This window comes from Geodermatophilus sp. SYSU D00710 (assembly GCF_054050195.1).
Genome location: NZ_JBJGYX010000019.1, coordinates 1 through 55,957 on the forward strand (window position 1 = coordinate 1; position 55,957 = coordinate 55,957).

Here is a 55,957-nt window from a genome sequence, read left to right on the forward strand (position 1 = left end):
GCGTCCTCCCTCACGGTGGGACGTGAGGGAGGACGCGCCACGATCAGGTCACCTGATCCGGGATCAGGCGGCGACGGCGGCCTCGGCGCGGGTGCGGGCGAGGATCCGCAGGCCGACGACGACCGCGGGGACGGCGCCGACCAGCGCGAGGGCGCCGTGGGTCAGCGGCGAGAAGGGGATCACCGCGGAGGCCACGAGGCAGCCGACGGTCGGGACCAGCAGCCACCAGCCGGTGACCCCGGCGCGGGCCAGACCCACGTAGCCGACGATCGGGCCGAGCAGCCCGAACAGCGTCAGCACGCCGACGACCGCGACGCCGGGGTCGGCCCCGACGGCGTCGTAGAGGCCCAGGGCGGTGGCCGGGTCGAGTTCGCGGCCGATGGCGCCGGTCCAGTAGTCGTAGAGCACGAAGCCGGCCACGGTGACCAGGCCGATCGCCGACATCAGCGCCCCGACGACGGTCGGGATGCGCCCGCGGCGGCCGCGGACCAGCGTCGGGACGGCCAGCCAGGCCAGGGCCAGCGCCATGTTGCCGTAGTGCAGCAGCATCGCCGAGAGCGTCGTGCGGCCCTCGTCGCGGCCCAGGGCCGCGATGTAGTCGGCCGCGGCCTGGGAGTCCTGCGGCGGCGAGGTCACCATGCCGGCCACGTAGAGCAGCGAGCCGGCGATCAGCGCACCGCCGGCGATCGGCAGCATGAGCGAGCCGGCGCTGCGGACCGGGCGGTCCGCGGTGGCGGCCGGGGTGCGGGTGGGGAGCGGGGAGGTGGTCATCGGTCCTCGTCGGTCGGGCACCACGTCGGTGCGGTGCGTCGGCGAGGACTCTGCGGCCGGACCCGTGCCGGGCACGTCCGTCGCGGCGGACCGATCGCCGTCCGTCGCACGGGGGAGGCGCCGGGCCCGTCCATCGGCCGCGTGGGTGATCCCCGGTGACCTCCGCGGCACCTACCGTGCTCGCCGTGCCCCGCTGGTCCTCCTCACCCACCGCGCGCCGGCTCGTCTGGCCGGTCGTCGGGCTGCTGCTCGCGCTGCTGTCGCTCGTCGAGACGGCGATCGACGAGGCGTTCGACTTCCCGCTGCACACCGCGCTGCCCGGCGCCCTCGTCGGCGTGCTCGTCGCCGCCTGCGTCCCGGCGCCCGAGGCGGCCGCGGTGCTCGGCGCGCTGTCGGTGCTCGGCAACTACGCGCTGGGCACGCCCGGCCCGGGCGGCGCCCAGCTGGTCGGCATGGCGCTGCTGGTCGGGCACGCGGCCGCCGTCCTGCCGCTGCGGCGCGGGCTGCGGGCCGCCGTCGTGGCCACGCTGGTCGTGGTGGTCGCGGGCATCGCGTTCGGCCCCTCGACCTGGGAGAGCGTGTTCTACCTGCTCGTGACGGCGGCGGCCTGGGGCGTGGGGGTGCTCGTCCGGCAGTCGCGCGAGCGCGCACGGGAGCTGCAGGTGCTCGCCGCCCGGCTGGCCGAGCAGCAGGAGGCGGTCGCCGCCGCGGCCACCACCGCCGAGCGCGCCCGGATCGCCCGCGAGGTGCACGACTCGGTCGCCCACGCGGTGAGCGTCATGGTCCTGCAGATGGGCGGCCTGCGCCGGCTGCTGCCCGACCACCCCGAGGCCCAGGACGTGCTCCTCGGGCTGGAGCGGCTGGGCCGGGAGTCGGTCGACGAGATGCGCCGGGTGGTCGGCATCCTGCGCGAGGGGGCGGCCGGGGACGCCGGTCCACAGCCCTCGCTGGCCCGGCTCGACGCCGTCCTCGCCGAGCTGCGGGCCGGCGGCATGCCGGTCGAGCTGGTCGTCACCGGTGAGCCGGCCGAGGTGCCGCCGCTGGTCGACGTCTCGGCCGTGCGCGTGGTGCAGGAGGCGCTGTCCAACGTCGTCCGGCACGCCGGCGCCGCGGCCACGCGCGTGGAGGTGGCCTGGACGCCGGGCCGGGTGACGGTCACGGTCACCGACGACGGCCGGCCGCGCACCGAGCCCACCCCGCACGCCCCGGGCGGCCACGGGCAGCTGCACATGCGCGAGCGGGTCGCCGTCGCCGGCGGTGACCTCGACGTCGGCCCGGTCCGCGGTGGCGGCTACCGGGTGCGGGCGGGCTTCCCCGTGCCGGCGCCGGTCGCCGTGCCGCCCGCGGCGGTGAGCGCGTGACGATCCGGGTGGTGTTGGTCGACGACCAGTCGATGATCCGCACCGGGCTGCGCATGGTGCTCGCCGCCGAGCCCGACATCGAGGTGGTCGGCGAGGCCGCCGACGGCGCCGCCGGGGTCCGGGTGGTCACCGAGCTCGTGCCCGACGTGGTGCTGCTCGACGTCCGCATGCCCGGCACCGACGGGCTCGAGGCCGCGCGGCAGATCCTGGCCGCGGGCCTGCCGACGCGGGTCGTCGTCCTCACCACCTTCGACGAGGACGAGTACGTCACCGCCGCGCTGCGCGCCGGCGTCAGCGGCTTCCTGCTCAAGGTGGCCCCGCCGGAGGACCTCGTGGCCGCGGTGCGCACCGTGGCCGCCGGCCAGGGGCTGCTGGACCCGGCGGTGACCCTGCGGGTGATCCGGTCCTTCGCCGGCGCCCCCGCGGCCGACCCCGGCCGGGCCGCCGCGCTCGCCCAGCTCACCGAGCGGGAGACCGACGTCCTCGCGCTCGTCGCTGCCGGGCTGAGCAACGCCGAGATCGCCGCCCGGCTCTACCTGGGCGAGGCGACGGTGAAGACGCACGTGAGCCGGGTCCTGCTCAAGCTGGGGCTGCGCGACCGGGTGCAGGCGGTCGCGTTCGCCTACGAGTCGGGTCTGGTGACACCGGGTAGATAGGCTGGGGCCTGCCGCCGGCCGTCGCCGACCGACGTCTGTGGTCCCCGAGCCGCCCTCCGACTCCCGGGAGACCCGTGATCGCACTGCTGTCCCTCCACCTGCTGGCTGCGCTGCTGGCACCTCTCCTCGTGCGGTGGTGGGGCAGGCAGGCCTTCCTCGTCCTGGCGCTGGTGCCGGCCGCCGGCTTCGTCTGGACGGTGCTGCAGCTGCGCACCGTGCTGGCCGGTGACGAGGTCCGGGAGACGGTGCCCTGGATCCCCGTCCTCGACCTCGACGTGGCGCTGCGCCTCGACGCCCTCGCGCTGACCTTCGCGGCGCTGGTGACCGGGATCGGCGCCCTGGTCTTCCTCTACTGCGCCCGCTACTTCGAGCCCGACGACGAGGGCACCGGCCGCTTCGCCGGCAACCTCACCGCCTTCGCCGGGTCGATGCTGGGCCTGGTCCTGGCCGACGACCTGCTGCTGCTCTACGTCTTCTGGGAGCTCACCACCGTCTTCTCGTTCCTGCTCATCGGCGGGTCGGGACGCCGGCTGGCCGCGCGGCGGGCGGCGTCGCAGGCGCTGGTCCTGACCACCGCCGGCGGGCTGGCCATGCTGGTCGGGCTCATCGTCGTCGGGCAGGCCAGCGGCTCGTTCCTGCTCTCCGAGGTGGTCGCCGACCCCGGCAGCGGCACCGCCATGGTCGCCGGGACCGCGCTGGTGCTCGCCGGGGCGGTCACCAAGTCGGCGATGGTCCCCTTCCACTTCTGGCTCCCGGCCGCGATGGAGGCGCCGACGCCGGTCAGCGCCTACCTGCACGCCGCGGCCATGGTGAAGGCCGGCATCTACCTCGTCGCCCGGCTGGCGCCCGGCTTCGCCGACGTCCCCGGGTGGCGGCCGGTCGTGCTGGGGCTCGGGCTGGCCACGATGCTCGTCGGCGGCTACCGCTCGCTCCGGCAGAACGACCTCAAGCTGCTGTTGGCCTTCGGCACGGTCAGCCAGCTGGGGTTCCTGCTCGTCCTGGTGGGCGGGGGCAGCCGCGAGCTGGCCGCCGCGGGGCTGACGATGACCGTCGCCCACGCGCTGTTCAAGTCCACGCTGTTCCTGACCGTCGGGGTCGTCGACCACGCGACCGGCACCCGCGACCTCCGGCAGCTGTCCGGGCTGGGCCGGCGGCTGCCCGTGCTCGCCGGCGCCGGGCTGCTCGCCGGGGCGTCCATGGCCGGCGTCCCGCCGCTGCTCGGCTTCGTCGGCAAGGAGGCGGCCTTCGCCGCGCTGTGGGAGGGCGGGCTGCCCTCGCGGACCGCCGCCGCCTTCGAGCTGACCGGCCTGGTCCTCGGCTCGGTCCTCACCGCCGCCTACACCCTGCGCTTCCTGTGGGGCGCCTTCGCCCGCAAGCCCGGGGTCCCCGACACCGACCCCGCGCACCCGCCCGGCCCGCTGTTCCTCACCGCCCCCGTGCTGCTGGCCCTCGCCGGGCTCGCCGCGGGGCCGGCCAGCCCGCTGCTCGCGCCGCTGGTGACGACCTACGCGGAGGCGCTGCCGCTGCTGGCACCGGAGTACGAGGAGCTGGCCCTCTGGCACGGCTGGAAGCCGGCGCTCGCGCTGTCGGCGGTCACCCTGCTCGGCGGCGCCGCGCTGTTCGCGTTGCGGGACCCGCTGTACCGCTTCCAGCGGCGGCGGGCCGTCGGTGCCTCGGCCGACGAGGGTTACTGGAACGTCATCCAGGCGATCGACCGGCTCGCGGTTCTGGTCACCGGCACCACCCAGCGCGGCTCGCTGCCCGCCTACCTCGGCACGATCCTCGTCGTGGTGCTGGCCCTGCCCGGCACCCTGCTGCTCACCCGCGCCCCCTGGCCCGGCGAGTGGCGGGCCTGGGACACCCCGGTCCAGGCCGTCGTGGGGGTCGTCGTCGTCACCGCGGCGGCACTGGCCCTGCGGATCCGCCAGCGGCTCTCGGCCGTGCTGGTCGTCGGTGTGACCGGCTACGGCCTCGCGGTCGTGTTCGCGCTGCAGGGCGCCCCCGACCTCGCGCTCACCCAGTTCCTCGTCGAGACGCTGACCCTCGTCGTCTTCGTGCTGGTGCTGCGCAAGCTGCCCAAGGACATCACCGAGCGGCACCGGCCACGGGAGCGCGCCGTCCGCGGCGTCATCGCCGTCGCCGTGGGGGCGTTCATGGCCGCCGTCGGGGCGGTGGCGCTGTCCGCCCGCACCGCGACGCCGGTGTCGGAGGGCTGGCCCGGCCCGGCCTACGAGTTCGGCGGCGGCAAGAACGTCGTCAACGTGACTCTCGTCGACATCCGCGCCTGGGACACCCTCGGCGAGATCTCCCTGCTGGTCGTCGCGGCCACCGGCGTCGCCAGCCTCGTCTTCCTCCGCGGGCGCACCGGCGGGGTCGACCGGGCGACCCGGGCCGACCTGACCCAGCGGGCCCAGCACGGCCGGCGGGCCCCGCGCAACCGCTGGCTGGCCGCCACCGCGACCCTCGACCCGGCCCGCCGCTCGGTCGTGCTCGAGGTCGTCACCCGGATCCTCTTCCACACGATCGTCGTGTTCTCGCTGTACCTGCTCTTCTCCGGACACAACGAGCCCGGCGGCGGGTTCGCCGGCGGCCTGGTGGCCGGCCTCGCGCTGGTGCTGCGCTACCTCGCCGGCGGTCGCTACGAGCTCGGCGAGGCCGCGCCGGTCGCCCCGGGGCTGCTGCTGGGCAGCGGGCTGCTGTTCGCCGGCGGCACCGGCGTCGTCGGGCTGGCGCTGGGGGCCGGGGTGCTGGAGACGGCGGTCCTGGAGGCCACGCTGCCGGTCCTCGGCGACGTCAAGCTCGTGACCTCGCTGTTCTTCGACATCGGCGTCTACCTGATCGTCGTCGGCCTGGTCCTCGACGTGCTCCGCAGCCTCGGCGCCGAGCTCGACCGGCAGGAGGACGAGGCCGACCCCGTCGAGCTCACCCCCGGGGAGATGGTGCTGCGATGACCCCCACGGTCGTGCTGCCGCTGATGATCGGCGGTCTCTACGCGGCGGGCGTGTACCTGCTGCTCGACCGCAGCCTGACCCGCGTGCTGCTGGGCTTCGTCCTGCTCGGCAACGCCACGAACCTGCTGCTGCTGTCCAGCGGCGGGCCGGCGGGCCTGGCGCCAATCCTGGGCTACTCCGACCCCGAGGAGATCAACGACCCGCTGCCGCAGGCGCTGATCCTCACGGCGATCGTCATCACCTTCGGTGTCTCGGCGTTCCTGCTGGCGATCATCCACCGTTCCTGGCGCCTGGTGCGCGAGGAGGTCGTGGGCACCGACGAGGAGGACCGCCGCGTCGCCGCTCGCCGGGCCACCGACGCCGACGAGCTCGACCCGGACGAGCTGTCCCCCGACGACCGCATCGCCGGGCACGCCGACAGCCTGTCCCGGGAGGCCGAGGACCTCGCCGACGACGTCGACCTGCCCGCCGGGAGCGCCCGCCGGTGATCGAGGTCCTCGCCCCGCTGCCGGTGCTCCTCCCGCTGCTGGGAGCCGCCGGGGCCCTGCTGGTCAGCGGGCACCCGACGTTCCAGCGGACGCTGAGCACGGTGGTGCTCACCGCGGTGCTCGGCGTCTCGGTGACGCTGCTGTTCATCGCCGACGCCGAGGGGGCGAGCGCGGTCTCCGTCGGTGGCTGGCCGGTGCCGCTGGGCATCGTCCTCGTCGTCGACCGGCTCTCGGCGCTCATGCTCGTCGTCGCCTCGACCGTGGCGCTGGGCGTCCTCGTCTTCGCCATCGGCCAGGGCGCGGCCGACGGGCAGGAGGAGACGCCGCTGTCGATCTTCCACCCGACGTTCCTGGTGCTGGTCGCGGGCGTGGGCAACGCCTTCCTCGCCGGCGACCTGTTCAACCTCTACGTCGGCTTCGAGATCCTGCTGATGGCCTCGTACGTGCTGCTCACCCTGGGCGGCACGGCGCCGCGCATCCGCGGCGGCATCACCTACATCGTCGTCAGCCTGACCAGCTCGCTGGTGTTCCTCGCCGCGATCGCGCTGACCTACGCGGCCACCGGCACGGTGAACATGGCCCAGCTGGCGGTGCGGCTGGGCGAGCTGCCCGAGGGCACCCAGGTGCTGCTGCAGTCGATGCTGCTGATCGCCTTCGGGATCAAGGCCGCGGTCTTCCCCCTCTCGGCCTGGCTGCCCGACAGCTACCCGACCGCCCCCGCCCCGGTCACCGCGGTCTTCGCCGGCCTGCTCACCAAGGTCGGTGTCTACGCGATCATCCGCACGCAGACCCTGCTGTTCCCCGACGGCGCCCTCGACGACCTGCTGATGTGGGCGGCCCTGGCCACGATGCTGATCGGCATCCTCGGCGCGGTGGCGCAGAGCGACCTGCGCCGGATGCTGTCGTTCACCCTCGTCAGCCACATCGGCTACATGGTGTTCGGCATCGCCCTGGGGACGGCGGCCGGGCTGGCCGGAGCCGTGTTCTACGTCGCCCACCACATCGCCATCCAGACCACGCTCTTCCTGGTCGCCGGGCTGGTCGAGCGCCAGGGCGGCACCACCTCGGTCAACCGCCTCGGCGGCCTTGCGCGGCGCGCCCCGCTGCTGGCGGCGCTGTTCTTCGTGCCGGCGATGAACCTCGCCGGCATCCCGCCGCTGTCGGGCTTCATCGGCAAGCTCGGCCTGCTGCAGGCCGGGGTCGCCGAGGGCAGCGCGCCCGCGTTCACGCTGGTCGCCGGCGGGGTGGTCACCAGCCTCCTCACCCTGCTGGCGGTCGCCCGCGTCTGGACCCGCGCCTTCTGGCGTCCGCCGAGCCAGCCGCCGGCCGAGGACACCGCGGCCGCCGCGGCCGCTGACGCCACCTCGCGCCGCCGCCCGGGCGGGGGAGCCGGTGACGACGGCGCGGCGTCGGGCGACGGCCGGCCGCGTACCGCGCTGCAGGACGCCTGGCGGCGGCACACGGCGGTGGCGACGGCGGCCGAGCCCGACCTCCCGCCCGCGGCCGGGGCGGTCCGGGCGCTGCGCCCGCTGCCGCGCACGATGGTCGGTGCGACGACGGCCCTGGTCGCGCTCACCGTGGCCCTCACCGGGCTGGCCGGCCCGCTCTACGGCCTCGCCGACCGGGCGGCCGTGGACCTGCTCGACCGCACGCCCTACGTCACGTCGGTGTTCGGGGCGGGTGAGGCGGCGTGAGCGTCGAGCCCGCGGCCACCCGGCTGCGCCACCAGGTCCCGCTGGTCGTCTGGCTGGTGCTGGTGTGGGTGCTGCTCTGGGGCACGTGGTCCTGGGCGAACCTGCTCTCCGGCCTGCTCGTCGCGCTGGCCGTGCTCGTCCTGCTGCCGCTGCCGCACGTGGTCGGTGGCGCCCGGGTGCGGCTGCTGCCGACGCTGGTGTTCCTCGGCCACTTCGTCGTCGACCTGGTCGTCTCCGGTGCCGAGGTGGCCTGGCAGACGCTGCGCCCGGGCGGCGTCCGGAGCACGGCCATCGTGCAGGTGCAGCTGCGGGTGGACTCCGACCTGCTGCTGACAATGGTCGCCGAGGCGACCTCGCTGGTCCCCGGGTCCCTGGTGCTCGACCTGGACCGGGAGCACCGGGTGATGACGTGCCACCTGCTGCCCGCGCGCGACCTCGACGACGTGGCGCGGAAGAAGGCCGGGATCCTCGTGGTCGAACGGCGCCTGGTCCAGGCGTTCGGCTCGGCCGCGGACATCGCCGCCCTCGACGGGCGCCGGAGCGAGGGGGTGTCGACGCCGTGACGGTCGTGGACCTCGCGCTGTACGCGCTGATCGGCGGGGGAGCGCTGCTGGCGCTCGTGCGGCTGGCCCTCGGCCCCTCGCTGCTCGACCGGGTCGTCGCCACCGACACCCTGCTGGTCATCATCTCCGCCGGCCTGGCGGTCCACGCCGCGCTGGTGAGCGACCCGACGCTGGTGCCGGTGCTGGTCGTCGTCTCGCTGCTGGCCTTCGTCGGCTCGGTGTCGGTGGCCCGCTACATCGGCGGGATGCTGCTGCGCTCGGCCAGCGGGGACGGCCGTGACCTCGGCCTGCCGGTGGCCGCGGAGGAGCGGGAGACCGGGTCGTGACCGCGGTGACCGACGTGGTGGCCCTCGCCTGCCTGCTGGCCGGCGCCTTCCTCTGCCTGACCGCCGGGCTGGGGCTGGTGCGGTTCCCCGACGTGCTCTCGCGGATGCACGCCGGTACCAAGCCGCAGGTCGTCGGGGTGCTGCTGGTCATGGTCGGGGCGGCGATCCGGCTCGAGGGCTGGGCCAACGCCTGGATGCTGCTGCTGGTGGCGGCCTTCCAGATGCTCACCGCGCCGGTCAGCGCGCACCTGGTCAGCCGGGTGGCCTACCGCCGCCGGCACGTGCGCCGCGACCTGTTGCTGGTCGACGAGTACCGCGGCGCCGGGCACCAGGACGAGGAGTACCACGGCGACGAGCCCGGCGACGCCCCGCCCGAGGCCGGCCCGGCGGGATCGCCGGGACCCCGCTGAGCCGGCCTCGGGTGACTGGTCCGGGGAGCCGGGTCAGCCCCGCTGGGCCCGGTTGACCGCGGAGACCACCGCGCGCAGCGAGGCGCTGACGATGTTCGGGTCGATGCCCACGCCCCACAGCACCCGGTCGCCGACGGCGCACTCGACGTAGGCGGCCGCGCGCGCGTCCCCGCCGGCCGACAGCGCGTGCTCGGCGTAGTCCAGGACGCGGACGTCGACGCCGAGGGTGGCCAGCGCGTCGACGAACGCCGCGATCGGGCCGTTGCCGCGACCCTGCACGGTGACCGGGACGCCGTCGTCGACCAGCTCGACCACCATCTCGTCGAGCTGCTCGCCGTGCGCGGTGTGCCGGTGACCGCTGAGGGCGAACCGGCCCCACGGGATCTCGGGGTCGGGCAGGTACTCGTTGCGGAAGGCCGCCCACATCTGCTGCGCGGTGACCTCACCGCCCTCGTCGTCGGTGTGCCGCTGGATGACCGCGCTGAACTCGATCTGCAGCCGCCGCGGCAGGTCGAGGTGGTTCTCGGTCTTCATGATGTAGGCGACGCCGCCCTTGCCGGACTGGCTGTTGACCCGGATGACCGCCTCGTAGCTGCGGCCGACGTCCTTGGGGTCGATCGGCAGGTAGGGGACCGCCCACGGCATCTCGTCGACGCTCCTGCCGGCGGCCTGCGCGTCGGCGGCGAGGGCCGTGAAGCCCTTGTTGATGGCGTCCTGGTGGGAGCCGGAGAAGGCGGTGTAGACCAGGTCGCCGCCGTAGGGATGCCGCTCGTGCACGCCCAGCTGGTTGCAGTACTCGACGGTGCGGCGGATCTCGTCGATGTCGGAGAAGTCGATCTGCGGGTCGATGCCCTGGCTGAACAGGTTCAGGCCCAGGGTGACCAGGTCGACGTTGCCGGTGCGCTCGCCGTTGCCGAACAGGCAGCCCTCGATGCGGTCGGCGCCGGCGCGGTAGCCCAGCTCGGCGGCGGCGACGGCGGTGCCGCGGTCGTTGTGCGGGTGCAGGCTCAGCACGACCGCGTCGCGGCGGGCCAGGTTGCGGTGCATCCACTCGACCTGGTCGGCGTAGACGGTCGGCTCGGCCATCTCCACGGTGGCCGGCAGGTTGAGGATGGTCGGCCGGTCGGGCGTGGGCTCCCAGACGTCGGTGACCGCGTTGCAGATCTCCGCGGCGAAGTCCAGCTCGGTGCCGGTGAAGGACTCCGGGCTGTACTCGAAGCGGACCTCGGTGTCGCGCAGCTGCTCGGCCAGCTTGCGCACCAACTGGGCGCCGTGGACGGCGATGTCGACGATGCCGGCCCGGTCGGAGTCGAAGACGACGCGGCGCTGCAGCGTGCTGGTCGAGTTGTACAGGTGGACGATCGCCTGCTTCGCGCCGCGCAGCGACTCGAAGGTCCGCTCGATCAGCTCGTCCCGGGCCTGGGTCAGCACCTGGATGGTGACGTCGTCGGGTACCAGGTCGTCCTCGACGAGCTGGCGGACGAAGTCGTAGTCGGTCTGGCTGGCGGCCGGGAAGCCGACCTCGATCTCCTTGTAGCCCATGCGGACCAGCAGGTCGAACATCCGCCGCTTGCGGTCGGGCGACATCGGGTCGATCAGGGCCTGGTTGCCGTCGCGCAGGTCGACCGCGCACCAGCGCGGCGCGACGGTGGTGACCCGGTCCGGCCAGGTGCGGTCGGGCAGGTCGATCTGCTGGAACGGGGCGTAGCGCGAGATCGGCATCCCCGAGGGACGTTGCGGGTTGCGGGCGTGCGGGTGCTGCGGGCTGCTCACGGTGGTCTGACTCCTCTGGCGCGGGCTGGACTGTCGCTCCTGTGGGGGCGGTCAGCGGGCACCGGGACGTCATCGACCACGGCAGGATCTCCGCGGCGAGGGAGCCGACCTAGGAGGAGGCCTCGCCGCGGCGGGTAAGCAGGAGGCTGCCGCGCACGGAGACCACGGTAGCAGCGGGTCAGCTCAGGTCGCAGCCACACGCGCAGTCGGGCGCGTGCGGGGCGGGCGTCGCGGCCCGGCCCGGCGCCGGCGGGGGCTCGTCGAGCAGCAACGCGTCGCAAGCCGGCGGGCACACGCAGCGGAACTCGGCGGCGGGCCGGAGGAGCCCGGCCGCCCGCCGTCGCTCGAGTTCCTCCTCGCGGGCCCGCCGCGCGGCCGCCCGGCGGGCCCGGGCCCGGTCGGCGAGCGAGTCGCCCGGCTGCGGCAGCTGGTGGTCGTCCGGGGTGCCGCGGCGTGCCCGTGCCTCGTCCCGGTGCGACCGGACGCGGGTGAAGGTGTAGGTGACCGGCTCGCGGTCGAACCGGTGCGGGCCGTGCCACCAGCCGTCGTCGCCGTGCCGGGTGTCGAGGTGCGCGGGGAAGTGCCGCCCTCCGCCGTCCCGGACGGCTGCGGCGTCCATCGGCGACACCTCCCGCCCCTCGGCGTCGAGCAGCGCGAGGCGCACCCCTGCCACGGCCGCCAGCCGGGCCAGCGCCCGGGCGTCGAGTCCTCGCGTGCCGGCCTCGGCGGCGGCGATCGTCGCCCGGGGCGTGCCGGTCGCCTGCGCGATCTCGCGCTGCGAGAGGTCGGCGAGGCGCCGGATGCGGCGCAGGAGGCCGGACAGGTCGAGGTCGGACACGTCGCCAGCATCGGGTCGGTGCGCTGCGGACGGTCCCAGGCATGTGGAACTGGGGACAGTAGTGCTCTGCACACAGGTGTGGTCAGGGCTCGAGGGTCGTTGGCGGTAGGGGCCCTCGCTGACTCGTGCTCTGCACACCGGTGTGTGCAGAGCACTACTGCGCGCAGGACACCACACCGGGGAGCCGGGCGGCGGCGCGGAGGAGGGCGCCGGCTCCCGGTCCGCGGCCGGCGGCGGCTCAGAACTCGCCGCGGCGGCGGAGGCGGAGGGGGCGGCCGTCGGGGTCGTCGACCAGCCGGTACAGCGGCGTGGCCCACAGCCGGGTGGCCAGGGAGAGCTGCTCGGGGCTGTGGTGGCGCAGCCGGCCGCGCGGGCGCGGGCCGCGGCGGCCGGCCTCGTACCAGGCGTCGAGCTCGGCGGCCTGGGCCTCGAGGGTGGCGACGAACGTGTCGGGGTCGAGCAGGTCGGCGTCCTCGCTGCCGTCCTCGGCCCGGTCGGTGTGCTCGCGCGCCAGCACCAGCCGCAGGTCGCGGGCGAAGGTGCGCGCGCCGTCGCCGGTGCCGGCGGGGTCGCGCGGCTCCCGCGGGTCGAGCGTGGTGTCGAGGACCGCGCTGGAGAGCTCGCTGTCGTGCGTCCAGGACCGCCGGTTGAAGTTGTCGCTGCCGACGCTGGCCCACACGTCGTCGACCACGCACACCTTGGCGTGCACGTACACGGGCGTGCCCTCGTGGTTCTCGACGTCGAACACGTGCACCCGGTCCCGCCCGGCCCGCCGGCACATCTCCAGGGCCTGCCACCGCCCCACGTACTGCGGCCGCGACCCCAGCGCGCCGTCCTGGTCGGGGACGCGGGGCACGACGACGACCAGGTGCAGGTCGGGGTGCTCGGTCAGCGCGTCGGCGAACAGCTGGGCGACCTCGCCCGACCACATGTACTGGTCCTCGAGGTAGATCAGCCGCCGCGCCCGCTTGATCGCCTTGGAGTAGCCCCGGGCGATCGAGCGCTCGCCGTCGGGGGCGAAGTCGTAGCGCGGGCGGATGGCGGGATAGGTCCGCAGGTTCTGCACCAGGTGCGGGCCGCAGGGCGGCGGGGGCGGCAGCCGGGGAGGCAGCCGGTCGGCGTACATCCGGCTCCGCCGCAGCCGGTCGACCACGTGTGCGATCGGGTTCCCCTCGTCGGGGTCGGTCGGGTCGTCCCACCGCTCGCGGAACACCGTGTCCAGCGCCGCGACGGCGGGACCGCGGACCATGAGCTGCACGTCGTGCCACGGCGGTGTCCGCCCGTAGGCCGCGGCCATGGGGATCGACTGCGGGTCGCCGCGGTGCTCGGCGTCGTCCCGGCGGCTGTGGCACAGGTCGATGCCGCCGACGAAGGCGACGTCCTGCGTCGGGTCCTGGTCGTGCCGGCAGACGACGAGCTTCTGGTGGTGGCTGCCCATCCGGCGCACGCGCTGGTCGAGCACGACCAGGCCGCCGCCGTCCTCCACTTCGCGGTCCAGCGCCCGGTTCTCGCGGCCGCTGAACGACAGCCAGTCCACGTGCGAGCGCCACACCAGCCCGCGCACCGTCACCCCGCGGCGCACCGCTTCGGTGAACAGCTCCGCGACCGTCGGCCCGCCCGGCCGCAGCTCCTCGTCGGGGTCGCCACGCCAGTCGGTGAAGAACAGGTGGTCGTTCTCGTCGAGGACCTCGACGGCGGACACCAGCGCGTCGAAGTAGGTGGTCCCGTGCACCAGCGGCACGGCGAGGTTGCCCTCGGTCCAGGCCGGCAGGTCGGTGGCCGCGTTGCCCCGCTCCTCGGGGCCGAGCAGCCACTCCGCGGGATCGGTCACCCGGTGATCACATCGCGCCGGGGGAGGGCACGCAAGGCGCGGGCTTGCCTCGATCCCGGGCCCGGACCCCGGCATCGGTAGCCTGTGGACCCGTGGCCCTCGTCGTGCAGAAGTACGGTGGCTCCTCCGTGGCCTCCGCCGCCCACATCAAGCGCGTGGCCGAGCGCATCGTCGCGGAGAAGAAGGCCGGCAACGACGTCGTCGTGGTCGTCTCGGCGATGGGCGACACGACCGACGAGCTGCTCGACCAGGCCGCGCAGATCACCGACGAGCCGCCCGGCCGCGAGCTGGACATGCTGCTCACCGCCGGTGAGCGCATCTCCATGGCCCTGCTCGCCATCGCGATCAACACCCACGGCTACGAGGCCCGGTCCTTCACCGGCTCCCAGGCCGGGGTGATCACCACCAGCAGCCACGGCAAGGCGCGGATCATCGACGTCACCCCCGGTCGGCTGCGCTCGGCGCTCGACGAGGGCTCGATCGTCATCGTCGCCGGCTTCCAGGGCGTCAGCCAGGACACCAAGGACGTCACCACGCTCGGCCGCGGCGGCTCGGACACCACCGCCGTCGCCGTCGCCGCGGCGCTGCAGGCCGACGTGTGCGAGATCTACACCGACGTCGACGGCGTGTTCACCGCCGACCCGCGGATCGTCCCCAACGCCCGCCGGCTGGAGACGATCACCTACGAGGAGATGCTCGAGCTGGCCGCCTCCGGCGCGAAGGTGCTCATGCTCCGCTGCGTCGAGTACGCCCGCCGCTACGGCATCCCGGTGCACGTCCGCAGCTCCTACTCACAGCTCCCCGGCACCGTGGTGACCGGCTCGATGGAGGACCTCAGCGTGGAACAGGCGATCATCACCGGCGTCGCGCACGACCGCAGCGAGGGCAAGATCACCGTCTACGGCGTCCCGGACCGGCCGGGCGAGGCCGCGCAGATCTTCCGCGTCCTGGCCGACGCCGAGATCAACATCGACATGATCGTGCAGAACGTGTCGGCCGAGGGCAGCAAGATCGCCGACATCTCCTTCACGCTGCCCAAGAGCGACGGCCCCACGGCGCTCGCCGCGCTGGAGGCGGTCAAGAACACCGTCGGCTTCAGCGACGTCCGCTTCGACCAGCACATCGGCAAGGTCAGCCTGGTCGGCGCCGGCATGCGCAGCCACCCCGGTGTCTCGGCCCGCTTCTTCGGCGCGCTCGCCGACGCCGGCGTCAACCTCGAGCTCATCAGCACCTCGGAGATCCGCATCTCCGTGGTCTGCCGCGACACCGACGTCGACCTCGCCGTCCGCGCGGTGCACGACGCCTTCGACCTCGGGACCGACGAGGAGCAGGCCGTGGTCTACGGAGGGACCGGACGATGACCACCTTCTCCCGTGACGGCCTGCGGGTCGGGATCGTCGGCGCCACCGGCCAGGTGGGTGCCGTGATGCGCCAGGTCCTCGCCGAGCGCCGCTTCCCGGTGAGCGAGCTGCGCTTCTTCGCCTCCGCCCGCAGCGCCGGCAGCACCCTGCCATGGGGCGACGGCGAGATCACCGTCGAGGACGCCGCGACCGCCGACCCCACCGGCCTCGACGTCGCGCTCTTCTCCGCCGGCGCGAGCACCTCCCGCGCCCAGGCGCCGCGGTTCGCCGAGGCCGGCGTCACCGTCGTCGACAACAGCTCGGCCTTCCGCCGCGACCCCGACGTGCCGCTGGTCGTCGCCGAGGTCAACCCGCAGGCGCTCGACGAGATCCCGCGCGGCATCGTCGCCAACCCCAACTGCACCACCATGGCCGCGATGCCGGTGCTCAAGCCGCTGCACGACGAGGCGGAGCTCGTCCGGCTCGTGGCCAGCACCTACCAGGCGGTCTCCGGCAGCGGGCTGGCCGGCGTCGAGGAGCTCGACGGGCAGGTCCGGGCCGTGGTCGACAAGGCCGCCGAGCTGACCCACGACGGGTCGGCGGTGGCCTTCCCGGAGCCGCGGAAGTACGTCCGGCCCATCGCCTACAACGTGCTCCCCATGGCCGGCAGTGTCGTCGACGACGGCTCGCTCGAGACCGACGAGGAGCAGAAGCTCCGCAACGAGAGCCGCAAGATCCTCGGCATCCCCGACCTGCGGGTGTCCGGGACCTGCGTGCGCGTGCCGGTCTTCACCGGGCACTCGCTGTCACTCAACGTCGAGTTCGCCCGGCCGCTGACCGCGGCACGGGCCACCGAGCTGCTCACCGACGCCCCGGGCGTGGAGCTGAGCGACGTCCCGACCCCGCTGCAGGCGGCCGGCCAGGACCCGAGCTTCGTCGGGCGCATCCGGCAGGACCAGAGCGTCGACGACGACCGCGGCCTGGTGCTGTTCGTCAGCAACGACAACCTGCGCAAGGGTGCGGCCCTCAACACCGTGCAGATCGCCGAGCTGCTGCTCGCCCGCCGCGGCCGCTAGACGGGGCGACTCGGGTGGCCGTCCGGGTCGGGGTGTTCCTCGCCCTGGTCGCGGTCGCCGCGGTCGTGTCGGTGGTCGTCCCCAACGACCCGTGGCACGACTTCTTCGACCTGCGGGTCTACCGCGGCGCGGTCGCCTCGTGGCTCGACGGGCAGCCCCTCTACGACTACACCTACGGCCGCAGCCCCTACGGCTTCACCTACCCGCCGTTCGCCGCGCTGCTGGTACTACCGATGGGCCTGCTGCCCCATCCGGTGGTGGCGACGGTGCACGTGCTGCTCAACACCGCCGTCCTCGGCGGGCTGGCCTGGTGGCTGGTGACGCCGCTGGCCCGCCGGCACGGCTGGCCACTGCCGTGGGCCTGGCTGTTCGCGCTGCCGCTGCTGTTCGTGGTCGAGCCGGTGCGGGAGACCATCGGCTTCGGCCAGGTGAACCTGATGCTGATGGCGCTGGTGCTGGCCGACGTCGCGGCGCTGCGCCGCGGCTCGCGCTGGGCCGGCGTGGGCATCGGGCTGGCCGCGGCGGTGAAGCTGACCCCGGGCCTGTTCGTCGTCTGGCTCCTGCTCACCCGCCGGTGGCGGCCCGCCGGGGTCGCGGTGGGGACGGCGGCCGCCGCCACGCTGCTGGCCCTCGCGGTGGCCCCGGCGACGTCGTGGCGGTTCTGGACCGAGACGCTGTGGCAGACCGAGCGGGTCGGCGCGCTGGACAAGACCTCCAACCAGTCGCTGCTCGGCGCGCTGGCTCGGCTGACCGACCCCGCGGCGCCGCCGCGGGCGGTGTGGGCCGTGCTGGCCGCCGCCGCGCTCGTCCTCGTCCTGGCCCGCGCGGTGCGGGTGACCCGGGCCGGTGACGACCTGGCCGGTGTGGCGCTCACCGGGCTGGCCGCCTGCCTGGTCAGCCCGGTCTCCTGGTCGCACCACTTCGTCTGGCTGGTGCCGGCCCTGGTCGTGCTGGTCGACCTCGCCCTCGGCACGCCGCCGACGGCCGGCACGCCGCGGTGGTGGCGGGAGCGCTCGCGGGCGCTGGCCGGGTCGCTGGCCGCCGTCACCGCCGCGGTGCTCGCGTCGTCGGCGGTCTGGTTCGCCAACGCCCGCGCCGGCCACCACCACGACCGCGGCGTCACGGGGGTCGTGGTCGAGGACCTCTACCTGCTGGTCACCCTCGCCGTCGTCGCGCTCCTGCCCGCCCGGGTCACGGTCGCACGTGCTCCAGCGCGAACGACAGCGCCGTCTCGACCTGGCGGATCGTCTCCTCGATGACCAGCGAGCCGTGCCCGGCGTCGAAGCGGTACACCTCGTGCGGCTTGCCGAGCTCGTCCAGCCGGGCCAGGTAGTTCTCGATCTGCCGGATCGGGCACCGCGGGTCGTTGGCCCCGGCCACCACCAGCACCGGCGCCCGCACCGCCTCGACGTGGGTGATCGGCGAGGAGCGCACGTACCGGTCGCGCACCTCCTCCGGGGAGCCGCCGAACAGCGCGCGGTCGTAGGCCCGCAGCCCCTCCATCTCGTCCTCGTAGGCGGCCAGGTAGTCGGCCACCGGCACCTCGGCGATCCCCGCCGCCCAGCGTTCGGGCTGGGTGCCCAGGCCCAGCAGGGTGAGGAACCCGCCCCACGACCCGCCGGTGATCAGCGCCCGCTCCGGGTCGAGGAAGCCCTCGGCGACCAGCGCGTCGTAGACGGCGGCGACGTCCTCGAGCTCGGTGGGTCCGGGCCGGCCGGTCAGGGCGTCGCGCCAGGCGCTGCCGTAGCCGGTGGAGCCGCGGTAGTTGACGTGCACGACCGCGTACCCGGCGTCCACGTAGGCCGCGCGGCGGGCGCGGTAGCTGTCGTCGTCGGCCGACTCGGGGCCGCCGTGGACGAGGAACGCCGTGGCGTACGGGGGCTCGCCGGCCGGGCGGACCACCAGCGCGTGGACGTCACCGCCCGGGCCGGGCACCCAGCGGTCCTCGACCGGGTAGGCGGCCGGCGGCTCCTCCCCGGGCGCGGCCAGCACCACCGGCCCGTCGGCGCGGCGGATCACCGGCGGGCGCTCGGAGTTCGACCAGGCCAGCTCGACGGTGCCGTCGGGCCGGGCGGTGGCGCCGCGGACGACGCCGCGCGGGGTGTCCAGCCGCTCCAGTGCCCCGTTGCCGAGGTCGTAGCGGTACAGCTCGCTGCGGGCGGCGTGGTCATGGCCCACCAGCAGCGCCGAGCCGTCGGGGTACCAGCCGGCGGTCACGTCGCCGGGCAGGTCGAGCACGATCTCGGTCTCGGTGTCGGCGGCGACGTCCCAGACCAGCAGCTCCTCGCGGCCGCGGCGCTCGTGGCCGACCAGCAGCCGCCGGTCGCCGGGCAGCGGGGCGAACTCCAGGGCGTGCAGGCCGCGGCCCTCGCCGTCCCACTTCTCGGCGACGACCGAGTCGTCGTCGGTGTGCAGCACGCGCAGCGCCGGGTAGCGCGGGTCGCCGTGCTCGGAGTGCGAGATCACCAGCAGTTCGTCGTCGAGGGTGAGCGCGTCCACCGAGGCGGGGTCCTCGTGCCGGTAGACCACCCGCGGCGTCCCGTCGGCGGGGGCCAGCCACAGCTCGCTGCCGTCGTCGGTGGACCGGCCGACCGCGACCAGCGAGGAGCCGATCTCCAGCCCCGCGGGGTAGGCCGGCCCGACCTCGGGGACGGCGACCCGGTCCTCGCCGCCGGCGAAGGGCTGCACCATCCAGACGCCGAACTCGTCGCCGTCGGTGTCGGCGAACCACCAGATCTGCTCCCCGTCGGGGGAGAGCGTGCCGATCAGCGTGCCGTTGGGCCGGTCGGTGACCTGCCGGTGGGCGTCGGTGGTGCGGTCCCAGGCGTACTGCTCGACCACGCCGCTGACGTCGGAGGCGTACAGGCTGCGCTGCGGGGCGTGCAGCGCCCAGTCGGGCAGGCTGACCCGCGGGGCGCGGAAGCGGGCCTGCCACCGGGCGGTGACGTCGGGCGGGAGGGTGGACGCGGTCGGCTCGGCGGTCACCGGTCCATCGTGCCCGCACCCCGGAGCGCGCCGCCGGGGTGTCGGGCTCAGCCCATCACCAGGCCCTCGATCGTGTGCTTCTGGACGATCGGGCGGAGCTCGTCGACGACGGGGCAGCGCAGGTGGTCCCGCACCCGCTGGGGCAGCTCCGCCCAGTAGTGGTGGGTCACCGCGAGGTCGTGGTGCTCGTCGTTGCCGGCTCCGGGCGCGTCGACGCCCAGGACCAGCACCGGGCGGGAGAGCTGGGAGCGGTTCCGCGTCCCGCGGTGCAGCGTCAGGGCGGAGCGGACCGAGATGTCGCCCATCTGCGGGTACTTCCGGACGGCCAGCGCCTCGTAGCGCGGGTACTCGCTCTCCGGCGGGAACATCCCGTGGTCGAAGTCCTCGCCGGTCTCCCACTGCGTCCCCGGGGCGACCTCGAAGGGCCCCATCTCGTCGACCGTGTCGACCGTGGTCACGTTGAAGGCCAGGGAGGTCAGCCGCCGCTCCTCCCGCGTCTCCCGCGGGCTGGGGAAGTCCCGGTGCCACGGCTGGTCCATCGCACCGGGGAACGGGACGTCGAAGCCCACCTCGACGATCGTGTAGTCCGGCCCGAGGACGGTCTCGCACGCGGTCCGGACCCAGGGGTGGTCGACCAGGTCGACGAAACCGCGCAGCGCCTGCGGGTGGATCTCCACGTACCAGCGGTTCGGACCCCGTCCGACGGCGCCGCCCTCGCGGTCGCGTGCCTCCTCGAACGCGGCGTCGACGTCCTCGCGCAGCTGCTCGACCCAGGAGCGGGGGAAGGCGCCCTTGAGCGCGGTGATGCCGTCGGTGTACAGCGCCTCGCGGATGGCCGCCGCGTCGACGGCGTCGTCGGCGGGGGCGGGACCCGTCGTGTCGGTGGGTGCGTCCGTGCTCATGCCGTCCCCCTCGTCGGTGTGGCGTCCGTCACCCCGATGATGCGACGTGGGACCTGTGCCCGCGCCCCGGGAGGGGCGGCGGGACCTGCGGTCAGCGGCCTCCGGCGCCGGCACCGGCCGGGTACTCGCTGCGGTTCCGGCCGCCGCGGGTGGCCCGGTCGGCCATCGCGCGGGTGTGCTCGGCGGCGGCGTCGCGGACGTCGCCGATGAGCAGCTCGAGCACGTCCTCGAGCGCCACGAGGCCGACGGTGCGCCGCTCCCCGCCGTCGGCGGCCACCACGCCGCCCAGGTGGGCGCCCTGCGCGCGCATCTCCGAGAGCACCTCGGGCAGCTTCGTGCCCGGCGTGATGGGTACCAGCGGCGTCAGGAGCTCGTCGGGCACCGGCCGGTCGCGGTCGCCGCCGGCGATGCGCAGGGCGTCCTTGACGTGCACGAAGCCCAGCAGGGCGCCGTCCCCGCCGGTGACCGGGTAGCGGCTGAACCCGTGCTCGGCGACGACGGCCTCCAGCTGCCGCGGCGTGACCGAGCGCGGCACGGTGACCACGGTGTCCATCGGCAGCAGCACGTCCTCGACCGTGTGCTGCTCGAACTGCAGCGCCCCGGCGGCCAGCTCGCTGACCTCGGTGCCCAGCAGCCCCTCCCGCCGCGACTGGGTGATCATCGACCGGATCTCGGCCTCGTCGAAGCTGGCCGCCACCTCGTCGGTCGGGGTGGCGCCGAACAGCCGCACGAACACGTTGGCCGTGGTGTTGAAGAACCAGATGACCGGCTTGAGCAGCCGGGTGAAGGCGGCCAGCGCGGGGCCCAGCACGATCGCCGCGCGGTCGGGCCCGGCGATGGTGATGTTCTTGGGCACCATCTCCCCGAGCACCATGTGCAGCACCGTCACCAGCGACAGCGCGATGACCAGCGCGATCGGGTGCAGCAGCGCGTCGGGGACGTGGAGGGCGTGCAGCGGTGCCTCGATGAGGTGGGCGACGGCGGGCTCGCCGACGGCGCCCAGGCCCAGCGAGCACAGCGTGATGCCCAGCTGCGCGCCGGCCATGTTCTGCGAGACGTTGCGCATCGCGGCCAGCGTCTTCGCCGCCCGCGGGGAGCCCGCCTCCGCGCGCGGCTCGATCTGGTCGACCCGGGCCGACACCAGCGCGAACTCCGCGGCGACGAAGAACGCGTTGCCCAGCAGCAGGGCGACCAGGACCAGCAGGCTGACGGCGTCGCTCATGCCGCCACCGCCCGCTCGGCGCGCTGCCGGGCCGACGCGGTCGCGCCGGCCGGCAGGACGACCGTCCGCTCGGCCCGCACCCGCGCGACCCGCCGGCCGTCGAGGGACTCCACGGTCAGCCGGGCGCCCTCCAGCTCGACGGTGTCGCCCACCTCGGGGAGCCGCTGCAGCCGCTCGGCGAGGAACCCCGACAGCGTCTCGTACCGGCCCTCGGGCACCGCGACCCCGGTGCGCTCGAGCACCTCGTCGGGCCGCAGCAGCCCCGACACCACCCACTGGTTCTCCCCCAGGCGGCGCAGCGTCCGCAGCGGGCGGTCGGTCTCGTCGGTGATCTCGCCGACCAGCTCCTCGACGATGTCCTCGAGCGTCACCACGCCGTGGGTGGCGCCCCACTCGTCGACGACCAGGGCGATCTGCAGGCCCTGCTCGCGCAGCAGGTCCAGCAGCCGCTCCAGCCGCAGCGACGACGGCACCGCCAGCACCGGGTCGGCCAGCTCCGCGGCGGTGCGCCGGGTGCGCTCGGCCTCCGGCACGGCGACCGCCCGCTTGACGTGCACGACGCCGGTGACCTCGTCGAGGTCGGAGCCGTAGACGGGGAAACGCGAGTTGCCCGACTCGGTGGCCGCGGTGATCACGTCGGCGGCGGTCGCGCTGGCCCGCAGCGTCCACAGCCGGGTCCGCGGGGTCATGACGTCGGTGGCGTACTTGGCGCGCAGGCCCAGCGACCGCTCGAGCAGCCGGGCCGCGACGGGGGAGAGGTCGCCCTCGGCGGCCGAGCGGCGGGCGACGGAGGCCAGCTCCTCGGCGCCGCGCGCGGAGTCCAGCTCCTCCTTCGGCTCGAAGCCCAGCCGCCGCACGATGGCGTTGGCCAGCCGCTGCAGGGACCGGACGACGACGCCGAACACGGCGGTGAACGCGCGCATCCCCGGCGCCACCCAGCGGGCCACCCCGAGCGGGTTGGCGATGGCGAGGTTCTTGGGCCCGAGCTCGCCCAGCAGCATCTGCAGCGTCGTCGCCAGGGCCAGCGCGAGGCCGTAGGAGACGCCCGTGGCCGCCCCCGCGGACAGGCCCAGGGCCTCCAGCGGGCCGTGCAGCAGCTGGCCGATGGCGGGCTCGGCCAGGTAGCCGACGACCAGCGTGGTCAGCGTGATGCCCAGCTGGGCCGCGGACAGCTGGGTCGACAGCGACCGCAGCGCGGCCACGACGCTGCCCGCACCCGCGTCGCCGGCGCGGGCAGCGTCCTCGACGCGGCCGCGGTCGACCGTCGTCAGGGAGAACTCGGCCGCGACGAAGAAGCCGGTGCAGGCCGTGAGCACCACGGCGGCGAGGAGGAGCAACCACTCGGTCATCGGGCTCCTCGGTGCCCGTCCCGGGGGGAGTCCAACCGGAACGGGCCCGGAACGCGCTCAGGGGCCGCCTTCCGGCGGCCCCTGAGCGGTGGGTCGGGGTGACAGGATTTGAACCTGCGGCCTCGTCGTCCCGAACGACGCGCGCTACCAAGCTGCGCCACACCCCGGGTGTGCCTCGACCACTGTAACCGAGCCGCGGAGCCGGCCCGGCGCCGGGTCATGCGGGTCGCGCGGTCAGCGTGAGCAGCGTCGCCTCCGGCGGGCAGGCGAAGCGGGCCGGCGCGAACGGGCTGGTGCCCAGGCCGGCGGAGACGTGCAGCCAGGTGCCGGCGGGCCGCTCCGGCGACGGTCCGGCCCACCGGTGCAGCCAGCGGGCGCGCTCGCGGTCGATGCCGCAGTTGGTCACCAGCGCGCCGTAGAAGGGCACCCGCAACTGGCCGCCGTGCGTGTGGCCGCACAGCAGCAGGTCGTAGCCGTCGGCGACGAACCGGTCGAGCACCCGGGGCTCGGGGGAGTGCACGACGCCGATCCGCAGGTCGGCGGTGGGGTCGGCGCGCCCGGCGACCTCGTCGTAGCGGTCCCGCTGCAGGTGGGGGTCGTCGAGGCCGGCGAAGGACAGCCGCCGGCCGGCGACGGTGAGCTCGCCGCGGGCGTTGGTGAGGTCCAGCCAGCCGCGGGCGGTGAACGCGTCGCGCATGTCGCGCCAGGGCAGCTCGCCGCCGTGCACCCGCTTCTCGCTTCGGGTGAGGTAGCTCACCGGGTTCTTCGGTCGCGGGGCGTAGTAGTCGTTGGACGAGGTGACGAAGACGCCCGCGCGGTCCAGCAGCGGGTCCAGCGAGCGCAGCACGGCGGGGACGGCGTCGGTGCCGGCGAGGTTGTCGCCGGTGTCGACCACCAGGTCGGGCTCGAGCCCGTCGAGCGCGGCCACCCAGTCCTGCTTGGAGCGCTGCCCGGCGGTCATGTGCAGGTCCGACAGGTGCAGCACGGTCAGCGGCGCCGAGCCCGGGGCGAGGACGGGGACGTCGAAGCGGCGCAGGGTCCAGCGGGTGCGCTCGTACAGCGAGGCGTAGGCCACGGTCGCGGTGCCGGTGGCGACGGCGGCCGTGGGCAGGGCGGTGTACCAGCGCACGGTGCCCGAGCCTACGGGCCGGCCCTGCCGCCGGCGCGGGCGTGCTTGCGGCGTCGTGCCAGGCTGGGAGGCGTGTCCGACCTCAAGGATCGCCTGCGCGCCGACCTGACCTCCGCCATGAAGTCGCGCGACGAACTGCGCACCGCGACGCTGCGGATGGTGCTCGCGGCGGTGAGCGCGGAGGAGGTCGCCGGCAAGGAGGCCCGCGAGCTGTCCGACGACGAGGTGCTCGGGGTGCTGCGGCGGGAGGCCAAGCGGCGCCGCGAGGCGGCCGAGGCGTTCGACGCCGCCGGCCGCGGCGAGCAGGCCGGCCGCGAGCGCGCCGAGGGCGAGGTCGTGGCCGACTACCTGCCCGCGCAGCTCGACGACGCCGACCTCGCCGCGCTGGTGGCCGACGCGATCACCCGCACCGGCGCCACCGGCATGAAGGACATGGGCCGGGTCATGGGCGCGGCCAACGCGGCCGCCGCCGGCCGGGCCGAGGGCGGCCGCGTCGCCGCGGAGGTCCGCCGTCAGCTGGGATGAGCCGCGCGCTCTCGTCTAGCCGCCGTTCCGCCCGCCGCCGCCGTTCCAGCCGCCCCGGCCGCCGTCTCCTCCACCGCCGTTGCCACCGTCGTTGCCGCCGCCGTTGCCGCCGCCACCGGGCGGGCCGGGAGCCGGGCCGCCACCCATCAGTGCCGGGTCGGCCGGCGGGAAGGCCGACGTGGGCTTGTCGGCGAGGTAGGGCGCGAAGGCGTCCCGCCAGATGGTCGCCGGCATGTTGCCGCCGTAGCCGCCGACGTCCTGCTTGGTCTTGGGGTTGAAGACCATGACGCTGCCGGCGTACTCGGGCATGACCCCGACGAAGGCCACCGAGTCGCGGCCCTGGGCGGTACCGGTCTTGCCGGCGATCACGTGCCCGGGGATCGCCGCCCGGGTGCCGGTGCCCTCCGGCAGGGCGGTGTCACCGACGAGGATGGTGGCCAGCGTGTTGGCGATGTTGGGCGGGATCGACTCCGGGGTGCAGTTGTCGTCCGTGACGAGGGGCTGGCCGTCGTCGCCGGTGAGGGGCTGGCCGTTGCGGTCGAGGACCTGCACCAGCGGCATCGGCCGGCACATCGTGCCCTGGGCGCCCAGGGTGGCGTAGGCGTTGGCCAGGTCCAGCGGGCTGGTGGCCTCCGCGCCCAGGGTGAACGACCCGAACTCGCCGTCGATGATCGTGTCGGCGGAGTTCTGCGTGGGCTGGTCGAAGGTCATGCCCATCCGCTCGGCCATGCGCACCGGGCCCTCCACGCTGCCGAGGCGGTCCTCCAGCGCGAGGAAGTAGGTGTTGGAGGAGCGGACGAGCGCCCCCACCATGTCGAGCGTGTCGGGGTAGTTGCCGACGTTGCGGACGCAGTACATCCCGTCGGACTGCTCGCGGTCGCCCCCGCAGGAGGGGCCGCGGAAGACGCGGGACGTGTACTGGTTGCCCGGCGTGGTGATCACGGTGCCGGCCCCGATGCCCGCTTCGAGTGCTGCCGCGGCGGTGAACGTCTTGTAGGTCGAGCCGGCGCCCTTGCTGGCCGCCGCGTGGAGCACGACGGACTCGCAGTCGGGGTCCGAGCAGCCGAAGCGCCGGTTGACGCTCATCGCCAGCACGTCGCCGGTGCCCGGCTTGACGGCGGTGAACACGCCGGCCAGCTCGGCGCCCATCGGCAGGGTGTTGAGGACGGCCTGGTCGCCGAGGGTCTGCAGCTGCGGGTCCAGCGTCGTCTGGATGGTCAGCCCGCCGTTGTCCAGCTGCTCCTGGGTGATGCCGAGGACGCCGGTCAGGTAGCCCTGCATGTAGGAGCAGAAGAAGCCGCCGACGACGGCGTCGATGCAGCCGTTGGGCGGGCTGAGGCCCTCGGCCACCTGCACCGGCTGGGCGGAGATCTCGGTCAGCTCGGCCTCGCTGATCAGGCCGAGGTCGAACATCCGCTGCAGCACCTGGTTGCGCCGCGTCTGGCCGTTCTCCGGGTTGGTGATCGGGTCGTCGTTGGCCGGGCTCTGCACCAGCCCGGCCAGCATCGCGGCCTGGGGGAGGGTCAGGTCGATCGCGTTGACGCTGAAGTAGCGCTGGGCGGCGGCCTGGATGCCGTAGGCGCCGCGCCCGAAGTACACGATGTTGAGGTAGCGGGTCAGGATGTCGTCCTTGGAGTAGGTCTCCTCCAGGGCGAGGGCCAGCCGGGCCTCGCGCAGCTTGCGGGACAGGCCCTCGACGCCGTCCTGCTCGGTGGCCGCCGTCCGCTCCTCCGGGGTGTCGGCGGTCTCCAGCAGGGTCTGCTTGACCAGCTGCTGGGTGATCGTCGAGCCGCCCTCCTGCACCGACCCGGCCGACAGGTTGGTCACCGCGGCGCGCAGCGTGCCCTGCACGTCGAGGCCGTTGTGGTCGTAGAAGCGCGAGTCCTCGATGGCGACCAGCGCCTGCTTCATGACCTCCGAGATCTCGTCGGAGGTCACCACCGTGCGGTTGTTGGTGTAGAAGTTCGTGATCAGCGAGCCGTCGGCCGCCAGCACCCGGGAGTTGCCCGCGGGGGTGGCGTCGGTGAGCTCCACCGGCAACGCGTCGAGCAGCGACGCCGAGTTGCGCGCCGCCACTCCCGCGCCTCCGACCACGGGCAGCAACATGCCGGCGACGAGCGCGCCGGCCACGACGATCATCGCGGCGAGCTTGGCCAGGACCCTGGCGCGGGAGGCAGCAGACATCACCGCCAATGTACGGTGCGTGACCCCCCGTGGCGCTCCCTCAGCTGCGGCGCGCGGGCAGCACCCGGGTGCGGGGCACGCCGGTCGGCGTGTCGTCGTCGGGGCCGGTCAGCGCCTCGGCCATCGCCCGCAGCCCCTCGATGTCGTGGACGTCGCCGGCAGCGGCCGGCACCGCCCGCATGCCCACCTCGGGGTGGGCGCTGGTGAACCGGTCGGCCAGTCGCTGCTCGCGCGTGGCCAGCGCCATCCGCTCGGCGTGCACCCGGAGCGCCCCGGCGACGAGGGCGGCGGGGGCGCCGTCGCCGTCACCGACCGCCTCGGCGGCGGCCTCGGCGCGGGTGGCCGACAGCCGGGTGCTCGCCGGCGGGTGGGTCCGGTTGAGCACCAGGCCGGCCAGCGGCATGCCCTCGGCGGAGAGCCGGTCGACGAAGTAGGAGGCCTCGCGCAGCGCGTCGGGCTCGGGGGTGGCGACGACGACGAACCACGTACCCGGCCGGTGCAGCAGCTCGTAGGTGGCGGTGGCCCGCTCGCGGAACCCGCCGAACATGGTGTCCAGGGCGGACACGAACGCGGAGATGTCGCGGAGCAGCTGGCCGCCGAGGACCTTGCTGATGATCCGGCTGAAGAACAGGAAGCCGGCGCTGGCGAACCGGAACCCGGCCCGGCTGGGCGCCATGAGCAGCCGGATCATCGTGCCGTCGAGGAAGCGGCTCATCCGGTTGGGGGCGTCGAGGAAGTCCAGTGCCGACCGCGACGGGGGCGTGTCGACGACGATGAGGTCCCACGTGTCGGCCGCCCGCAGCTGGCCCAGCTTCTCCATCGCCATGTACTCCTGCGTGCCGGCGAAGGACGAGGAGAGGGTCTGGTAGAAGGGGTTGGCCAGGATCTGCTCGGCCCGCTCGGGGGTCGAGTGCGCCACGACGATGTCGTCGAACGTGCGCTTCATGTCCAGCATCATCGCGTTGAGGTCGCCGGGGATCCCCGGGACCTCGACCCGCCGCGGCTCGTTGTCGAGCTCCTCGAGGCCCAGCGACTGGGCCAGCCGGCGCGCGGGGTCGATGGTCAGGACGACGACCCGGCGGCCGGCCTCCGCGGCGGCCAGCGCGAGCGCGGCCGACGTCGTCGTCTTGCCCACCCCGCCGGAGCCGCAGCAGACCACGATGCGGGTCGCGGGGTCGGTGATGAGCGCGGCGAGGTCCATGGACGGTGCCTGCCGGGGCGAGCCGGCCGCGCGGCCCGGGCGGGCGGCGTCGTCGGCGGCGGCCGCGCTCACGCCGCCACCTCCGCGGCGAGGGCGTCCTCGAGCCGGCCGGCCAGCTCGAACAGGCAGCCGAGGTCCATCGGCCCGGGCAGCAGCGGCAGCTCCACCGTCGGGCGGCCCAGGGACTCCACGCGGGCGCGCAGCGCGTCCTGGGCGGCCCAGCGCTGGGCGTGCTCGACGACCTCCGCGGCCAGCGCGTCGGCCAGCTCGCCGTCCTGGGGCAGGCCCGCCGCCGTCAGGCCCGGCGCGAGGTCGGAGCCGGTGAGCCGGCCCTCGGCGGCGCAGCGGAGGTCGTCGGCCGGGAGCGCCGGCTCGGTGGCCATGTTGACGATCACCGTCCCGACCGGCAGGCCGACCGCGGTCAGCTCGGCGATGGCGTCGGCGGTCTCCTGCACCGGCATGTCCTCGAGCAGGGTGACCAGGTGCACCGCCGTCTGCGGGGAGCGCAGCACCGCCATGACGCCGTCGCTCTGGGTCTTGATCGGGCCGGAGCGGGCGAGGCCGGCCATCTCGCTGGTGACGTTGAGGAAGCGGGTGATCCGCCCGGTGGGCGGGGCGTCGACGACGACGGCGTCGTACACGCGACGGCCGTCCTTGCGGCGGGTGACCGCCTCCTTGACCTTCCCGGTGATGAGGACGTCGCGCAGGCCGGGGGCGATCGTGGTCGCGAAGTCGACCGCGCCCATCTTCCGCAGCGCCCGGCCGGCGCGGCGGAGGTTGTAGAACATCTCGAGGTACTCGAGCAGGGCCTCCTCGACGTCGATCGCGAGGGCCCGCACCTCCCCGCCGCCGCGGGTGACGGCCACCCGGCGCTCCTCGTAGGGCAGCGGCGGGGTGTCGAAGAGCTGCGCGATGCCCTGGCGGCCCTCGCACTCGACCAGCAGGACGGTGTGCCCCTCGGCGGCCAGGGCCAGGGCCAGGGCCGCGGCGACCGTGGTCTTGCCGGTGCCGCCCTTCCCGGTCACGAAGTGGCAGCGCACGGGCAGGTCGGGGCTCACCCGGCCCAGCCTAGGAGTCGGAGGGCCCTCCTGCTCCCCACCCTCCCCGAGCGCACGGCGGGGCCCTGCAGGAGGGGCCGAGGCGGGGGCCGGGACGGGGCCGTGGTCCTGCGCTAGCGTCGTGGCCCATGAGCGAACCGGCCCGCCGCAGGTGGGAGTACGCCACCATCCCGCTGCTGATCCACAACACCAAGGCGATCCTCGACTCGTGGGGCACCGACGGGTGGGAGCTCGTGACGGTGCTGCCCGGCCCGGCGGGGTCCGACCAGCCGGTCGCCTACCTCAAGCGCCCGATCGGCTGAGGCGCCCGCGATGACCTCCGCCCAGGACCCCCGGACCCAGAGCTGGCACGCCCGGCTGGCCCAGCTGGGCATCCGGCTGCCCCCGGTCGCTGCGCCGGTCGCCTCCTACGTGCCGGCCGTGCGCTCCGGGCAGCTGGTGTTCACCAGCGGCCAGCTGCCCTTCGTCGACGGCGGGCTGCGGCGCACCGGCAAGGTCGGCGGCTCGGTCGACCCCGAGGACGCCGCCGCCGACGCCAAGCTGTGCGCGCTGAACGCGCTGGCCGCCGTCGACGGGCTCGTCGGCCTCGACCAGGTCGCCCGTGTGGTGCGGGTGGTCGGCTACGTGGCCAGCGCCGAGGGCTTCAGCGGCCAGCCGCGGGTGGTCAACGGCGCCAGCGAGCTGCTGGGCAAGATCTTCGGCGACGCCGGCCAGCACGCCCGCAGCGCCGTGGGCGTCGCCGAGCTGCCGCTGGGCGCGCCGGTGGAGGTCGAGCTGACCGTCGAGCTGAGGGGATGACGGCGGAGATCCGCCCGGCGGCCACGGTCCTGCTGCTGCGCGACGGCGCGGCGGGCCTCGAGGTCCACCTGCTGCGGCGCACCCGCGGGATGCCGTTCGCCGGGGGGATGACCGCCTACCCCGGCGGCGGGGTCGACCCCCGCGACGGCGACACCGACGTCGCGTGGGCCGGACCCCCGCCGGCGGAGTGGGCGGCGTCGCTGGGGTGCGACGAGCGGGTCGCCCGGGAGCTGGTGTGCGCCGCGGTCCGGGAGACGTTCGAGGAGGCCGGCGTGCTGCTGGCCGGGTCGCTCGACGGCCGCGACGTCGTCCCGGACGTCTCCGGCGACGACTGGGAGGCCGAGCGGCAGGCGCTGCTCACCCGGGAGCTGTCCCTGGCCGAGCTGCTCGCCCGCCGCGGCCTGGCGCTGCGGGCGGACCTGCTGCGGCCCTTCGCGCACTGGGTGACCCCGCCCCAGGAGACCCGGCGTTACGACACCCGGTTCTTCGCCGCGGCCCTGCCCGCCGGGCAGGAGGCCCGCGACGTCTCCGGGGAGGCCGACGAGGCCAGCTGGCTGACGCCGGACGCCGCGCTCGCCGAGATGCGCACGGGCGCGCGGCCGATGCTGCCGCCGACCATCCACACGCTCGGCCAGCTGACGGCCTTCCCCGACGTGGCCTCGGCGCTGGCCGGCAGCCCGCCGGAGCCGCTGACGCCGATCATGCCGGAGCTGCGGACGACCCCCGAGGGCCGCTACGCCGAGCTCCCCGACGGCACCCGCATCGGCCTCGTGGTGCCCCTCCCTTCGTGACCCTCCGGGTCACACCGCCACCAGGTGCCAGAGGCCCAGGACCCGACGGGTCCTGGGCCTCTCGCGTCGAGTCGATCAGCGCGCGCGGCGGCGGAGTCGGTCCTCGTCGAGGACGACGACCGACTTGCCCTGCAGCTGGATCCAGCCGCGGTGCACGAAGTCGGCCAGCGCCTTGTTCACCGTCTCGCGGGAAGCGCCCACGAGCTGGGCCAGCTCCTCCTGCGTGAGGTCGTGCTTGACCCGCAGGCCGTCGGTCTCGCGGCTGCCGAAGCGGTCGGCCATCTGCAGCAGCGCCTTCGCGACGCGGCCCGGGACGTCGGTGAAGATCAGGTCGGCGACGGAGTCGTTGGTGCGCCGCAGCCGGCGGGCCAGCACGTGCAGCAGCCGCTCGCCGACCTCCGGGTGCGCCTCGATCCACGGGCGCAGCACCGACTGGGGCATCTTCGCCAGCTTGACGTCGGTGACCGCGGTGGCGGTCGCCGTGCGCGGGCCGGGGTCGAACACCGACAGCTCGCCGAACTGGTCGGAGGGCCCCATGACGGCGAGGACGTTCTCGCGGCCGTCGGGGGAGCGGCGGGACAGCTTGATCTTCCCGGTCAGGACGATGTACAGGCTGTCGCCGGGCTCACCCTCGTTGAACACGACCCGGCCCCGCGGGAGGGTGATCGTCTCCAGACGGCTGGCGACCGGGTCGACGGCCTCCTCCGAGAGCCCCTGGAAGAGCCCGGACTGGGCCAGCACCTCGTCCACCACGTGTCTCTCCACCCACCGTTCGCGTCGCGTCTCCCTGCGGACGGAGCCGCCCGCATCCGTAGGGAGTCTAGGCGGCTGTGCCCGCCGTCACCCGATCGGTACGGGAGGGCACCCCCGGACTGGTGAGGTGGTGGTCCTCGCTCAGACGATCGGTTCGGTGCTCCGCTGCACCCGCGAGCGGCGCCGGCGGCGCCACCGCGCCATGGCCCGGCGGATGCCCGAGGCGGCCAGCGTGTCGACCTCGCCCGGGGTGGCCGACTGGAGGAACTCGGCCACCTCGCGCGGCGACGTCGGCCGGCGCAGGGGCTCCTCGACGCGCTCCATGACGAGCAGGAAGGCGATGACCATCGGCGGGAAGAGGATGACGATGAGCGCGACCACGTCACCTCCTGGTTTCCGTCGCTGCCGGCGGGCCTCTACCGTCATGGTGGCACGGCCCCGGTGCTGTCGCCGGTGACGCATACCCTCGACCGCGTGTCCACGCCGGCCTACGCGCGCCCCTCGCGGCGCCGCGCTCCCGCCCGCCCGGCCTCTCCGTTCGACCCGGACGAGACGCCGCTGGCCCGCACCCGCCGTGCCCGCCGCATGGCCCGTGAGCTGGCCGTCCTCCACCCCCACGCGCACTGCGAGCTCGACTTCACCAACGCCTTCGAGCTGCTCGTGGCCACGGTGCTCTCGGCGCAGACCACCGACAAGACGGTGAACAAGGTCACCCCCGCGCTCTTCGCCACGTATCCCGACGCCGTGGCGCTGGCCGGTGCCGACCGGGCCCACCTCGAGGAGATCCTCAAGCCCACCGGCTTCTTCCGCGCCAAGGCCAACTCCGTGCTGGGGCTCGCGCAGGCCCTGGTCGAGCGGTTCGACGGCGAGGTGCCCGGCCGGATGGCCGACCTCGTCACGCTGCCCGGGGTCGGCCGCAAGACGGCGAACGTCGTCCTGGGCAACGCCTTCGACGTCCCCGGGCTCACCGTCGACACCCACTTCGGCCGGCTGGTCCGCCGCTTCGGGTGGACCGCCGAGGAGGACCCGGTCAAGGTCGAGGCCGAGGTCGCCGAGCTGGTCCCCAGGCGCGACTGGACCATGTTCAGCCACCGCGTGATCTTCCACGGCCGCCGGGTCTGCCACGCCAAGAAGGCCGCCTGCGGCGCGTGCGAGCTGGCCCGCTGGTGCCCGTCCTACGGCATCGGCCCCACGGACCCCGAGGCCGCCGTGAAGCTGGTCAAGACGCCCGCGGCGTCGGACACCGAGTGAGCGCCGGGTCCCGGGGGAGCGCGGCACGGCGGGCGGCCGCTCTCCTGCTCGGGCTGGCCGCCACCCTGTCGGCGTGCACGGCGGCGGAGGACGCCGACGCGGGGCAGCCCCCGGCCGCCTCCCCGACCTGGAGCGCGCCGCTGCAGGCCTGTGCCGAGCAGCCCGACGCGCCGGCGCGCGGGGCGGCGACCCTGCCCGCGGTGGAGCTGCCCTGCCCGGGCGGGGGCACCCTCGACCTCGGCCGCGCCCCGGGCGTGCCCACCGTGGTCAACCTGTGGGCGAGCTGGTGCACCCCCTGCCGCGAGGAGCTCCCGCTGGTGCAGGACCTCGCCGACACCGCCGCCGGCCGGGTCGCCGTGGTCGGCGTCATCAGCAAGGACGGCGTGCCGCAGGCCGACTCCTTCGCCACCGACGCCGGCGTCACCTTCCCCAGCGCCTTCGACGGCGACGGTGCGCTGATGGACGCCCTCGGGCTCAACGTCCTGCCGTTCACCTACTTCGTCGACGCCGACGGCGCGCTCGTGCACACCAAGGTCGGCCCGGTGGCCTCGGTCGACGAGCTGCGCGCGCTGGTCGCCGAGCACCTCGGGGTGCAGCTGTGACCGGCGTGCTGCCCGGCGTCGACACCGCCGACCTGCCCGAGTACCTGCAGCGGCTGCTGACCGCCTCCGCCGACCTGCCGCTGCGGCACCGGCTGGGTGCTCCCAGCGACACCGCCCGCCGCTCGGCGGTGCTGGTCCTCTTCGGCGAGGGCCCGCGCGGCGCCGACGTCCTGCTCATCGAGAAGTCCGCCCGGCTGCGCACCCACGCCGGCCAGCCGGCGTTCCCCGGGGGCGGCGCCGACCCCGGCGAGGACTACCCGGTGGCGACGGCGCTGCGGGAGGCGCACGAGGAGGCCGGCGTCGACCCGGCCGGCGTGCGCGTGCTCGCGACGCTGCCCGAGCTGTTCCTCGGCCCGTCGGACAACCTCGTCGTCCCCGTGGTGGCCTGGTGGGACGACCCCGCCGACGTCGCGGTCGGCGACCCGGCGGAGGTGGCGCGGGTGGCCCGGGTGCCGCTGGCCGACCTCACCGACCCCGTGAACCGGTTCCGCGTCCGCCACCCGGCCGGCTACGTCGGCCCGGCGTTCGGCGTCGCCGGGATGGTCGTGTGGGGCTTCACCGCAGGCCTGCTCGACGCGCTGCTCGAGGCCGCGGGCCTCGCCCGGCCGTGGAACGCCCGCGACGTGCGGCCGCTGGCCTCCGCCGGGGTGCGGCCGGCTGCGGTCCCGGGCTCCCTCGGCGAGGGCGGCGCCGAGGACGCCGCCGCGCCGACGGTCGCCGACGGCGCCCCGGGCGCCCCCGCGGCGCGTACGGTTCCGCGGCGATGAGCGCGATGTGGACGCGCCGCCTCCCGGTGGCGCTGACCGGTGCGGTGCTGGCGGCCGGGACGCTGGCCGGCTGCGGCTCCGGCGACGACGACGGGGCCGCGGCGGCGCCGTCGACCGACCCGTCGCTGGGCCGGGTGACCGTGGCCGAGGACGGCGTCCAGGAGGTCACCATCGAGACCCCCGACGACTACGTGTTCGTGCCCGAGACGTTCACCGTCGACCCCGGGCGGGTGCGGCTGACCCTCACCAGCACCGCGGAGCAGATGACCCACAACCTGCGGTTCCGCCCCGGCGCCGGTCCGGAGGAGATCACCGAGGAGATCCCGCTGCTCGCGCCGGGGGAGAGCGAGACCATCGAGTTCGAGGTGACCGCACCCGGCGACCACCCGTTCGACTGCACCTTCCACATCCAGCTCGGCCAGGTCGGCGTCATGACGGTGCGCGGCTGAGCCATGTCGCTGGTGGACGTCGTCCTCATCGGGCTCGCGCTCGTCTTCGCCTACTCCGGTTTCCGGCAGGGCCTGCTGGTCTCGGCCACGTCCTTCCTCGGCTTCCTCGGCGGCGCGGTGCTCGGCGCCCAGCTGTCCGGGCCCGTCGCCGACCGGCTGGACAGCACACCGGTCACCCGCGTGTTCGCCGCGCTCGTCGTCGTCCTCGCCGGGGCCCTGCTCGGGCAGTTGGTCGCCGGTGCCGTCGGCCGGGCGGTCCGCCGCCGGGTCACCTGGGAGCCGGCGGAGGTGCTCGACTCCGTCGCGGGTGCCGTGCTGTCGGCGGTGGCCGTGCTGCTGGTCGCCTGGATGGTGGCCACGCCGCTGGCCCTCGCGCCCTTCCCGCAACTGGCCGGCCAGGTCCGCAAGTCCGCCCTGGTGCAGGCCGTCGACCAGACGGTGCCCGGCAGCGTGCGGGCGGTCTACGACTCGCTGCGGGAGGCGATCGACCGGCGCGGGCTGCCCGACGTCCTCGACCCGCTGACCCCCACCGAGGCGCGCGAGGTCGACACACCGGACCAGGCGCTGGCCAGCAGCCCCGTCGTCGGCCAGGTGAGCGGGTCGGTGGTGAAGATCAGCGGCATCGCGCCGTCGTGCTCGCGGCAGATCGACGGGTCGGGTTTCGTCTACGCGCCCGGTCGCGTGATGACCAACGCCCACGTGCTCGCCGGGGTGGCCGAGCCCGTGGTCGAGGCCGAGGGTGAGGAGTACGAGGCGACGGCGGTGTACGTCGACGAGCAGCTCGACGTCGCCGTGCTCGCCGTCCCCGACCTGCCGCAGGTGCCGCTCAGCTTCGCCGCGGAGGTGTCGGACACCGGCGACGACGCGATCATCATGGGCTATCCCGGCGGCGGCCCCCTGTTCGTCGGTCCCGCCCGCGTCCGCGACCGGCTCCCGATCAGCGGCCCGGACTTCCGCGACACCGGGACCGTGCAGCGGGACGTCTACGCCCTCCGCGGCGCGGTGCGTGCCGGCAACTCCGGTGGGCCGCTGTTCGACCCCGCCGGCCAGGTGCTCGGGGTGGTGTTCGCCTCGGCGATCGACGACCCGGCCACCGGGTACGCGCTGACCGCGCAGCAGGTGGCCGCGGCTGCCCAGGCGGGCGCCACCGCGACCGCTGCGGCCGACACCGGCCCCTGCGAATGAAGGGCCCCGCTGCAGCACGTCACCAGGACCCTGAGGGCGGGCCGTTCCGGCACGTCACCTCGCCCGGGTGGCGATCGCGGCGCTGACCTCGGCGGCGGCCTCCTCGGGCGGGAAGTGCCCGACGCCGGGCAGCTCGCGCCACTCGTAGGCGCCGGCCACGTAGCGGCCCGAGCCGCGTGCGGTCCGCGGCAGGACCAGCGGGTCCAGCGCGCCGTGCAGTTGCAGGGTGGGCGCCGTGACCGGGGCGGCCATCCGGCGGGCGAAGCGCAGCCCGTCGGGCCGCACCTGCGAGCGGCCGGCCCAGCGGAAGTACTCCATCGACCCGTAGGCCGCCTGCGGGATCCGCGCGGCGGAGCGGTAGCGCTCGACCGCCTCGGCGAAGTCGGCGGTGTGCGTCCAGTCCGGCCCGGCCCAGCGGCGCAGGAAGTCGGCGACCGGGTCGTCGTCGGCCCGGGTCAGCCGCCGCTCGGGCAGCCGGGGGACCTGGAAGCCCAGCACGTGGCGCAGCGCCCGCCGTTGGGCGCGGTCGCGCAGCCCCGCGCGCAGCAGCCGCGGGTGGGCCATCGAGACGACGACGAGACGGCGGACGCTGCGCGGGTGCAGCGCGGCCATCGTCCAGGCGACCAGCCCGCCCCAGTCGTGCCCGACGACGACGGCGTCCTGCTCGCCGAGGGCGCGTACCAGCGCGGCGACGTCGCTGGCCGCCGTCGGCAGGTCGTAGCCGCGCGGCGGCTTGTCGCTGGCGCCGTAGCCGCGCAGGTCGGGGGCGACGGCGCGGAAGCCCGCCTCGGCGAGGACCGGCAGCTGGGCGCGCCAGGTCCACCAGTACTGCGGGAACCCGTGCAGCAGCAGGACCAGCGGGCCCTCCCCGGCCTCGGCGAGGTGCAGCCGGACGCCGTTGGCCGACGCGTCCCGGTGCAGCCAGGGGCCGGGCAGCAGGACGCTGGTCGCGTCGGGCCGCTCGTCGGCGGGGGCGCCCCCGGGCCGCCCGCTCGCGCCGCTCAGACCAGGTAGGTGTCGGGGGAGCGCCGCTCGACGCGCCCGTTGCTCACCGTCGGCAGGGCGCGGCGGCGGGTGCCGGGAGCCTCGCGGTGCATCACCTCGGGCAACTCGCGCAGCGACTCCATCGTCCGCTCGGGCTTGTCGATCTTCTTGAGGATCCGCTGACCGACCAGCCCGGCCACGGCCGCGACCAGCAGCAGGCCGACCGTGACGATCAGGTAGGACACCCAACGGGGCAGACCCAGCCAGGTGAACAGCTCGGCGAGCATGATGAACAGGAACAGGCCGGCGAAGGCCAGCAGGACGCCCGCGACGGCGAACAGCCCGACGCTCACGCCGGCCTTCTTCGCCGAGCGGCTGACCTCGGCCTTGGCCAGCTCGATCTCCGCGCGGACGAGCGTGGACACGTCGGCCATGGCGCTCTGCACCAGCGACCCCACCGAGGGCTCGGCGCTGACGGCATGCCGCCCGGTGGACTGGGTGGACGACGCGCTGTGGGCCACGGGGGCTCCTCCCTGGTCGGGCTCGTCGGACCGGCCGCCGGAGACGGCCTGACGGTGATCGTCCCCCATGATCGCGTTCGCCGCGCCCCGGCGTCCCCCGTAGGTGCGTCCGGCGGAGGTGGGCCCGGGGCATAGGAAGCTCTCCCCACGTCCTGGGCGCCAGGACGTGGGGAGAGCTTCCTATGCCTCGTTCAGTCGTCGGAGCCGCTGGACGCCGGCAGCTTCTCCTTGATCAGGTTCATCACCGACGAGTCGGTCAGCGTGGTGACGTCGCCGAGCTCGCGGTTCTCCGCGACGTCGCGCAGCAGCCGCCGCATGATCTTGCCGGAGCGGGTCTTGGGCAGCTCCTGCACGACCATGATCTGGCGCGGCTTGGCGATCGGGCCGATGTCCTTGGACACGTGCGTGCGCAGCTGCTGCACCAGGTCGTCGCCGGTGGCGCCCTCGCCCTGCTGCTCGGCGCTGCCGCGGAGGATGACGAACGCGACGATGCCCTGTCCGGTGGTCGGGTCACTGGCGCCGACGACGGCGGCCTCGGCCACCGCCGGGTGGGCGACCAGCGAGGACTCCACCTCGGTGGTGGAGATGCGGTGCCCCGACACGTTCATGACGTCGTCGACCCGGCCGAGCAGCCAGATGTCGCCGTCCTCGTCCTTCTTGGCACCGTCGCCGGCGAAGTAGACCTCCTTGCCGAACCGCGACCAGTAGGTGTCGACGTAGCGGTCGTCGTCGCCCCAGATGGTGCGCAGCATCGACGGCCACGGCGCGGTGAGCACCAGCAGGCCGGTGGAGTCGTCACCGAGCTCGTTGCCCTCGTCGTCGACCACCTTGGCGCTGATGCCGGGGAACGGGGTCTGCGCCGAGCCCGGCTTGAGCTGCGTGACCCCGGGCAGCGGGGTGATCATGTGGGCGCCGGTCTCGGTCTGCCACCAGGTGTCGACGATCGGGCAGCGGCCGCCGCCGATGTTCTGGTGGTACCAGAGCCACGCCTCGGGGTTGATCGGCTCGCCGACCGAGCCCAGGACCCGCAGCGACGAGAGCTCGAAGCCGGCCGGGATGTCCTCGCCCCACTTCATGAACGTCCGGATCACCGTGGGCGCGGTGTACAGGATCGTGACGCGGTACTTCTCGATCAGCTCGAACCAGCGGCCGCGGTGCGGCGTCTCCGGCGTCCCCTCGTACATCACCGACGTCGCCCGGTTGGCCAGCGGGCCGTAGACGATGTAGCTGTGGCCGGTGACCCAGCCGACGTCGGCCGCGGTCCAGTAGACGTCGCTGTCGGGCTTGAGGTCGAACGTCGCCCAGTGGGTGTAGGCGACCTGGGTCAGGTAGCCGCCGGAGGTGTGCAGGATCCCCTTCGGCTTCGCCGTCGTCCCCGACGTGTACATGATGTAGAGCGGGTGCTCGGCGTCGAACGCCTCGGGCGTGTGCTGCGGCGACTGGCGGTCGACGACGTCGTGCCACCACAGGTCGCGGCCCTCGGTCCAGTCGACGTCCTGCTCGGTGCGCCGGACGACCAGCACGTTGCGGACGCCCTCGGTGCGGGTCAGGGCGTCGTCGACGGCGGGCTTGAGGGCGCTGGGGGCCCCGCGCCGGTAGCCGCCGTCGGCGGTGACGACGACGACGGCGCCGGCGTCGGTGATCCGGCTGGCCAGGGCGTCGGCGGAGAAGCCGCCGAAGACGACCATGTGCACCGCGCCGATGCGGGCGCAGGCGAGCATCGCGACGATCGTCTCGGGGATCATCGGCATGTAGATGGCGACCCGGTCACCGGCCTGGACGCCGAGCTCGACCAGCGCGTTGGCCGCCCGGCACACGTCCTCGGTGAGCTGGGCGTAGGTGATCGTGCGGGTGTCGCCCGGCTCGCCCTCCCAGTGGTAGGCGACCTGGTCCCCGTGGCCGGCCTCGACGTGCCGGTCGAGGCAGTTGTAGGCGACGTTGAGCTTCCCGCCGACGAACCACTTCGCGAAGGGTGGGTTGCTCCAGTCCAGCACCTGGTCCCAGTCCTGCGACCAGCTCAGCCGGCGGGCGGCCTCCTCCCAGAATGCCAGCCGGTCGCGCTCGGCCTCGGCGTAGACGTCCGGGCCGACGTTCGCCTCGGCAGCCAGTGCCTCCGGCGCGGGGAAGCGGCGGCCCTCCGGCCCGGTCGACTCGCTCACGTGGGGCTCCCTCCGTGTCAGGTGTCGCGCGCCGCCGGCGGGCGGCGTGTCCCAGCACACACCGTAGGGCCAGGAGGACGCCGGGGCAGGGCCCCGTCGCGACCACCCCGCGGTGGTCTCCCGGAGACTGGCCCGGTGGACGGCGGACCGCAGGCGGCCGTGGCGGCCCGGGTGCCCGGGGCCGCCGCGCTCGGCCTGCTCGCCCCGCCCGCGGCCCGGCCGCTGCCGGCGGTGCTCCTGGCCGACGCCGGCTGGACGGCGGAGCGGGTCAGCGCGCTGGGCCGCCGGTACCGCAGCGGCGACCGCCGGGCGCTGGCCACGGTGTGGTGGTACTCGGCGTCGGCGGTGCTGGTGACCCCCGTGGCGGCGGGGCTGGCCACCGGGCGCCCGCTGTCGGCGCGGCTGGCCGACACCACGCTGTACGAGGTCGGCGGCACGCTGCTGGCCGGGGTGTCCGCGGCGCCGGCCGGGCCGGACCCGGCGGGGGAGCTGCGGGAGTCGCTCGCCGCGGCCGTCGCCGCCGTCGCCGCGGCGGGCGGGGTGCGCGAGCGGCCGCTGTGGGCGGTGGCCACCGACGCGCTGGCCGGCCGGCTGCTGGCGCTCGGCCGGGCCCTCGGGGACGTCGCGACGGTGACCGCACTGGCCGCACCCGTGGCCGCCGCGGTCGGACCACCGCTGCCGGCGCCGCGCTACACCGACGTCGGCGGCACCCGGTTCGTCCGCCGCGTCTCCTGCTGCCTGCTCCTGCGGCTGCCCGGGCAGCCGACGTGCACCGCCTGCCCGGGCCGCCCGCCGGAGCACCGGCGGGTGCTGCTGGAGGCTGCCGCGGGTCTGTGGTGAGGCGAGCTCACCGGGCCAGCGCGCGGGCGATCGCCGCCCGGAGGTCGTCGATGCCCTCACCGGTCACCGCGGAGACCGGCACCGCGTCCGGGTACACCGCGCGGAGCCCGGCGAGCCACCCGTCCGGCGCGACGTCGACCTTGTTGAGGGCCAGCAGCTCCGGGTGGTCGCGCGCGCCGATCTCGTACAGGACGCCGCGCACCGCCGTCACCTGCGCCATGGCGTCGGGCGCGGAGGCGTCGACGACGTGCAGGACCAGGTCGGCCTCGACCACCTCCTCCAGCGTGCCGCGGAAGGCGTCGACCAGCTGGTGGGGGAGGTGGCGGACGAAGCCCACCGTGTCGGTGAGCGTGTAGTGCCGGCCGTCCGGGGTGCGGCCCTGGCGGACCGTGGGGTCCAGGGTGGCGAACAGCGCGTCCTGCACCAGCACGTCGGCGCCGGTCAGCCGGTTGAGCAGGGCGGACTTCCCGGCGTTGGTGTAGCCGGTGAGCGCCACCGCGGGGACCCGGCTGGACCGGCGGCGGCTGCGGGTGCGCTGCCGGCGGGCGGCGGTCTGCTGCACCTGTCGCCGCAGCAGGGTGATCCGGCGGCGCAGGTGGCGACGCTCGCTCTCCAGGCGCTGCTCGCCCGGTCCGCGGACGCCGGTCCCCGCGCCGCCGGCGGTGCGCCCGCCGCCGATCCGCGAGAGCGCCGTGCCCTGCCCGCGCAGCCGCGGCAGCTGGTAGGCCAGCTGGGCCAGCTCGACCTGCGCCCGGCCCTCGCTGCTGCGTGCGTGCTGGGCGAAGACGTCGAGGATGAGCGCGGTCCGGTCGACGACCCGGGCGCCGACCCGGTCCTCCAGGTTGCGCACCTGTCCCGGCGAGAGGTCGCCGTCGGCGATGACCAGCCCGGCCCCCTTCTCGGCCACCAGCTCCGACAGCTCGGCGACCTTGCCCGAGCCGAGGTAGGTGGCCGGGTCGGGGTGCTGGCGCGGCTGCACCATGCGGCCCACCACGGCCACGCCGTCGGTGTCGGCCAGCCGCTCCAGCTCGTCCAGCGGGTCGACGGCGTGCCCGTCCCCGTCACCGTCCCCACGGGCGTCGTCGGGCCGGAGCCCCAGCAGCACCGCGCGGGGCGGCTCCGCGCCGTCCCCGGCCGCCGTCCCCTCCTGTCGTGCTCCGAGCAGCCACGTGCCTGGCATCCCGGCCTCCCCGGCCGCCGTGGCCGGGGAGGAGGGCCGTGCTGGCCCGGTCGTCCCGGCTCCGCCAGCCTCGCCGGTCGGCTCCCGTCCCGCCACCGGGAGGAGGAGCAACGGGTCGCCGCACGGGTGCCGGGTGTGACGCCGGTGGCCGCGGCCGGGGGTCAGGGGAGGCAGCCGCGCACGGACTGGTCCTCCCGGTCGGCCAGGGTCCGGTCACCGGCCTGGACGAGCAGTCCGGTCGCCGAGATCGTGAACGGGGTCCCCTGCTCCGACCGGCCGACCGCGAGGAACCTGCTGGTGATCGTCACGACGCCGTCGCGCGGGCGCACGGCCCACCGGTCGGTGTACCGGGTGGTGTACGTGTGCGAGCCGGAGCGGACCACCAGGGTCCCCCGCGTCTCGGAGCGTGCGTCGAGCACGCTGGCATCGACCTCGGGGCTCTCGGTCAGGGCGACCACCTGCGCGTCGGTCAGGCCGGCGACCGTCGACCGCAGTCGGATCGTCTGCGTGCCGGTGAAGTGGGCGGTCTCCTGCGGGGTGCACACCCCGGTGTCCCCGTCCGCGCCGGTGGCCTGGTGGGTCTCCTGGACGGGGACCGTCACGACGTAGTGGGTGGACGGCGGCCCGGCCCAGGCGGCGGAGGGGAGCGCCACCCCGGCCGCGGTGAGCGCGGCGACCAGCGCGGGCCGCCGTCCGCGGTGGGGGCGCACCCGGGGAGGGGAGTGCTCGGCACCGGTCCGGTCGGGAGCTGCCGGTCCACGGCGCCGCGGCTGTGAGCGGGTGTCCATGAGGACCTCCAGGTGTGGGTCGGTGGACGGTCCGAGCCTCTCGACGGCGGTGGGCCGGCACATCGGGCGGCAGGTGGGTCCGCCTCCGCCTGCCGGTGGACCCGGATCGCTCCGCGGACGGACCAGCCGGGGGGCGCGGGCGGCTACCGTCCCCCCGTGACCCGGCAACGGGTGCTGGACCGCCGGCGGGCGGGGACGGGACTGCCCGGGACGTCCCTCGGGGAGTGGCTCCCCGCCGTGGCGATGGCCGGGCTGTGCGTCGCCGAGGCACTCCTGGGGTCGGCGTCCCGCCACCCGGCCGCGGACGCGGTCGCCGGGGCGTCCGCGGCGCTCGTGCTGGCGGCGCGCCGCCGGGCGCCGGTCGCCGTCCTGCTCGTCGCCTGCGCCCTGCTCCTCCTGCCGGCCGTTCTCGACGGCGCCTCCCAGTCAGGGGCCCAGGCGGCGGTGATCGCCGTCGGGGTCTACGCCTGTGGCCGCCACGGGCACCGGCCCGGGGCCCTGGTCGGCGTACCCGTCGGGTCGGCGGCGGTGCTGCTGCACCTGGCCTGGGACCCGCTCGGCAGCGTGGCCTCCTCCTGGGTCTGGGCGCTCCACCCCGTCTGGATCTACGCCGTGGGGGCGTGGGTGCGCCAGCAGGCCGGTGCGGTCGAGCGGACACGGGCGGAGGTCGAGGCCCGGGCGGCGGCGGCCGCGGCCGAGCACCGCGTGCGCCTCGCGCGCGAGGTGCACGACGTGCTCGCCCACGACCTGGTCGTGATGCTCGTGCAGGCCGGCGTCGCCGACGAGCTGCTCGAGTCCGACCCGGACCGCGCCCACCGGGCGCTCGCCCACGTCCAGGACACCGGCCGCTCGGCCATGCAGGACGTCCGCGGGGTGCTGGAGGCCCTGCGCGGGCCGGTGGACCCGCGCGGCGAGGGCCCCTCCGGGTCGGCCGTCCAGCAGATCGAGACCGTCGTGGCCGCCGTCCGCGCGGCCGGCGTGCCGGTCTCCCTCGTCGTGACCGGTGCGGCGGACGGGCTGGACCCGGGAACCGGAGCGGTCGCCGTCCGGGTGGTCCAGGAGGCGCTGACCAACGTGCTGCGGCACGCCGGGCGGCCGACGACCGAGGTCCGGCTGACGGTGGCCGACGGCCGGCTCGCCGTGCAGGTGCACAACGAGCCCGGCGCCCCGCCCGTGCGGCACCGCCCCGGCGGCCGCGGGCACGGCCTGCGCGGGATGCGGGAGCGGGTCACGGCCGCCGGCGGCACCGTCGCCGCGGGGCCGGACCCCGCGGGCGGTTTCACCGTGGCGGCGGAGCTCCCGCTGCCCGCCAGGGCGGGCGGTGCCGGGTGATCCGCGTCCTGGTCGCCGACGACCAGGAGCTGGTGCGCGAGGGGCTGGCCCTCATCCTCGGCGCCCAGCCCGACGTCGACGTCGTCGGGACCGCCTCCGACGGCGTCGAGGCGGTCGCCCTGGCCCGGCAGCTCGCGCCCGACGTCGTCCTGATGGACGTGCGGATGCCGCGGCTCGACGGCATCCAGGCCACCCGGCGGATCCAGGCCGCGGCGCCGGGGTGCCGCGTCCTCGTGCTGACCACCTACGACCTCGACGAGCACGTCCTCGACGCGCTCGCGGCCGGTGCGAGCGGCTACCTGCTCAAGGACACGCCGCGCCCGTCGCTGCTGGCCGCGGTCCGCGCCGTCGCGGAGGGGGACGTCCTCCTCGACCCCGGGGTCACCCGCCGCCTGGTCGACCGCCACCTGCGCGGACCGGCCACCCCGGCCGCGCGGCGGCTCCTGGGCCGGCTCACCCCGCGGGAGGGGGAGGTGCTGGGCGTGGTCGCCCGGGGAGCCACCAACGCCGAGATCGCCGTCGAGCTCGGGATCGGCGAGGCGACGGTCAAGACCCACGTGGCGAGGCTGCTCGAGAAGCTCGGTGCACGCGACCGGATCCGGCTGGTCGTCCTCGCCCACGAGGCCGGCCTCGTCGGGCCCCCGGCCCGGCCGGGGTGAGGCAGGCGTCAGGGCAGGAACAGCAGCGAGTCGCCGAACTCGTGCCACAGGTACCCACCGTCGACCGCGGCCCGGTAGGCGCGGGCCACGAGATCGGCGCCGGCGACCGCCTCGAGCAGCAGCACGTGGCTGGCCTCGGGGGCGTGCAGGCCGGTGACCAGCCCGGTCACCGCCCGGGCCGGGCGGTCGGGACCCAGGACGAGGTCGGTCCAGCCCTCGCCGGGCCGGGTGACGCCGTCCTCGCCGGTCACCGTCTCCAGGGCCCGCGTGACCGTGGTGCCGACGGCGACCACCCGCCGCCCGGCCGCCCGGGTCGCGGTGACCAGCCGGGCGGTGACCTCGGGGACGCGGTAGCGCTCGGGCGCCGGCGGCTCGTGCACCTCGGGGCTGGAGACGCCCGCGTGCAGGACCAGCGGGACGACCGGGACGCCGCGGGCCAGGAGCCGCACGAGCAGCCGGTCGGTGAACGGCCGCCCGGCGCTGGCGTTCTCCGCGCTGCCGGGTTCGGTCGCGTAGACGTTGCGGACGTCGGCCAGCGACACCGGCGCATCCAGGTACCCGTAGTGCACCGGCCGGCCGTACCGGGCGAGGAAGGCCGGCACCGACACCGCCGGGCTGGCGTGCGCCCGCCACAGCCGCCCGGGCGCCGCCGGGTCGGGGAAGCCGTCGCGCAGCACCAGGCGCACCCCGCCGGGCAGGTCGAGCGCGGTGCCGGGTTCGAGGCCGGTCTCGGGGCCGTCGTCGGTGGGGCGGCGCACCTCCACCAGCCACGAGCCGTCGTCGAGCGTCGTCGAGACGTGGACCGGGGTGGTCGCGCCGTCGGCGCGCCGGGCAGGGAGGCGGGCGGGCAGCGTCGCGGAGGTGTTGACCACCAGCAGGTCGCCGGGCTCGAGCAGCTCGGGCAGGTCGGAGAAGCGGGCGGAGGTGGTGCGGCCCGGGCCGACGGCCAGGAGCCGGACGCCGTCGCGGGTCAGGCCCCGGCGCTCCGGCGGGACGGTGGCCAGTGCCCCCATCGGCAGGGCAGGGGCGGTCACCGGCGCACCGCCGCGGCGACGTCGGCCACGCGGACGCGCGGGCCGGCGACGTCGCCGTCGAGCACGCGCAGCAGCGCGGGCGCGACGTCCTCCGGTGCGGCGAGGTCGGCCGGGTCGGCGCCGGGGTCGGCGGCCGCGTGCATGTCGGTGGCCATGTCACCGGGGTCGACGGCGAGGACGCGCAGCCGCGGGAGCTCGACGGCGAGGACGGCGGTCAGCAGGTCCAGCGCCGCCTTGCTCGCGCCGTAGCCGCCCCACCCCTCGTAGGCCTCGACGGCGGCGTCGCTGGTCACCGTGACGACGGTGCCGCCGGCCCGCTCGAGCGCGGGCAGCACCGCCTGGACCAGCGCCAGCGGGGCCACGGTGTTGACCCGCAGCAGGTCCTCGAGGTCGGCGGGCGCGAGGTCGGCCAGCCGGGGCAGCGGTGTCGGCCCGAGCGCGGAGGCGTTGGCCACGAGCAGGTCGAGGGAGTCGCCGGCCGCGGCGGCCAGCGCGGCGCGGTGGACCGGGTCGGCGACGTCGCCGGGCAGGGCGGTGACCAGGTCGGGGCGGGGGAGGGCCGCGACCGCGGCGGCGAGCCGGGCGGCGTCGCGGGCGTCGACGACGAGCCGCCAGCCGCGGCAGGACAGCTCGGTGGCGAGGGCGAGACCGAGGCCGCGGGAGGCTCCGGTGACGAGGGCGGTGGGTGTCATGGCGCTACGCTGCGACCTGAAGTCGAGTTGAGGTCAAGGGGGCTGCCCGTGGAGCTGCTCGCGATCGGGGAGGTGGCGGCCCGCTCGGGGCTGGCGCCGTCGGCCCTGCGGTTCTACGAGGCCGAGGGGCTGGTGTCGGCCGAGCGCACGCCGGGCGGCGCCCGCCGCTACCCGCGCTCGGTGCTGCGCCGGCTGGCCTTCGTGCGCGCGGCGCAGAACGTCGGCCTGTCGCTGCCGGAGATCCGCGAGGCGCTGGCCTCGCTGCCCGAGGGGCGCACGCCCTCGGCCCGCGACTGGGAGCGGCTCTCCCGCTCCTGGCGGGACCGGCTCGACGAGCAGATCGCCGCCCTCGTGCAGCTGCGCGACGGGCTGTCGTCCTGCATCGGCTGCGGCTGCCTGTCGCTGACCTCGTGCGGCCTGTCCAACCCCGGCGACGTCGCCGGCGCGGAGGGTCCCGGAGCCCGCCGGCTGTCCCCGGTGCTGCGCCGGCTGCCCCCGGGCGGCCGGGCCGGGGTCTCCGCCGCACCTCGCGCCCCCGCGCCCGGGAGGCGATGATCCGGACGGGACCGCACCCGGGGAGGAGAGCCGGATGACCGTCATGCCCGCCGCCTTCATCGGCCACGGCAACCCGATGAACGCCCTCGAGCGCAACCGCTACACCGAGGCGTGGCGGGCGCTCGGCCGCGCCGTGCCCCGGCCCCGGGCCGTCCTCGTCGTCTCGGCGCACTGGTACGTGCACGCCACCGCGGTGACCGCGATGCCCCGGCCGCGCACCATCCACGACTTCTTCGGCTTCCCGCCCGAACTGTTCGACGTGGAGTACGCCGCCCCCGGGCTGCCGGAACTGGCCGAGCAGGTGGCCGACGTGGTCTCCCCGACCTGGGTCGGCGCCGACCTCGACAGCTGGGGGATCGACCACGGCGCCTGGTCGGTGCTGCTGCACGCCTTCCCCGACGCCGACGTGCCGGTGGCGCAGCTGTCGATCAACGCGCTCAAGAGCGCCGACTACCACCTGCAGATGGGTGCGGCGCTGGCCCCGCTGCGCGAGGACGGCGTCCTGGTGGTCGGCAGCGGCAACGTGGTGCACAACCTGGGCGGGGTCAGCCGGGCGATGCCCGACGCCGGGTTCGACTGGGCGCAGCGGTTCGACGAGGCCGCCCGCGACGTCATGCTCAGCGACCCGGCCGCCATCGCCCGCCTCGACGGGCACCGCGACTTCGACCTCGCCGTCCCCACGCCCGACCACTTCCTGCCGCTGCTCTACATCGCCGGGATGGCCGGCGCGACGGGGACGACGGCGGAGGTGCTGGTCGACGGGTACGCCTACGGCTCGCTGTCGATGACCAGCTACACCGTCGGCATGCCGCCACCCGCGACCGACGGCAACGGGTTCGCCGCGCCGCTGCCCGAGGGGCCGCCTCCGGACGGTGCCAACATCTAGGAGGACCACCCTCCCCCCACGCCTCGCATGCTCGGCGCGGGTACCTGGAAGGGGGCCGTTCCATCCCCTCACCCGGTGGCGGCGGGGGGCTCGCCCGGTGCCGGGCGGGCGGCGTCGCTGATCCGCGGGAAGGGCCGGGTCGAGAACACCACCTCGACCGGCACCCGGAAGAACTCCGCGATCCGCAGCGCCAGGTGCAGGCTGGGGTTGTACTCGCCGCGCTCGAGGTAACCGACCGTCTGGTAGTGCACTCCCAGGGCGTCGGCGAGCTCCCGCCGGGTCACGCCCTGCTCCGCGCGCAGCAGCGCGATCCGGTTGTAGACGGCGTCGCGGTCGCCGCTCACCGCACCCACTGGGCCGCGGACTCCCGGGCCGCCGCCACCGACGAGCCGGACTGCCGGCGGGCCATCCGCCGCAGCACCCGCGGCGTGACCAGCAGGCCGGCCACCGCCCACGCCGCCAGGACGAGCACGGTCGTGCCCGTGCGCCACGAGTCGCCGAGCTCCACGGCGGCCGCGGCGTCGGGGAGGAACGCCGAGCGCATGCCCAGGCCGATCCAGTAGGTCGGGAAGACCTGCGCGACGGCCTGCACCCAGCCCCACAGCGCCTGGACGGGGAAGAAGATCCCGGAGATCGCGGTGACCACGAAGACCGGCAGCATCCCCCAGGTGCTCACCTTCTGCGTGCTCGGGACCACCGATCCCAGCACCATGCCCAGCGGCAGGGTGGCCAGCAGCCCGAGCGCGACCACCCAGGCGACGGTGAGCCAGCCCGCCGCGCCGCGCTCCACCACCCCGTCGAAGAGCAGGAAGCTCGGCACCAGGATGACCAGCAGCATGGGCAGCAGCCCCAGGGAGTGGTAGACCACCTGGCCGGTGACGTAGCCCTGCATGCCGTGCGGCACCGCCTTGTGCCGCAGGAGGGTGCCGTCCTCCCGCTCCATCGCCAGGGAGAACGCCGGGCCGATGACCACGCCGAAGGCCAGCAGCGCCGCGAGGATGCTCGGCAGGCTGTACGCGACCAGCGAGACGTCGGTGCCCTCGAGCTGCTCGTCGCGGTTGAACCACAGGTAGAGCAGCGTGCTGATGCCCACGAACAGGTAGAAGCCCTGGTCCTGCGGGCTGCGGAGGCTGAGCAGGAACTCCGTCCAGCCGCGCCGGACGCCGAGGCCGAGTGCGGTGCGGGTGGCGCTCACCGGGTCACCTCCGCGAGGACCGGGGCGGTCGGGGCACCGGCCTCGAACCGCTGCACCATGGCCAGGTAGGTGTCCTCGAGGCTGGCGTGGCGGACCTCGAGGTCGGTCAGCGCGTCGCCGTGCTGCTCGAACAGCCCGCGGACGAACGCGACGACGTCGTCGGTGCCGTGCACGAACCGCTCCCCGCCGCACGCCCAGCGCACCTCCGAGGTGCCGGCCACCTGCCGGGTCAGCGCGTCGGGACTGCCGTCGGCGACGATGCGGCCGTCGGCCAGGACCAGGATGCGGTCGGCCAGCCGCTCGGCCTCGGCCAGGTCGTGGGTGGTGAGCAGGATGCTGGTGCCCTCCAGGTCCGAGAGCCGGTGCACCAGGTCGTGGAAGTCCCGGCGGGCCTGCGGGTCGAAGCCGGCCGTCGGCTCGTCGAGGAAGAGCAGCTCCGGGCGGCCGACGATGCCGACGGCCACGTCCAGGCGGCGCCGCTGGCCACCGGAGAGGGTGCCGATCCTGCGGTCGGCGAGCTCGGCCATCCCGACGACGTGGAGCAGCCGGCCGACGTCGTAGGGGCGCGGCCGCTCGGGGGTGCCGTACGGGGCGTAGTAGCCGCCCAGCTGCTCGAGCAGCCGGCGCGGGGTCCAGCGGGCGTGGTCGCGCCACGACTGCAGCACCACGCCCACGCGGGCACGCCAGGCGTCCCCGGCCCGCGCCGGGTCCGCGCCGAGCACCTCCACCTCGCCGCCGGAGGGCACCCGGAAGCCCTCGAGCACCTCGATCGTGGTCGTCTTGCCGGCCCCGTTGGGGCCCAGCAGGCAGACCACCTCACCGGCGTGGACGTCGAGGTCCACCCCCGTGAGCACCTCGGTGCTGCCGTAGCTCATCCGCAGGTCCCGCACCCGGACGACGGGGTGCTCGGATCCGTGCTGGCTCATCGCCGCTCCCTCGGACATCAGGGTGCGACTGATAGTAGGAGTGCTACATCCGGAGCACAACTACTCCGTCGGAGCCGTCAGCGGGGCCGGTCCAGCGCGGGCGCCAGGCCGACGACCTCACCGACGACCCACACCGCGGGCGGCCGGATCCCCTCGTCGGCGAGGGTCCGCGCCAGGTCGGCCAGCGTCGAGCGGACGACGCGCTGGGTCGGGGTGGAGCCGTCCGCGACGACGGCGACCGGGGTCCCCGGCGACCGGCCGTGCTCGACCAGCGCCGCCGCGATCGGCCCCGCGGTGTCGACGCCCATGAGGACGACGACCGTGCCGCGCAGCCGGCCCAGCGCCGGCCAGTCGACCAGCGACTGCGGGTGCCCGGGCGGCACGTGCCCGGAGACGACGACGAACTCGTGGGTCAGCCCGCGGTGGGTGACCGGGATGCCGGCCAGGCCGGGGACGCCGATCGCGCTGGTCACCCCGGGGACGACCTCGACCGGCACGCCCGCGGCCACGCACGCCTCGAGCTCCTCCATGCCGCGGCCGAACACGAACGGGTCGCCGCCCTTGAGCCGCACCACCCGCCGGCCGGCCAGCGCGTGCTCGACGAGCAGCGCGTTGATCTGCTCCTGCGCCATCGACCGCCCGCGCGGCAGCTTCGAGGCGTCGACGACCTCGACCTCCGGCGGCAGCGAGGCCAGCAGCGACTGCGGCGCGAGGTGGTCGGCCACGACGACGTCGGCCTGCGCGACCGCCTGCTGCCCCCGGACGGTGATCAGCCCCGGGTCGCCCGGACCGCCGCCGACCAGCACGACGCTGCCGGTACGGGGGCCCTCGGGGGCGCGGGCCGCGCGGTCGCGGATGCTGCCGTCGGTGAGCCCGGCGACGACGGCGTCGCGGACGCCGACCGCCCGTTGCGGGTCACCGCCGCCGTGCACGCCGACCACCAGGTCGCCCTGGCGGCCCACGGCGGGCGTCCAGACGCTGGAGGCGGATCGGTCGTCGGCGCGGGCGCAGAACACCCGCAGCCGCTCGGCCTCCTCGGCCACCGCCGCGTTGACGGCGGGGTCGTCGGTGGCGGCCACCGCGTACCAGGCGCCGTCGAGGTCGCCGGGCCGGTACCGGCGGCGCACCCACGACAGCGAGCCGGGCTCGACGAGCGCCTCGAGCGCGGGGGTGACCTCGGGGCTGACCACGGTCACCCGCGCCCGGGCCTCGAGCAGCCCGGCCACCCGGCGGTGGGCGACCGAGCCGCCGCCGACCACGACGACGCGGCGGTCGAGCAGCCGCAGGCCGACGGGGTAGACGACGCCGCTGGCCGGGTCGACGGGGGTGGCGTTCACGAGGTCTCTCTCACAGGCCCGCTCCGCGGGTCGCGGACGGGGTCGGGCGGGTGGTCAGCGGTGCTCCTCCGGGACGGCGGTCGTTCCCGTCGAGGATCCCAGCGAGGTCGGCGGCGAACGCACGCGAGGTCGCCGGGTCCCGCACGGCGACCCGGAGGTGGTCGGGGGACAGGCCCGGGAAGGTGTCCCCGCGGCGCACCGCCCAGCCCCGCGCGCGCAGCGCGGCGCGCACCCGCTCGCCGTCGGTGACGCGCAGCAGCACGAACGACGACCGCGGCTCGCCGACGACGACGCCGGGCGGCAGCGCGGCGAGCAGGGCGGCGCGGTGCGCGGCCAGCTCGTGCGCCGCAGCGTCGGCCTCCGCGCGGGCCCGCGGGGTGGTGCAGGCGACGAGCGCGGCCAGCGCCGGGGTCGACAGCGGCCAGTGCGGCTGGGCGGCGGCCATCGCGGCGACCACGTCCGCCGGCCCGAGGGCGTAGCCCACGCGCAGGCCGGCCAGGCCCCAGGTCTTGGTCAGGCTGCGGACGACGACCAGGCCGGGCAGGTCGGCGCGGGCGGCCAGCGAGTCCGGCTCGCCCGGCACGGTGTCGGCGAAGGCCTCGTCGACCAGCAGCACCCGGTCGGGGTGGGCCAGCGCGGCGACGTCGCCGGCCGCGTGCAGCACCGACGTGGGGTTGGTGGGGTTGCCCAGGACGACCAGGTCGGCGTCCTCCGGGACCGCCCGCAGCCGGTACCCCGGCGGCTCGAGCAGCAGCCGCTCGACCGGGTGCCCGGCCGCCCGCAGCGCCGCCTCCGGCTCGGTGAAGGAGGGGTGCACCACGACCGCCCGTCGTGGCCGCAGCGCCCGCGCGAGCAGCACGAAGGCCTCGGCGGCCCCGGAGGTGGGCAGCACCTCGGCCGGGTCGCGGCCGTGCGCGGCGGCCACCGCGGCGCGGGCCGGGCGGAGGTCGGGATAGGCGGCGACGTCGTCGAGGGCCGCGGACAGCACCCGCCGCAGCCACGGCGGCGGGGTGCCGGCGCGGACGTTGACGGCGAGGTCGACCAGGCCCGGCGCGAGGTCGAGGTCGCCGTGGTGGTCCAGGTCGACGTGGTCGTCGATGTCCCGGGTCACGCCGCCACCGCGACCGTCACCCGGCCGTGCACGGTCCTCGCCACCACCAGCCGCGTGCCACCGAGCAGCGCCGCGGCCTCGGCCACCGACGGCGTGCCCACCGCCGCCGCCACCCGGGCCGACGGCGAGGGCACCGCGACACCGGCCAGGACCGCGGCGGGGTGCCCGGTCAGCGGCCAGCGGCGGGCGGCCGCCGCCCCGGCCAGGCCCGGTTCGGCGGCCCGGGCGTCGAGGGTGGCCAGGCGCGCCACGCGGGCGCCGGCGGGCAGGACGGCGTCGACGGCGGCCAGCACCTCCTCCGCCGACACCCCGGAGACCGCGCCGACGCCGACGGTCACGTCCACGGGGAGACGCCGGGGCGGTCGGGGAGCGCGGCCAGCAGCTCGGTGGCGTCGCGGGGCAGCGGACCGTCGTCGGGGAGCAGCCCGAGCCCGCGCAGCCGGGCGCCGACGGTGAGCGCCCAGGGCCGGTCGAGCCGGGCGCGGGCGAGCAGGTCGTCGTCGGCCAGGAGGTCGGCGGGGGCACCCTGGACCACCCGCCGGTCGACGACGACGGCGACCTCGTCGGCCCAGCGCAGCGCGAGGTCGACGTCGTGGGTGCTCATGACGACCGTCGACCCCGACGCCTGCAGGCGCTCGAGTGCGGCCAGGGCCTCGGCGACGGCGGACGGGTCGAGGCCGGCGGTGGGCTCGTCGAGGAGCAGCACGCACGGGCGCATCGCGACCGCGCCGGCGATCGCCACGCGCTTGCGCTCGCCGTAGGAGAGCTGGTGGGTCGGCCGCGCGGCCAGCGCGTCGACGGCGAGCAGCGCGAGTGCCTCGGCGACCCGCTCGCGCACCGCGTCCTCGGGCAGGCCCAGGTTGAGCGGGCCGAAGGAGACGTCCTGGGCCACCGAGGCGCTGAACAGCTGGTCGTCGGGGTCCTGCAGCACGAGCTGGACCTCCTGCCGGTGCGCCCGCAGGCCGCCGCGGGTGTGCCGCAGCAGCTGCCCGTCGACGGCGACCGCGCCGGCGTCGGGCCGCAGCGCGCCGGACAGGCAGCGCAGCAGCGTGGTCTTGCCCGAGCCGTTGGCGCCCAGCAGCGCGAGCCGGCGCCCGGCGGGGACGGCGAGCGACGCGCCGTCCAGGACCCGGGCGCCGCGTCCGTAGCCGACGACCAGGCGCTCGGCGGTCAGCGTGCGGTGGCTCATGCCAGCCCGCCCACGGCCACCAGCGCGGCCAGGCCGGCCGCGGTCGCGGCGAGGAACGCCGGCGAGGACGGCCGCGACTCGGGCAGGACCTGCAGCCCGGTCTCCATGCCGCGGCCGGCCAGGCCCTCCTGCATCCGGCGGGCGCGCTCCCAGGAGCGGGTCAGCACCGCGGCGGCCAGCACCCCCGAGGACCGGTAGGAGCGGCGCAGCGACGAGTGGCCCATCCGCGCGGTCTGCGCCTCCCGGATGGTGTGCAGGCTCTCCAGCAGCACGAAGAGCATCCGGTAGGTCACCCCGGCCACCTCGAGGACGGCGGCCGGCACCCGCAGCCGGCGCAGCGCGGGCAGCAGGTCGCTCACCGGCGTGGTGGTGGCCAGCAGCAGCACCGCGGCACCGCCGGCCACCGAGTGCCCGACCAGCTCCCCGGCCCGGGCGGCGGCGCCGGGTGCCCAGCCGAGCCCGCCGCCGTCGACCGAGACGACGGCGGTCAGCGCGCCGACGGCGACGAAGGCCAGCGGCCAGCGCACCGCGCGGCCGAACGTGCGGGCCGGCACCCGGGCCGGGCCGAGGGCGAGGACGACGGCGGTGAGACCGACCAGCACCGATCCCGGCCAGACCGGCAGCACCAGCGCGCACCCGACCAGGCCGCCGCAGAGCAGCAGCTTGTCCAGCGGCGAGCGGGTGCGCCAGGCGCTGGCCCAGGCGGCGTCGTCGACCGCCAGGCCGGTCACGGCTGCTCGGGAGGCGAGGTCGTCTCCCGGGCGGCGCGGCGGCCGCGCAGCCGGCCCAGCACGTACCCGAGCACGCCGCCGCCCAGCGCCGCCTGCAGCGCGAACAGCCCGGACTCGACCTCACCCGACGACGGGGAGAAGACCGACTCGAACCACGGTTCGTAGCCCGACTCCTCGACCGCCGCGGTGGCCCGGCCGTCGGTGCCGGCGTAGTCGGAGGCCCCGCCGTCGAGCAGCAGCGGCAGCGCGAACAGCGCGACCACCGCGAGCACCAGCAGCGCGGTGACCAGCCGGCGGCGGGTCACCGGGCCTCCTCCGCCGTCTCCTCCGCAGCGGCGGGGCGCAGCAGGCCGAGGCGCTCGAGCTCCGGCCGGGCGTTGACGGTGAGCACCCGGAACAGCAGCACGCCGAGCAGGCCCTCGCCGACCGCCAGCGGGACCTGGGTGAGCGCGAAGACGCCGAGGAACTTGACCAGCGCGCCGGCGAACCCGGTGGCCGCGTCGGGGAAGGCCAGCGCCAGCTGCAGCGACGTCGTGACGTAGGTGGCCAGGTCGGCGAGGGCGACGCCGGCGAACACCGCGGGCAGCAGGCCGCTGCCGGCGGCGCGGGCCAGCCGGTAGGCGCCGTAGCCGGCCCACGGGCCCACGACGGCGAAGGCGACGGCGTTGGCGCCCAGCGTGGTCAGCCCGCCGTGCGCCAGCAGCAGCGCCTGGAACAGCAGGACGACGGTGCCCAGCAGCGCCATCACCGGTGGCCGGAACAGGATCGCGCCGGGACCGGTGCCCGTCGGGTGGCTGGAGCTGCCGGTGACCGAGGGCAGCTTGATCGCGCTGAGCACGAAGGTGAACGCGCCGGCCGCGCCGAGCAGCAGGGTGGACTCGGGGTGCTCGCGCACCTCCCGCACCACCGCCCGGGCGCCGTGCACGACGAAGGGGGCGGCGGCGAGCGTCCAGCCGATCGCGTGCGGAGCCGGGAGGAACCCCTCAGCGATGTGCATGCCGTGCCTCCTCGGGACGGGCCGCCGCGCAGGAGGCGACCAGGCGCTGGGCCAGCGCGGGGCTGCCGGCCCAGTTCAGGTGCAGGTAGGAGGCGTGCACGCCCCGGGAGACGAACCCCTCCGGCCCGCCTCCCGCCCAGCGCCAGGCCGGTGCGGCCCCGGCGGCCGGGGTGGCGACGGTGCGGTGGAACTCGTGGCCGCGCACCCGCGTGCCGGCCGGCGCGAGGACGGAGTCGCTCAGTGCGACGGCCTCGCGGTAGCCGAGGGTCAGTCGCGGGGACATGACCGCGTCGGTGGGCAGGACCCCGCACATCGGGACGCCGTCCAGGGTGCGGGCCAGGTACAGCAGGCCCGCGCACTCGGCGGCGACCGGGCCGCCCCGGGCGGCGAGCGCGGCGATGTCCGCGCGCAGCGTCCCGTTGGCCGAGAGGTCCGCGGCGTGCACCTCGGGGAACCCGCCGCCGACCACCAGGCCGGCGGTGCCCTCGGGCAGCGCCTCGTCGCGCAGCGGGTCGACCGGCACCACCTCGGCGCCGGCGGCCTCGAGCAGCTCGGCGTTCTCTGCGTAGCCGAAGGTGAAGGCGGCGCCGCCGGCCACGGCGATCCGCGGCCGGCCCGCCCCCGGGGACACCTCGGCCGCGGGGTCCCACGGGACGGCGTCCAGGGCGGGGGCGGTGCGGGCCAGCCGGAGGACGGCGTCCAGGTCGACCGCGCCGGCCACCACCTCGCCGAGCCGGACGACGGTCGCCAGCGCCTCGGCCGACCGCTCCGCGGCGGGCACCAGCCCGAGGTGGCGCGACGGCGTGCCGAGCTCGGCCAGCCGCCGGATCGCCCCGAGCACGGGCACCCCGGAGCCGCCGAGCGCGTCGCGGAGGATCTCCTCGTGCCGGTCGCTGCCGACCCGGTTGAGCACCACGCCGCCGAGCCGCACCGTCGGGTCGTAGGTGGCGAAGCCGTGCACGAGCGCGGCGACGCTCTGCGCCTGCGCCGAGGCGTCGACGACCAGCACCACCGGCGCGCGCAGCAGCCGGGCGACGTGCGCGGTGGAGGCGAACCCGGGCTCCAGGTCCGGCCGCGTGGCGCCGTCGAACAGGCCCATGACCCCCTCGACGACGGCGACCTCCGCGCCGCGGGTCCCGTGCAGGAACAGCGGGACGACGCGCTCCTCGCCGACCAGCACCGGGTCGAGGTTGCGCCCCGGGCGCCCGGCGGCCAGGCCGGTGTAGCCGGGGTCGATGTAGTCGGGGCCGACCTTGTGCGGCGAGACGGCCAGCCCGCGGGCGGTGAGCGCGGCGACCAGCCCGGTGGCGACCGAGGTCTTGCCGGCGTTGCTGCTCGGCGCGGCGACCACCACGCGCGGGACGCTCACCACCGCCGTCCCCTGGTTGCGGGCACTTCCGCGGAAGTGCCTCGGGCACTTCCGCGGAAGTGCACGGTCGGGCTCACCACTCGATCCCCCGCTGGCCCTTCTGGCCGGCGTCCATCGGGTGCTTGACCTTGGTCATCTCCACGACGAGGTCGGCGGCGTCGACCAGCGCCTGCGGGGCGTCGCGCCCGGTGACGACGACGTGCTGGGTGCCGGGCCGGTGCGTGAGGGTCTCGACGACGTCGT

58 protein-coding genes and 1 tRNA gene (1 of these 59 cut by a window edge) are annotated in these 55,957 nt (G+C 75.6%); 25 read left to right on the forward strand and 34 right to left on the reverse strand.

The window, feature by feature from the left end:
* Positions 1-63: 63 nt before the first annotated feature.
* Positions 64-771 (reverse strand): hypothetical protein, encoded by a 708-nt coding sequence (locus ACI78U_RS11005; RefSeq protein WP_456875348.1) that lies wholly within the window; start codon positions 769-771, stop codon positions 64-66.
* Between the two features lie 185 nt (positions 772-956).
* Between ACI78U_RS11005 and ACI78U_RS11010 the strand changes: the two genes are divergently transcribed.
* The 8 genes from ACI78U_RS11010 (at position 957) to mnhG (ending at position 9,220) form a co-directional block, all read left to right on the forward strand.
* The gene (locus ACI78U_RS11010; RefSeq protein ID WP_456875349.1) at positions 957-2,132 is read left to right on the forward strand and encodes a sensor histidine kinase; all 1,176 of its coding nucleotides are present in this window, start codon (positions 957-959) and stop codon (positions 2,130-2,132) included.
* Complete coding sequence (locus tag ACI78U_RS11015; RefSeq protein ID WP_456875350.1) at positions 2,129-2,788, forward strand: response regulator; 660 nt, start codon at positions 2,129-2,131, stop codon at positions 2,786-2,788. The genes ACI78U_RS11010 and ACI78U_RS11015 overlap by 4 nt, the downstream gene beginning before the upstream one ends.
* Before the next feature lie 74 nt (positions 2,789-2,862).
* Positions 2,863-5,739, forward strand: a complete 2,877-nt coding sequence (locus tag ACI78U_RS11020) for a Na+/H+ antiporter subunit A (protein WP_456875351.1) — start codon at positions 2,863-2,865, stop codon at positions 5,737-5,739.
* Complete coding sequence (locus tag ACI78U_RS11025) at positions 5,736-6,227, forward strand: Na(+)/H(+) antiporter subunit C (protein ID WP_456875352.1); 492 nt, start codon at positions 5,736-5,738, stop codon at positions 6,225-6,227. The genes ACI78U_RS11020 and ACI78U_RS11025 overlap by 4 nt, the downstream gene beginning before the upstream one ends.
* Complete coding sequence (locus ACI78U_RS11030; protein ID WP_456875353.1) at positions 6,224-7,921, forward strand: Na+/H+ antiporter subunit D; 1,698 nt, start codon at positions 6,224-6,226, stop codon at positions 7,919-7,921. The genes ACI78U_RS11025 and ACI78U_RS11030 overlap by 4 nt, the downstream gene beginning before the upstream one ends.
* Positions 7,918-8,484 carry a Na+/H+ antiporter subunit E gene (locus ACI78U_RS11035; RefSeq protein WP_456875354.1) on the forward strand — a complete coding sequence of 189 codons (567 nt, stop codon included), beginning with the start codon at positions 7,918-7,920 and terminating at the stop codon, positions 8,482-8,484. Before ACI78U_RS11030 ends, ACI78U_RS11035 begins: the two co-directional genes overlap by 4 nt.
* Positions 8,481-8,810: a monovalent cation/H+ antiporter complex subunit F gene (locus ACI78U_RS11040; protein WP_456875355.1), complete on the forward strand. Its 330-nt coding sequence runs from the start codon at positions 8,481-8,483 to the stop codon at positions 8,808-8,810. Before ACI78U_RS11035 ends, ACI78U_RS11040 begins: the two co-directional genes overlap by 4 nt.
* Positions 8,807-9,220 (forward strand): monovalent cation/H(+) antiporter subunit G, encoded by a 414-nt coding sequence (mnhG, locus tag ACI78U_RS11045; protein WP_456875356.1) that lies wholly within the window; start codon positions 8,807-8,809, stop codon positions 9,218-9,220. The genes ACI78U_RS11040 and mnhG overlap by 4 nt, the downstream gene beginning before the upstream one ends.
* 33 nt (positions 9,221-9,253) lie before the next feature.
* Here mnhG and leuA read toward each other — a convergent pair whose 3' ends face one another.
* From leuA to ACI78U_RS11060, 3 genes are all read right to left on the reverse strand, one after another.
* Positions 9,254-10,993, reverse strand: a complete 1,740-nt coding sequence (leuA, locus tag ACI78U_RS11050; RefSeq protein ID WP_456875357.1) for a 2-isopropylmalate synthase — start codon at positions 10,991-10,993, stop codon at positions 9,254-9,256.
* A gap of 178 nt (positions 10,994-11,171) precedes the next feature.
* The gene (locus ACI78U_RS11055; RefSeq protein ID WP_456875358.1) at positions 11,172-11,831 is read right to left on the reverse strand and encodes a helix-turn-helix domain-containing protein; all 660 of its coding nucleotides are present in this window, start codon (positions 11,829-11,831) and stop codon (positions 11,172-11,174) included.
* 238 nt (positions 11,832-12,069) lie between these two features.
* Positions 12,070-13,662, reverse strand: a complete 1,593-nt coding sequence (locus ACI78U_RS11060) for a phospholipase D family protein (RefSeq protein ID WP_456875359.1) — start codon at positions 13,660-13,662, stop codon at positions 12,070-12,072.
* Between the two features lie 92 nt (positions 13,663-13,754).
* On the opposite strand from ACI78U_RS11060, the gene ACI78U_RS11065 reads away from it, so the two are divergent.
* The 3 genes from ACI78U_RS11065 to ACI78U_RS11075 are packed head-to-tail and all read left to right on the forward strand — an operon-like array spanning position 13,755 to position 17,337.
* Positions 13,755-15,023, forward strand: a complete 1,269-nt coding sequence (locus tag ACI78U_RS11065; RefSeq protein ID WP_456875360.1) for an aspartate kinase — start codon at positions 13,755-13,757, stop codon at positions 15,021-15,023.
* Positions 15,020-16,078 (forward strand): aspartate-semialdehyde dehydrogenase, encoded by a 1,059-nt coding sequence (locus ACI78U_RS11070; protein WP_456875361.1) that lies wholly within the window; start codon positions 15,020-15,022, stop codon positions 16,076-16,078. Before ACI78U_RS11065 ends, ACI78U_RS11070 begins: the two co-directional genes overlap by 4 nt.
* Before the next feature lie 14 nt (positions 16,079-16,092).
* On the forward strand, positions 16,093-17,337 hold the full coding sequence (locus ACI78U_RS11075; RefSeq protein ID WP_456875362.1) for a glycosyltransferase 87 family protein: 1,245 nt from the start codon (positions 16,093-16,095) through the stop codon (positions 17,335-17,337).
* On the opposite strand, the gene ACI78U_RS11080 is transcribed toward ACI78U_RS11075, so the two are convergent.
* From ACI78U_RS11080 to ACI78U_RS11105, 6 genes are all read right to left on the reverse strand, one after another.
* Entirely contained in the window at positions 17,270-19,063 is a 1,794-nt protein-coding gene (locus tag ACI78U_RS11080; RefSeq protein WP_456875363.1) for a prolyl oligopeptidase family serine peptidase, read from the reverse strand. The genes ACI78U_RS11075 and ACI78U_RS11080 overlap by 68 nt on opposite strands.
* A 47-nt stretch (positions 19,064-19,110) precedes the next feature.
* The gene (locus ACI78U_RS11085; RefSeq protein ID WP_456875364.1) at positions 19,111-19,965 is read right to left on the reverse strand and encodes a phytanoyl-CoA dioxygenase family protein; all 855 of its coding nucleotides are present in this window, start codon (positions 19,963-19,965) and stop codon (positions 19,111-19,113) included.
* Between the two features lie 91 nt (positions 19,966-20,056).
* The gene (locus tag ACI78U_RS11090; RefSeq protein ID WP_456875365.1) at positions 20,057-21,187 is read right to left on the reverse strand and encodes a hemolysin family protein; all 1,131 of its coding nucleotides are present in this window, start codon (positions 21,185-21,187) and stop codon (positions 20,057-20,059) included.
* A complete protein-coding gene (locus tag ACI78U_RS11095) occupies positions 21,184-22,536 on the reverse strand; it encodes a hemolysin family protein (RefSeq protein ID WP_456875366.1) in 1,353 nt (450 codons plus the stop codon). Before ACI78U_RS11095 ends, ACI78U_RS11090 begins: the two co-directional genes overlap by 4 nt.
* Positions 22,537-22,629: 93 nt before the next feature.
* Positions 22,630-22,703 (reverse strand) — tRNA-Pro (locus ACI78U_RS11100).
* Between the two features lie 50 nt (positions 22,704-22,753).
* Positions 22,754-23,665, reverse strand: a complete 912-nt coding sequence (locus tag ACI78U_RS11105) for a metallophosphoesterase (RefSeq protein WP_456875367.1) — start codon at positions 23,663-23,665, stop codon at positions 22,754-22,756.
* A gap of 72 nt (positions 23,666-23,737) precedes the next feature.
* Here ACI78U_RS11105 and ACI78U_RS11110 point away from each other — a divergent pair, with 72 nt between their 5' ends.
* The gene (locus ACI78U_RS11110) at positions 23,738-24,190 is read left to right on the forward strand and encodes a GatB/YqeY domain-containing protein (protein WP_456875368.1); all 453 of its coding nucleotides are present in this window, start codon (positions 23,738-23,740) and stop codon (positions 24,188-24,190) included.
* Positions 24,191-24,205: 15 nt separating this feature from the next.
* On the opposite strand, the gene ACI78U_RS11115 is transcribed toward ACI78U_RS11110, so the two are convergent.
* The 3 genes from ACI78U_RS11115 to ACI78U_RS11125 are packed head-to-tail and all read right to left on the reverse strand — an operon-like array spanning position 24,206 to position 28,633.
* Positions 24,206-26,374, reverse strand: coding sequence for a transglycosylase domain-containing protein (locus ACI78U_RS11115; protein ID WP_456875369.1), 2,169 nt, complete (start codon positions 26,372-26,374; stop codon positions 24,206-24,208).
* Positions 26,375-26,414: 40 nt separating this feature from the next.
* On the reverse strand, positions 26,415-27,647 hold the full coding sequence (locus ACI78U_RS11120; protein ID WP_456875370.1) for an ArsA family ATPase: 1,233 nt from the start codon (positions 27,645-27,647) through the stop codon (positions 26,415-26,417).
* Positions 27,644-28,633 (reverse strand): ArsA-related P-loop ATPase, encoded by a 990-nt coding sequence (locus ACI78U_RS11125; protein WP_456875371.1) that lies wholly within the window; start codon positions 28,631-28,633, stop codon positions 27,644-27,646. The genes ACI78U_RS11120 and ACI78U_RS11125 overlap by 4 nt, the downstream gene beginning before the upstream one ends.
* Positions 28,634-28,761: 128 nt before the next feature.
* Between ACI78U_RS11125 and ACI78U_RS11130 the strand changes: the two genes are divergently transcribed.
* The 3 genes from ACI78U_RS11130 to ACI78U_RS11140 are packed head-to-tail and all read left to right on the forward strand — an operon-like array spanning position 28,762 to position 30,222.
* The gene (locus ACI78U_RS11130) at positions 28,762-28,935 is read left to right on the forward strand and encodes a hypothetical protein (protein ID WP_456875372.1); all 174 of its coding nucleotides are present in this window, start codon (positions 28,762-28,764) and stop codon (positions 28,933-28,935) included.
* Between the two features lie 10 nt (positions 28,936-28,945).
* On the forward strand, positions 28,946-29,431 hold the full coding sequence (locus tag ACI78U_RS11135; RefSeq protein ID WP_456875373.1) for a RidA family protein: 486 nt from the start codon (positions 28,946-28,948) through the stop codon (positions 29,429-29,431).
* Complete coding sequence (locus ACI78U_RS11140; protein ID WP_456875374.1) at positions 29,428-30,222, forward strand: NUDIX hydrolase; 795 nt, start codon at positions 29,428-29,430, stop codon at positions 30,220-30,222. Before ACI78U_RS11135 ends, ACI78U_RS11140 begins: the two co-directional genes overlap by 4 nt.
* Before the next feature lie 75 nt (positions 30,223-30,297).
* On the opposite strand, the gene ACI78U_RS11145 is transcribed toward ACI78U_RS11140, so the two are convergent.
* Both ACI78U_RS11145 and ACI78U_RS11150 read right to left on the reverse strand, forming a co-directional pair.
* Positions 30,298-30,975 carry a Crp/Fnr family transcriptional regulator gene (locus ACI78U_RS11145; protein WP_456875375.1) on the reverse strand — a complete coding sequence of 226 codons (678 nt, stop codon included), beginning with the start codon at positions 30,973-30,975 and terminating at the stop codon, positions 30,298-30,300.
* A 141-nt stretch (positions 30,976-31,116) separates the two neighbouring features.
* On the reverse strand, positions 31,117-31,356 hold the full coding sequence (locus ACI78U_RS11150) for a hypothetical protein (protein WP_456875376.1): 240 nt from the start codon (positions 31,354-31,356) through the stop codon (positions 31,117-31,119).
* Between the two features lie 93 nt (positions 31,357-31,449).
* On the opposite strand from ACI78U_RS11150, the gene nth reads away from it, so the two are divergent.
* Genes nth through ACI78U_RS11175 form a run of 5 tightly spaced genes read left to right on the forward strand, consistent with a single transcriptional unit; the run spans position 31,450 to position 35,229 of the window.
* Positions 31,450-32,226 (forward strand): endonuclease III, encoded by a 777-nt coding sequence (nth, locus tag ACI78U_RS11155; RefSeq protein WP_456875377.1) that lies wholly within the window; start codon positions 31,450-31,452, stop codon positions 32,224-32,226.
* Positions 32,223-32,828: a TlpA family protein disulfide reductase gene (locus ACI78U_RS11160; protein WP_456875378.1), complete on the forward strand. Its 606-nt coding sequence runs from the start codon at positions 32,223-32,225 to the stop codon at positions 32,826-32,828. The genes nth and ACI78U_RS11160 overlap by 4 nt, the downstream gene beginning before the upstream one ends.
* Positions 32,825-33,595: an NUDIX hydrolase gene (locus tag ACI78U_RS11165; protein ID WP_456875379.1), complete on the forward strand. Its 771-nt coding sequence runs from the start codon at positions 32,825-32,827 to the stop codon at positions 33,593-33,595. Before ACI78U_RS11160 ends, ACI78U_RS11165 begins: the two co-directional genes overlap by 4 nt.
* Positions 33,592-34,044, forward strand: a complete 453-nt coding sequence (locus tag ACI78U_RS11170; RefSeq protein ID WP_456875380.1) for a plastocyanin/azurin family copper-binding protein — start codon at positions 33,592-33,594, stop codon at positions 34,042-34,044. Before ACI78U_RS11165 ends, ACI78U_RS11170 begins: the two co-directional genes overlap by 4 nt.
* Before the next feature lie 3 nt (positions 34,045-34,047).
* On the forward strand, positions 34,048-35,229 hold the full coding sequence (locus ACI78U_RS11175; protein ID WP_456875381.1) for a MarP family serine protease: 1,182 nt from the start codon (positions 34,048-34,050) through the stop codon (positions 35,227-35,229).
* Between the two features lie 54 nt (positions 35,230-35,283).
* Here the strand turns inward: ACI78U_RS11175 and ACI78U_RS11180 are convergent, their stop codons facing one another.
* From ACI78U_RS11180 to acs, 3 genes are all read right to left on the reverse strand, one after another.
* On the reverse strand, positions 35,284-36,234 hold the full coding sequence (locus ACI78U_RS11180) for an alpha/beta fold hydrolase (protein WP_456875426.1): 951 nt from the start codon (positions 36,232-36,234) through the stop codon (positions 35,284-35,286).
* Positions 36,231-36,734, reverse strand: a complete 504-nt coding sequence (locus tag ACI78U_RS11185; protein ID WP_456875382.1) for a phage holin family protein — start codon at positions 36,732-36,734, stop codon at positions 36,231-36,233. The genes ACI78U_RS11180 and ACI78U_RS11185 overlap by 4 nt, the downstream gene beginning before the upstream one ends.
* A gap of 191 nt (positions 36,735-36,925) precedes the next feature.
* Complete coding sequence (acs, locus tag ACI78U_RS11190; RefSeq protein ID WP_456875383.1) at positions 36,926-38,893, reverse strand: acetate--CoA ligase; 1,968 nt, start codon at positions 38,891-38,893, stop codon at positions 36,926-36,928.
* Between the two features lie 135 nt (positions 38,894-39,028).
* On the opposite strand from acs, the gene ACI78U_RS11195 reads away from it, so the two are divergent.
* On the forward strand, positions 39,029-39,733 hold the full coding sequence (locus ACI78U_RS11195; protein ID WP_456875384.1) for a (2Fe-2S)-binding protein: 705 nt from the start codon (positions 39,029-39,031) through the stop codon (positions 39,731-39,733).
* Between the two features lie 7 nt (positions 39,734-39,740).
* Here ACI78U_RS11195 and hflX read toward each other — a convergent pair whose 3' ends face one another.
* Together hflX and ACI78U_RS11205 are read right to left on the reverse strand one after the other, a co-directional pair.
* Entirely contained in the window at positions 39,741-40,913 is a 1,173-nt protein-coding gene (gene hflX, locus ACI78U_RS11200; RefSeq protein WP_456875385.1) for a GTPase HflX, read from the reverse strand.
* A gap of 161 nt (positions 40,914-41,074) precedes the next feature.
* Positions 41,075-41,623 (reverse strand): hypothetical protein, encoded by a 549-nt coding sequence (locus ACI78U_RS11205; RefSeq protein ID WP_456875386.1) that lies wholly within the window; start codon positions 41,621-41,623, stop codon positions 41,075-41,077.
* A gap of 234 nt (positions 41,624-41,857) precedes the next feature.
* Here ACI78U_RS11205 and ACI78U_RS11210 point away from each other — a divergent pair, with 234 nt between their 5' ends.
* Positions 41,858-43,033: a sensor histidine kinase gene (locus ACI78U_RS11210; protein ID WP_456875387.1), complete on the forward strand. Its 1,176-nt coding sequence runs from the start codon at positions 41,858-41,860 to the stop codon at positions 43,031-43,033.
* Positions 43,030-43,692, forward strand: a complete 663-nt coding sequence (locus ACI78U_RS11215) for a response regulator (RefSeq protein ID WP_456875388.1) — start codon at positions 43,030-43,032, stop codon at positions 43,690-43,692. The genes ACI78U_RS11210 and ACI78U_RS11215 overlap by 4 nt, the downstream gene beginning before the upstream one ends.
* Positions 43,693-43,700: 8 nt before the next feature.
* On the opposite strand, the gene ACI78U_RS11220 is transcribed toward ACI78U_RS11215, so the two are convergent.
* Both ACI78U_RS11220 and ACI78U_RS11225 read right to left on the reverse strand, forming a co-directional pair.
* On the reverse strand, positions 43,701-44,726 hold the full coding sequence (locus ACI78U_RS11220) for an S-adenosylmethionine:tRNA ribosyltransferase-isomerase (RefSeq protein ID WP_456875389.1): 1,026 nt from the start codon (positions 44,724-44,726) through the stop codon (positions 43,701-43,703).
* The gene (locus ACI78U_RS11225) at positions 44,723-45,418 is read right to left on the reverse strand and encodes an SDR family NAD(P)-dependent oxidoreductase (RefSeq protein ID WP_456875390.1); all 696 of its coding nucleotides are present in this window, start codon (positions 45,416-45,418) and stop codon (positions 44,723-44,725) included. The genes ACI78U_RS11220 and ACI78U_RS11225 overlap by 4 nt, the downstream gene beginning before the upstream one ends.
* 48 nt (positions 45,419-45,466) lie before the next feature.
* Here ACI78U_RS11225 and soxR point away from each other — a divergent pair, with 48 nt between their 5' ends.
* Both soxR and ygiD read left to right on the forward strand, forming a co-directional pair.
* A complete protein-coding gene (gene soxR / locus ACI78U_RS11230; RefSeq protein WP_456875391.1) occupies positions 45,467-45,973 on the forward strand; it encodes a redox-sensitive transcriptional activator SoxR in 507 nt (168 codons plus the stop codon).
* A 34-nt stretch (positions 45,974-46,007) separates the two neighbouring features.
* Positions 46,008-46,859 (forward strand): 4,5-DOPA-extradiol-dioxygenase, encoded by an 852-nt coding sequence (ygiD, locus tag ACI78U_RS11235; RefSeq protein WP_456875392.1) that lies wholly within the window; start codon positions 46,008-46,010, stop codon positions 46,857-46,859.
* A gap of 68 nt (positions 46,860-46,927) precedes the next feature.
* On the opposite strand, the gene ACI78U_RS11240 is transcribed toward ygiD, so the two are convergent.
* The 12 genes from ACI78U_RS11240 to cobO form a co-directional block, all read right to left on the reverse strand.
* Positions 46,928-47,203 (reverse strand): helix-turn-helix transcriptional regulator, encoded by a 276-nt coding sequence (locus ACI78U_RS11240; protein ID WP_456875393.1) that lies wholly within the window; start codon positions 47,201-47,203, stop codon positions 46,928-46,930.
* Positions 47,200-48,054: an ABC transporter permease gene (locus ACI78U_RS11245; RefSeq protein WP_456875394.1), complete on the reverse strand. Its 855-nt coding sequence runs from the start codon at positions 48,052-48,054 to the stop codon at positions 47,200-47,202. The genes ACI78U_RS11240 and ACI78U_RS11245 overlap by 4 nt, the downstream gene beginning before the upstream one ends.
* Complete coding sequence (locus ACI78U_RS11250) at positions 48,051-48,980, reverse strand: ABC transporter ATP-binding protein (RefSeq protein ID WP_456875395.1); 930 nt, start codon at positions 48,978-48,980, stop codon at positions 48,051-48,053. The genes ACI78U_RS11245 and ACI78U_RS11250 overlap by 4 nt, the downstream gene beginning before the upstream one ends.
* Positions 48,981-49,057: 77 nt before the next feature.
* Positions 49,058-50,317, reverse strand: coding sequence for a uroporphyrinogen-III C-methyltransferase (gene cobA, locus ACI78U_RS11255; RefSeq protein WP_456875396.1), 1,260 nt, complete (start codon positions 50,315-50,317; stop codon positions 49,058-49,060).
* 10 nt (positions 50,318-50,327) lie between these two features.
* A complete protein-coding gene (gene cobC, locus ACI78U_RS11260) occupies positions 50,328-51,428 on the reverse strand; it encodes an Rv2231c family pyridoxal phosphate-dependent protein CobC (protein WP_456875397.1) in 1,101 nt (366 codons plus the stop codon).
* A complete protein-coding gene (locus ACI78U_RS11265) occupies positions 51,425-51,772 on the reverse strand; it encodes a cobalamin biosynthesis protein (RefSeq protein ID WP_456875398.1) in 348 nt (115 codons plus the stop codon). The genes cobC and ACI78U_RS11265 overlap by 4 nt, the downstream gene beginning before the upstream one ends.
* Entirely contained in the window at positions 51,763-52,617 is an 855-nt protein-coding gene (locus tag ACI78U_RS11270; protein WP_456875399.1) for an energy-coupling factor ABC transporter ATP-binding protein, read from the reverse strand. The genes ACI78U_RS11265 and ACI78U_RS11270 overlap by 10 nt, the downstream gene beginning before the upstream one ends.
* Positions 52,614-53,348: a cobalt ECF transporter T component CbiQ gene (cbiQ, locus tag ACI78U_RS11275; protein ID WP_456875400.1), complete on the reverse strand. Its 735-nt coding sequence runs from the start codon at positions 53,346-53,348 to the stop codon at positions 52,614-52,616. The genes ACI78U_RS11270 and cbiQ overlap by 4 nt, the downstream gene beginning before the upstream one ends.
* Entirely contained in the window at positions 53,345-53,653 is a 309-nt protein-coding gene (locus tag ACI78U_RS11280; RefSeq protein WP_456875401.1) for an energy-coupling factor ABC transporter substrate-binding protein, read from the reverse strand. The genes cbiQ and ACI78U_RS11280 overlap by 4 nt, the downstream gene beginning before the upstream one ends.
* Positions 53,650-54,345: an energy-coupling factor ABC transporter permease gene (locus tag ACI78U_RS11285; RefSeq protein WP_456875402.1), complete on the reverse strand. Its 696-nt coding sequence runs from the start codon at positions 54,343-54,345 to the stop codon at positions 53,650-53,652. The genes ACI78U_RS11280 and ACI78U_RS11285 overlap by 4 nt, the downstream gene beginning before the upstream one ends.
* Positions 54,332-55,714: a cobyrinate a,c-diamide synthase gene (locus ACI78U_RS11290; RefSeq protein ID WP_456875403.1), complete on the reverse strand. Its 1,383-nt coding sequence runs from the start codon at positions 55,712-55,714 to the stop codon at positions 54,332-54,334. Before ACI78U_RS11290 ends, ACI78U_RS11285 begins: the two co-directional genes overlap by 14 nt.
* 73 nt (positions 55,715-55,787) lie before the next feature.
* Positions 55,788-55,957 carry the 3' end of a cob(I)yrinic acid a,c-diamide adenosyltransferase gene (gene cobO, locus ACI78U_RS11295; protein ID WP_456875404.1) on the reverse strand. It continues 445 nt past the right edge of the window, so only the last 170 of its 615 coding nucleotides appear in the window; its start codon lies off the right edge, out of view; it ends in the stop codon at positions 55,788-55,790.

Coding starts and splice junctions, on each gene's coding strand:
- ACI78U_RS11175 (WP_456875381.1), top strand. CDS start 34,048: ATGTCGCTGGTGGACGTCGTCCTCATCGGGCTCGCGCTCGTCTTCGCC.
- ACI78U_RS11170 (WP_456875380.1), top strand. CDS start 33,592: ATGAGCGCGATGTGGACGCGCCGCCTCCCGGTGGCGCTGACCGGTGCG.
- ACI78U_RS11095 (WP_456875366.1), bottom strand. CDS start 22,536: ATGACCGAGTGGTTGCTCCTCCTCGCCGCCGTGGTGCTCACGGCCTGC.
- ACI78U_RS11085 (WP_456875364.1), bottom strand. CDS start 19,965: ATGAGCACGGACGCACCCACCGACACGACGGGTCCCGCCCCCGCCGAC.
- ACI78U_RS11115 (WP_456875369.1), bottom strand. CDS start 26,374: ATGTCTGCTGCCTCCCGCGCCAGGGTCCTGGCCAAGCTCGCCGCGATG.
- ACI78U_RS11270 (WP_456875399.1), bottom strand. CDS start 52,617: ATGAGCCACCGCACGCTGACCGCCGAGCGCCTGGTCGTCGGCTACGGA.
- ACI78U_RS11225 (WP_456875390.1), bottom strand. CDS start 45,418: ATGACACCCACCGCCCTCGTCACCGGAGCCTCCCGCGGCCTCGGTCTC.
- ACI78U_RS11025 (WP_456875352.1), top strand. CDS start 5,736: ATGACCCCCACGGTCGTGCTGCCGCTGATGATCGGCGGTCTCTACGCG.
- ACI78U_RS11005 (WP_456875348.1), bottom strand. CDS start 771: ATGACCACCTCCCCGCTCCCCACCCGCACCCCGGCCGCCACCGCGGAC.
- ACI78U_RS11130 (WP_456875372.1), top strand. CDS start 28,762: ATGAGCGAACCGGCCCGCCGCAGGTGGGAGTACGCCACCATCCCGCTG.
- ACI78U_RS11135 (WP_456875373.1), top strand. CDS start 28,946: ATGACCTCCGCCCAGGACCCCCGGACCCAGAGCTGGCACGCCCGGCTG.
- ACI78U_RS11285 (WP_456875402.1), bottom strand. CDS start 54,345: ATGCACATCGCTGAGGGGTTCCTCCCGGCTCCGCACGCGATCGGCTGG.
- hflX (WP_456875385.1), bottom strand. CDS start 40,913: ATGCCAGGCACGTGGCTGCTCGGAGCACGACAGGAGGGGACGGCGGCC.
- ACI78U_RS11090 (WP_456875365.1), bottom strand. CDS start 21,187: ATGAGCGACGCCGTCAGCCTGCTGGTCCTGGTCGCCCTGCTGCTGGGC.
- ACI78U_RS11140 (WP_456875374.1), top strand. CDS start 29,428: ATGACGGCGGAGATCCGCCCGGCGGCCACGGTCCTGCTGCTGCGCGAC.
- ACI78U_RS11070 (WP_456875361.1), top strand. CDS start 15,020: ATGACCACCTTCTCCCGTGACGGCCTGCGGGTCGGGATCGTCGGCGCC.
- ACI78U_RS11250 (WP_456875395.1), bottom strand. CDS start 48,980: ATGAGCCAGCACGGATCCGAGCACCCCGTCGTCCGGGTGCGGGACCTG.
- ygiD (WP_456875392.1), top strand. CDS start 46,008: ATGACCGTCATGCCCGCCGCCTTCATCGGCCACGGCAACCCGATGAAC.